At 41.1% G+C, this 57216-nt stretch carries 57 protein-coding genes, 1 rRNA gene and 4 pseudogenes (1 of these 62 running past the window's edge); 21 read left to right on the forward strand and 41 right to left on the reverse strand.

Annotated elements, in window-relative coordinates; genetic code table 11:
- Nucleotides 1-287 precede the first annotated feature (287 nt).
- Both L6494_RS05500 and L6494_RS05505 read right to left on the reverse strand, forming a co-directional pair.
- Nucleotides 288-1778 (reverse strand): 16S ribosomal RNA (locus L6494_RS05500).
- Nucleotides 1779-2096: 318 nt separating this feature from the next.
- Entirely contained in the window at nt 2097-2771 is a 675-nt protein-coding gene (locus tag L6494_RS05505; protein ID WP_237992070.1) for a LuxR C-terminal-related transcriptional regulator, read from the reverse strand.
- Nucleotides 2772-2875: 104 nt separating this feature from the next.
- Between L6494_RS05505 and L6494_RS05510 the strand changes: the two genes are divergently transcribed.
- The gene (locus L6494_RS05510; RefSeq protein WP_237992087.1) at nt 2876-3532 is read left to right on the forward strand and encodes a DUF3386 domain-containing protein; all 657 of its coding nucleotides are present in this window, start codon (nt 2876-2878) and stop codon (nt 3530-3532) included.
- A gap of 160 nt (nt 3533-3692) precedes the next feature.
- Here L6494_RS05510 and L6494_RS05515 read toward each other — a convergent pair whose 3' ends face one another.
- Nucleotides 3693-4592 (reverse strand): ATP adenylyltransferase family protein, encoded by a 900-nt coding sequence (locus L6494_RS05515; protein WP_237992090.1) that lies wholly within the window; start codon nt 4590-4592, stop codon nt 3693-3695.
- A 216-nt stretch (nt 4593-4808) separates the two neighbouring features.
- On the opposite strand from L6494_RS05515, the gene L6494_RS05520 reads away from it, so the two are divergent.
- A complete protein-coding gene (locus tag L6494_RS05520) occupies nt 4809-5159 on the forward strand; it encodes a DUF6464 family protein (RefSeq protein WP_237992093.1) in 351 nt (116 codons plus the stop codon).
- A 16-nt stretch (nt 5160-5175) separates the two neighbouring features.
- Here the strand turns inward: L6494_RS05520 and fmt are convergent, their stop codons facing one another.
- On the reverse strand, nt 5176-6186 hold the full coding sequence (gene fmt / locus L6494_RS05525; RefSeq protein WP_237992096.1) for a methionyl-tRNA formyltransferase: 1011 nt from the start codon (nt 6184-6186) through the stop codon (nt 5176-5178).
- A gap of 35 nt (nt 6187-6221) precedes the next feature.
- Nucleotides 6222-7073 carry a class D beta-lactamase gene (gene blaOXA, locus L6494_RS05530; protein WP_237992098.1) on the reverse strand — a complete coding sequence of 284 codons (852 nt, stop codon included), beginning with the start codon at nt 7071-7073 and terminating at the stop codon, nt 6222-6224.
- A 900-nt stretch (nt 7074-7973) separates the two neighbouring features.
- Here blaOXA and L6494_RS05535 point away from each other — a divergent pair.
- On the forward strand, nt 7974-9242 hold the full coding sequence (locus L6494_RS05535; protein ID WP_237992100.1) for a hypothetical protein: 1269 nt from the start codon (nt 7974-7976) through the stop codon (nt 9240-9242).
- Between the two features lie 300 nt (nt 9243-9542).
- Here the strand turns inward: L6494_RS05535 and minE are convergent, their stop codons facing one another.
- The 5 genes and pseudogenes from minE to L6494_RS05560 form a co-directional block, all read right to left on the reverse strand.
- Entirely contained in the window at nt 9543-9839 is a 297-nt protein-coding gene (gene minE, locus L6494_RS05540; protein ID WP_237992103.1) for a cell division topological specificity factor MinE, read from the reverse strand.
- Between the two features lie 32 nt (nt 9840-9871).
- A complete protein-coding gene (gene minD, locus L6494_RS05545; RefSeq protein WP_237992105.1) occupies nt 9872-10678 on the reverse strand; it encodes a septum site-determining protein MinD in 807 nt (268 codons plus the stop codon).
- A 46-nt stretch (nt 10679-10724) separates the two neighbouring features.
- Nucleotides 10725-11798, reverse strand: coding sequence for a septum site-determining protein MinC (gene minC / locus L6494_RS05550; RefSeq protein ID WP_237992107.1), 1074 nt, complete (start codon nt 11796-11798; stop codon nt 10725-10727).
- A gap of 177 nt (nt 11799-11975) precedes the next feature.
- Nucleotides 11976-13301, reverse strand: a complete 1326-nt coding sequence (locus L6494_RS05555; RefSeq protein ID WP_237992110.1) for a four-carbon acid sugar kinase family protein — start codon at nt 13299-13301, stop codon at nt 11976-11978.
- Nucleotides 13302-13333: 32 nt separating this feature from the next.
- A pseudogene (locus tag L6494_RS05560) lies at nt 13334-13537 on the reverse strand (hypothetical protein); the annotation flags it as partial.
- 90 nt (nt 13538-13627) lie between these two features.
- Between L6494_RS05560 and L6494_RS05565 the strand changes: the two are divergent.
- A complete protein-coding gene (locus L6494_RS05565; protein WP_237992112.1) occupies nt 13628-14893 on the forward strand; it encodes a competence/damage-inducible protein A in 1266 nt (421 codons plus the stop codon).
- 47 nt (nt 14894-14940) lie between these two features.
- On the opposite strand, the gene L6494_RS05570 is transcribed toward L6494_RS05565, so the two are convergent.
- Nucleotides 14941-15696, reverse strand: a complete 756-nt coding sequence (locus L6494_RS05570; protein WP_237992114.1) for a Uma2 family endonuclease — start codon at nt 15694-15696, stop codon at nt 14941-14943.
- Nucleotides 15697-15772: 76 nt separating this feature from the next.
- Nucleotides 15773-16003, reverse strand: coding sequence for a hypothetical protein (locus L6494_RS05575; RefSeq protein ID WP_237992116.1), 231 nt, complete (start codon nt 16001-16003; stop codon nt 15773-15775).
- Nucleotides 16004-16018: 15 nt separating this feature from the next.
- Between L6494_RS05575 and L6494_RS05580 the strand changes: the two genes are divergently transcribed.
- Nucleotides 16019-16921 (forward strand): hypothetical protein, encoded by a 903-nt coding sequence (locus tag L6494_RS05580; RefSeq protein WP_237992118.1) that lies wholly within the window; start codon nt 16019-16021, stop codon nt 16919-16921.
- A gap of 2 nt (nt 16922-16923) precedes the next feature.
- Nucleotides 16924-17331: a hypothetical protein gene (locus tag L6494_RS05585; protein WP_237992120.1), complete on the forward strand. Its 408-nt coding sequence runs from the start codon at nt 16924-16926 to the stop codon at nt 17329-17331.
- 106 nt (nt 17332-17437) lie between these two features.
- On the opposite strand, the gene L6494_RS05590 is transcribed toward L6494_RS05585, so the two are convergent.
- Both L6494_RS05590 and L6494_RS05595 read right to left on the reverse strand, forming a co-directional pair.
- Complete coding sequence (locus tag L6494_RS05590) at nt 17438-18181, reverse strand: glycoside hydrolase family protein (RefSeq protein ID WP_237992129.1); 744 nt, start codon at nt 18179-18181, stop codon at nt 17438-17440.
- A 151-nt stretch (nt 18182-18332) separates the two neighbouring features.
- Nucleotides 18333-18491: pseudogene (locus L6494_RS05595) on the reverse strand (DUF2237 family protein); the annotation flags it as partial.
- Between the two features lie 79 nt (nt 18492-18570).
- Between L6494_RS05595 and L6494_RS05600 the strand changes: the two are divergent.
- The 3 genes and pseudogenes from L6494_RS05600 to L6494_RS05610 all read left to right on the forward strand — a co-directional run.
- A pseudogene (locus L6494_RS05600) lies at nt 18571-18780 on the forward strand (phosphorylase); the annotation flags it as partial.
- Between the two features lie 123 nt (nt 18781-18903).
- On the forward strand, nt 18904-19851 hold the full coding sequence (locus tag L6494_RS05605) for a ribonuclease Z (protein ID WP_237992131.1): 948 nt from the start codon (nt 18904-18906) through the stop codon (nt 19849-19851).
- 816 nt (nt 19852-20667) lie between these two features.
- Entirely contained in the window at nt 20668-22842 is a 2175-nt protein-coding gene (locus L6494_RS05610) for a GumC family protein (protein ID WP_237992133.1), read from the forward strand.
- A gap of 87 nt (nt 22843-22929) precedes the next feature.
- Here L6494_RS05610 and L6494_RS05615 read toward each other — a convergent pair whose 3' ends face one another.
- Together L6494_RS05615 and L6494_RS05620 are read right to left on the reverse strand one after the other, a co-directional pair.
- Nucleotides 22930-23955: a 2-hydroxyacid dehydrogenase gene (locus L6494_RS05615; RefSeq protein ID WP_237992135.1), complete on the reverse strand. Its 1026-nt coding sequence runs from the start codon at nt 23953-23955 to the stop codon at nt 22930-22932.
- Nucleotides 23956-24188: 233 nt separating this feature from the next.
- A complete protein-coding gene (locus L6494_RS05620) occupies nt 24189-25076 on the reverse strand; it encodes a PD-(D/E)XK nuclease family protein (protein ID WP_237992137.1) in 888 nt (295 codons plus the stop codon).
- A 107-nt stretch (nt 25077-25183) separates the two neighbouring features.
- On the opposite strand from L6494_RS05620, the gene L6494_RS05625 reads away from it, so the two are divergent.
- Both L6494_RS05625 and L6494_RS05630 read left to right on the forward strand, forming a co-directional pair.
- On the forward strand, nt 25184-26608 hold the full coding sequence (locus L6494_RS05625) for a phosphoglucomutase/phosphomannomutase family protein (protein WP_237992139.1): 1425 nt from the start codon (nt 25184-25186) through the stop codon (nt 26606-26608).
- A 69-nt stretch (nt 26609-26677) separates the two neighbouring features.
- A complete protein-coding gene (locus L6494_RS05630) occupies nt 26678-26950 on the forward strand; it encodes a DUF1049 domain-containing protein (RefSeq protein ID WP_237992141.1) in 273 nt (90 codons plus the stop codon).
- Nucleotides 26951-27052: 102 nt separating this feature from the next.
- On the opposite strand, the gene L6494_RS05635 is transcribed toward L6494_RS05630, so the two are convergent.
- Entirely contained in the window at nt 27053-27460 is a 408-nt protein-coding gene (locus L6494_RS05635) for a hypothetical protein (protein WP_237992143.1), read from the reverse strand.
- Nucleotides 27460-28431, reverse strand: a complete 972-nt coding sequence (locus tag L6494_RS05640) for a hypothetical protein (protein WP_237992145.1) — start codon at nt 28429-28431, stop codon at nt 27460-27462. The genes L6494_RS05635 and L6494_RS05640 overlap by 1 nt, the downstream gene beginning before the upstream one ends.
- A 269-nt stretch (nt 28432-28700) precedes the next feature.
- On the opposite strand from L6494_RS05640, the gene L6494_RS05645 reads away from it, so the two are divergent.
- From L6494_RS05645 to L6494_RS05660, 4 genes are read left to right on the forward strand one after another with little or no spacing between them, the layout of a single operon-like run.
- A complete protein-coding gene (locus L6494_RS05645; RefSeq protein ID WP_237992147.1) occupies nt 28701-28868 on the forward strand; it encodes a type II toxin-antitoxin system HicB family antitoxin in 168 nt (55 codons plus the stop codon).
- A 60-nt stretch (nt 28869-28928) separates the two neighbouring features.
- A complete protein-coding gene (locus L6494_RS05650; protein WP_237992155.1) occupies nt 28929-29567 on the forward strand; it encodes a Uma2 family endonuclease in 639 nt (212 codons plus the stop codon).
- Nucleotides 29568-29569: 2 nt separating this feature from the next.
- The gene (locus tag L6494_RS05655) at nt 29570-29800 is read left to right on the forward strand and encodes a DUF433 domain-containing protein (RefSeq protein WP_103136055.1); all 231 of its coding nucleotides are present in this window, start codon (nt 29570-29572) and stop codon (nt 29798-29800) included.
- On the forward strand, nt 29797-30129 hold the full coding sequence (locus L6494_RS05660; RefSeq protein ID WP_237992166.1) for a DUF5615 family PIN-like protein: 333 nt from the start codon (nt 29797-29799) through the stop codon (nt 30127-30129). Before L6494_RS05655 ends, L6494_RS05660 begins: the two co-directional genes overlap by 4 nt.
- A gap of 13 nt (nt 30130-30142) precedes the next feature.
- Here L6494_RS05660 and L6494_RS05665 read toward each other — a convergent pair whose 3' ends face one another.
- The 3 genes from L6494_RS05665 to L6494_RS05670 form a co-directional block, all read right to left on the reverse strand.
- Nucleotides 30143-30832 carry a hypothetical protein gene (locus tag L6494_RS05665; RefSeq protein ID WP_237992168.1) on the reverse strand — a complete coding sequence of 230 codons (690 nt, stop codon included), beginning with the start codon at nt 30830-30832 and terminating at the stop codon, nt 30143-30145.
- Nucleotides 30833-31053: 221 nt separating this feature from the next.
- Nucleotides 31054-31182 (reverse strand): hypothetical protein, encoded by a 129-nt coding sequence (locus L6494_RS30855; protein WP_269139284.1) that lies wholly within the window; start codon nt 31180-31182, stop codon nt 31054-31056.
- Nucleotides 31179-31898, reverse strand: a complete 720-nt coding sequence (locus tag L6494_RS05670) for a Uma2 family endonuclease (protein ID WP_237992170.1) — start codon at nt 31896-31898, stop codon at nt 31179-31181. The genes L6494_RS30855 and L6494_RS05670 overlap by 4 nt, the downstream gene beginning before the upstream one ends.
- Nucleotides 31899-32209: 311 nt before the next feature.
- Here L6494_RS05670 and L6494_RS05675 point away from each other — a divergent pair, with 311 nt between their 5' ends.
- Nucleotides 32210-32626, forward strand: a complete 417-nt coding sequence (locus L6494_RS05675; RefSeq protein WP_237992172.1) for a hypothetical protein — start codon at nt 32210-32212, stop codon at nt 32624-32626.
- Nucleotides 32627-32706: 80 nt separating this feature from the next.
- Here L6494_RS05675 and L6494_RS05680 read toward each other — a convergent pair whose 3' ends face one another.
- The 6 genes from L6494_RS05680 to L6494_RS05700 form a co-directional block, all read right to left on the reverse strand.
- Nucleotides 32707-34284, reverse strand: a complete 1578-nt coding sequence (locus L6494_RS05680; RefSeq protein ID WP_237992175.1) for an NAD(P)H-quinone oxidoreductase subunit 4 — start codon at nt 34282-34284, stop codon at nt 32707-32709.
- Nucleotides 34285-34689: 405 nt separating this feature from the next.
- Nucleotides 34690-34914 carry a DUF6887 family protein gene (locus tag L6494_RS05685; protein WP_237992177.1) on the reverse strand — a complete coding sequence of 75 codons (225 nt, stop codon included), beginning with the start codon at nt 34912-34914 and terminating at the stop codon, nt 34690-34692.
- Nucleotides 34914-35090, reverse strand: coding sequence for a DUF6888 family protein (locus L6494_RS31125; RefSeq protein ID WP_442946982.1), 177 nt, complete (start codon nt 35088-35090; stop codon nt 34914-34916). Before L6494_RS31125 ends, L6494_RS05685 begins: the two co-directional genes overlap by 1 nt.
- 167 nt (nt 35091-35257) lie before the next feature.
- A complete protein-coding gene (locus L6494_RS05690) occupies nt 35258-37354 on the reverse strand; it encodes an NAD(P)H-quinone oxidoreductase subunit 5 (protein WP_237995843.1) in 2097 nt (698 codons plus the stop codon).
- A 321-nt stretch (nt 37355-37675) separates the two neighbouring features.
- On the reverse strand, nt 37676-38062 hold the full coding sequence (locus L6494_RS05695; protein ID WP_237992179.1) for a thioredoxin family protein: 387 nt from the start codon (nt 38060-38062) through the stop codon (nt 37676-37678).
- A gap of 379 nt (nt 38063-38441) precedes the next feature.
- Complete coding sequence (locus tag L6494_RS05700) at nt 38442-39158, reverse strand: NnrU family protein (protein WP_237992181.1); 717 nt, start codon at nt 39156-39158, stop codon at nt 38442-38444.
- 196 nt (nt 39159-39354) lie between these two features.
- On the opposite strand from L6494_RS05700, the gene L6494_RS05705 reads away from it, so the two are divergent.
- The 3 genes from L6494_RS05705 to L6494_RS05715 all read left to right on the forward strand — a co-directional run bounded on the left by L6494_RS05705 (nt 39355) and on the right by L6494_RS05715 (nt 43412).
- Nucleotides 39355-40368 carry a LysR family transcriptional regulator gene (locus L6494_RS05705; RefSeq protein WP_237992184.1) on the forward strand — a complete coding sequence of 338 codons (1014 nt, stop codon included), beginning with the start codon at nt 39355-39357 and terminating at the stop codon, nt 40366-40368.
- Between the two features lie 129 nt (nt 40369-40497).
- Nucleotides 40498-41823: a serine/threonine-protein kinase gene (locus tag L6494_RS05710; protein ID WP_237992193.1), complete on the forward strand. Its 1326-nt coding sequence runs from the start codon at nt 40498-40500 to the stop codon at nt 41821-41823.
- 176 nt (nt 41824-41999) lie between these two features.
- Complete coding sequence (locus L6494_RS05715) at nt 42000-43412, forward strand: ABC transporter substrate-binding protein (protein ID WP_237992196.1); 1413 nt, start codon at nt 42000-42002, stop codon at nt 43410-43412.
- 357 nt (nt 43413-43769) lie between these two features.
- Here L6494_RS05715 and L6494_RS05720 read toward each other — a convergent pair whose 3' ends face one another.
- Entirely contained in the window at nt 43770-44528 is a 759-nt protein-coding gene (locus tag L6494_RS05720; protein ID WP_237992198.1) for a Crp/Fnr family transcriptional regulator, read from the reverse strand.
- Between the two features lie 291 nt (nt 44529-44819).
- On the opposite strand from L6494_RS05720, the gene L6494_RS05725 reads away from it, so the two are divergent.
- Nucleotides 44820-45704 carry a DALR anticodon-binding domain-containing protein gene (locus L6494_RS05725; protein ID WP_237992200.1) on the forward strand — a complete coding sequence of 295 codons (885 nt, stop codon included), beginning with the start codon at nt 44820-44822 and terminating at the stop codon, nt 45702-45704.
- A gap of 199 nt (nt 45705-45903) precedes the next feature.
- On the opposite strand, the gene L6494_RS05730 is transcribed toward L6494_RS05725, so the two are convergent.
- The 9 genes and pseudogenes from L6494_RS05730 to L6494_RS05770 all read right to left on the reverse strand — a co-directional run bounded on the left by L6494_RS05730 (nt 45904) and on the right by L6494_RS05770 (nt 52982).
- Entirely contained in the window at nt 45904-46740 is an 837-nt protein-coding gene (locus L6494_RS05730) for a Cof-type HAD-IIB family hydrolase (RefSeq protein ID WP_237992202.1), read from the reverse strand.
- A 684-nt stretch (nt 46741-47424) separates the two neighbouring features.
- A pseudogene (locus L6494_RS05735) lies at nt 47425-47511 on the reverse strand (Uma2 family endonuclease); the annotation flags it as partial.
- Between the two features lie 9 nt (nt 47512-47520).
- Nucleotides 47521-48309 (reverse strand): energy-coupling factor ABC transporter ATP-binding protein, encoded by a 789-nt coding sequence (locus L6494_RS05740; protein ID WP_237992204.1) that lies wholly within the window; start codon nt 48307-48309, stop codon nt 47521-47523.
- A 3-nt stretch (nt 48310-48312) separates the two neighbouring features.
- The gene (locus L6494_RS05745; protein ID WP_237992206.1) at nt 48313-48960 is read right to left on the reverse strand and encodes an energy-coupling factor transporter transmembrane component T family protein; all 648 of its coding nucleotides are present in this window, start codon (nt 48958-48960) and stop codon (nt 48313-48315) included.
- A 94-nt stretch (nt 48961-49054) separates the two neighbouring features.
- Nucleotides 49055-49975, reverse strand: a complete 921-nt coding sequence (locus L6494_RS05750) for an energy-coupling factor ABC transporter permease (RefSeq protein WP_237992208.1) — start codon at nt 49973-49975, stop codon at nt 49055-49057.
- A 316-nt stretch (nt 49976-50291) separates the two neighbouring features.
- Nucleotides 50292-51113, reverse strand: a complete 822-nt coding sequence (locus tag L6494_RS05755) for an energy-coupling factor ABC transporter ATP-binding protein (RefSeq protein ID WP_237992210.1) — start codon at nt 51111-51113, stop codon at nt 50292-50294.
- A 45-nt stretch (nt 51114-51158) separates the two neighbouring features.
- Complete coding sequence (gene cbiQ / locus L6494_RS05760) at nt 51159-51956, reverse strand: cobalt ECF transporter T component CbiQ (RefSeq protein ID WP_237992219.1); 798 nt, start codon at nt 51954-51956, stop codon at nt 51159-51161.
- The gene (locus L6494_RS05765) at nt 51953-52255 is read right to left on the reverse strand and encodes an energy-coupling factor ABC transporter substrate-binding protein (protein WP_237992221.1); all 303 of its coding nucleotides are present in this window, start codon (nt 52253-52255) and stop codon (nt 51953-51955) included. The genes cbiQ and L6494_RS05765 overlap by 4 nt, the downstream gene beginning before the upstream one ends.
- A complete protein-coding gene (locus tag L6494_RS05770; protein WP_237995845.1) occupies nt 52242-52982 on the reverse strand; it encodes an energy-coupling factor ABC transporter permease in 741 nt (246 codons plus the stop codon). The genes L6494_RS05765 and L6494_RS05770 overlap by 14 nt, the downstream gene beginning before the upstream one ends.
- A 627-nt stretch (nt 52983-53609) precedes the next feature.
- On the opposite strand from L6494_RS05770, the gene L6494_RS05775 reads away from it, so the two are divergent.
- Nucleotides 53610-54044 (forward strand): ferritin-like domain-containing protein, encoded by a 435-nt coding sequence (locus L6494_RS05775; protein WP_237992224.1) that lies wholly within the window; start codon nt 53610-53612, stop codon nt 54042-54044.
- 182 nt (nt 54045-54226) lie between these two features.
- Here the strand turns inward: L6494_RS05775 and L6494_RS05780 are convergent, their stop codons facing one another.
- The 4 genes from L6494_RS05780 to L6494_RS05795 all read right to left on the reverse strand — a co-directional run.
- Nucleotides 54227-54616 carry a response regulator gene (locus L6494_RS05780; RefSeq protein ID WP_237992236.1) on the reverse strand — a complete coding sequence of 130 codons (390 nt, stop codon included), beginning with the start codon at nt 54614-54616 and terminating at the stop codon, nt 54227-54229.
- Nucleotides 54617-54636: 20 nt separating this feature from the next.
- The gene (locus L6494_RS05785; RefSeq protein WP_237992246.1) at nt 54637-56286 is read right to left on the reverse strand and encodes a sensor histidine kinase; all 1650 of its coding nucleotides are present in this window, start codon (nt 56284-56286) and stop codon (nt 54637-54639) included.
- 299 nt (nt 56287-56585) lie between these two features.
- Entirely contained in the window at nt 56586-56813 is a 228-nt protein-coding gene (locus L6494_RS05790) for a hypothetical protein (RefSeq protein ID WP_237992248.1), read from the reverse strand.
- Nucleotides 56814-57003: 190 nt separating this feature from the next.
- Nucleotides 57004-57216, reverse strand: partial view of a molybdenum cofactor guanylyltransferase gene (locus L6494_RS05795; protein WP_237995848.1) — the 3' portion only. The gene runs 324 nt beyond the window's last position; 213 of the gene's 537 nt are visible here — the last part of the coding sequence; the start codon falls outside the window, past its right edge; the stop codon is at nt 57004-57006.

A 57216-nucleotide genomic window follows, 5' to 3' on the forward strand; every position in this document is an offset into this window, starting at 1 on the left:
TTACTCAGCACTCATCTCTCAGCACTCATCACTTTCTCTCTTCGGTGTTTGCTAATTTCTCGCTTTATCTATGCAGTTTTCAAGGTTCTGGCTGGTTTTCACCCAGCAGTCTAACTTTTGTTAGTTGCTGAACTTATATATCCATTATTTAACAAATCTAGTTAGTAAACCGAATAAGTAATACTTTGAAAGCTTTCACCAATCTCGACCGACCTAGGTTAGACCTTCTCAGTCTCTATTCACAACTTTCATTGTTTTCGTTACTTGAGTGGTTTAGGTCTCCCTAAAAAGGAGGTGATCCAGCCACACCTTCCGGTACGGCTACCTTGTTACGACTTCACCCCAGTCACCAGTCCTACCTTAGGCATCCCCCTCTCCGAAAAGTTGAGGTAATGACTTCGGGCGTGACCAGCTTCCATGGTGTGACGGGCGGTGTGTACAAGGCCCGGGAACGAATTCACTGCAGTATGCTGACCTGCAATTACTAGCGATTCCTCCTTCACGAAGGCGAGTTGCAGCCTTCGATCTGAACTGAGCTACGGTTTCTGAGATTTGCATCACATCGCTGTGTAGCTGCCCTTTGTCCGTAGCATTGTAGTACGTGTGTAGCCCAAGACGTAAGGGGCATGCTGACTTGACGTCATCCCCACCTTCCTCCGGTTTGTCACCGGCAGTCTCTCTAGAGTGCCCAACTTAATGCTGGCAACTAAAAACGAGGGTTGCGCTCGTTGCGGGACTTAACCCAACATCTCACGACACGAGCTGACGACAGCCATGCACCACCTGTGTTCGCGCTCCCTAAGGCACTCTCCCCTTTCAAGGAAATTCGCGACATGTCAAGTCTTGGTAAGGTTCTTCGCGTTGCATCGAATTAAACCACATACTCCACCGCTTGTGCGGGCCCCCGTCAATTCCTTTGAGTTTCACACTTGCGTGCGTACTCCCCAGGCGGGATACTTAACGCGTTAGCTCCGGCACGGCTCGGGTCGATACAAGCCACGCCTAGTATCCATCGTTTACGGCTAGGACTACTGGGGTATCTAATCCCATTCGCTCCCCTAGCTTTCGTCCCTCAGTGTCAGTACAGGCCTAGCAGAACGCTTTCGCCACCGGTGTTCTTCCTGATCTCTACGCATTTCACCGCTACACCAGGAATTCCTTCTGCCCCGAACGTACTCTAGCTCTGTAGTTTCCACTGCCTTTACAAGGTTGAGCCTTGCTCTTTGACAGCAGACTTACAGTGCCACCTGCGGACCCTTTACGCCCAATCATTCCGGATAACGCTTGCATCCTCCGTATTACCGCGGCTGCTGGCACGGAGTTAGCCGATGCTTATTCCTCAGGTACCGTCACTTTCTTCTTCCCTGAGAAAAGAGGTTTACAACCCAAGAGCCTTCCTCCCTCACGCGGTATTGCTCCGTCAGGCTTTCGCCCATTGCGGAAAATTCCCCACTGCTGCCTCCCGTAGGAGTCTGGGCCGTGTCTCAGTCCCAGTGTGGCTGATCATCCTCTCAGACCAGCTACTGATCGTCGCCTTGGTGGTCTCTTACACCCCCAACTAGCTAATCAGACGCGAGCTCATCCTCAGGCGGCAAGCCTTTCACCTCTCGGCACATCCGGTATTAGCCACCGTTTCCAGTGGTTGTCCCCGACCTGAATGTAGATTCTCACGCGTTACTCACCCGTCCGCCACTAGAATCCTAAGATTCCCGTTCGACTTGCATGTGTTAAGCATACCGCCAGCGTTCATCCTGAGCCAGGATCAAACTCTCCATTTTGTTGATTTTTGAGTTTGTCATCTGAAAAACTAGTTTTCAGATTCCTTGCTATAATTTCTTAAATTTTTGGGAAGTCCCAAAACCAATCTTTCTTGACGAGGTTGGTTATTTTTTAGCTTTCAAAGTATTCTTTTTTCTCGGTTCGGTTGTCTCGGCTCTTCCGCCTTCGACACTTATCTAGAATAGCGAGAATTTTTAGGTTCGTCAAGGGTTAAATCAATTTTTTTTTGAAATTGCCGATCGCAATTTCTCAGCAGAAGCTGTAAGTCCTGATATAGAAGGCTTTACACCTTATAAAATTATCTGGTTTTGTTGAATTTATTTGTGAATCAGCAGGTCTTGCAATCTTGCTACCATCTCAGCACGGGCTGAAACCCCTAGTTTGCGGAACATTCTTTTTAAAGCTTGTTTGACTGAGTTTTGGGTAATCCAAAGTCGTTGAGCGATTTCAGCGTTGGTTAACCCTTGGGCTACTAGTTCAGCAATTTGTAATTCCCGTGGGGTTAAGGGGTTGGGTAATGGAGAGGGGAAGCTTTTCGGGGTAGTTCGCAGGGTAGCGAGTTTGGCGGACAAATGAATACAGAGTGCGCTGAGGTCAGCTAAGTCATTGGCGTTAAAGGGTGGATTTCCTTTGTCGCGGGTAAAGTTGAGTGTTCCTACCAGATGCCCATCACAAACAATTGGCCCAGTCATGACGTGTCCGTGGTCGTGGCGGGGACAGACATCTTTCCAGTCTTCTGGGGTTAATAGTAATTGTTCATGGGTGGGAGCATGACGTTCAACTACATAGCGTCCGATGGGATTACTTTCTAAACAGACTGAGGGAATGGTTTGTGCATCGGTATCAGATGTTGATTTACTATCTATAAGATGGATACCCCAACGTTGCACACCAAAATATGCACCAATTTTATCCATGAGCGTCTGTTTTAATTCTTGCTCATTACGGATATTGGCGATCGCATGAAATACATCGTGGAGCGAAATAGGCATAAGTGTACCCAGTTGGGGTCTATGCGAGACTCAACAATTACTTCTATGCTAATACCAGCAAAAGTAAAAAGCGACTATAACTAATTACGCTAGGAGAAGCACATATGACCGTTACACAAATCTCTGCTCAGGAACTTTTCCGGGCTGCTTATGACAACCGCTACACTTGGGATAAAGATTTTCCTGGGTATACAGCAGATATCACCTTTAAGGATGGCGATAAAGTTATTACTGGTCAAGTCATTGTCAACGCTGAACTCAAAGCAGAAGTTTTGGGCGTAGATGACGAGTCAGCGAAAAAAGCTATTCACGGACAAGCATGGGAAATCGCTATTCACCGTGTGCGCCGCACCTTTGAACAAACCCACGGTGCAAACACATTTCGTTATGGGGACACTGACGAAAATGGGGCTGTGGCAATTTTAATGGGCGGTAAAGCTGAAGGCGATCGCTATAAAATCCACAATAATATAGTTACTCTCGTTCACCGCCAGATTCACGGCGTTGTTGTAACTATTAATACCTTTAGTGTTCATGAGACTGGGGAAGGTTATTTACCCCACACCTATGACTCTGTTTATCATGAACCCCAAACTGGGGAACAAAGAGGCGGAGTCAGCAACTTTGTAGATGAGTATGAAAAGGTTGGAAATTATTCTATTCTCAATCGTCGTGAGATTCGCACAGAAACAGCAGGTAAAATTTCTATTCAAGAATTTGTCTTCTCTAATATTCAGTTATTAGAGCCTGTTGCGGCTTAAGCTGAGTTTTTCAGACATTAACATCCACAGTTATATAAATAGAGGGGATACCTGATTTTGGTGTTCCCTTTATTTATAAGGGTAGGTTGAAAACCCCTGAGAAACAGCAACGTAGTGGCGTGTTTTATGCTTCTCCCAAGGGGAGACAGTGCGCAAATGGCTACTTATCAATTAACTTTGCAACGTTTTTGAGGATATTCATCGGAGCTTGATGTTTAAGAATCTGCATTTCTGACTTATTTTTAACTAGTAACGCACCAGCGAATCCTAATGAGTTCACAGAAATAGATTGGAAATGTTCTTGCGATCGCGGTACGATTAACATCCATTCTCTGGTTGCTAGCAAGTTATAAGCACCTGATTGTCTATCTCCATCAATTGCGCCTAAATTTACAGCTTGGAGTAAGTTGTGATAAATTTCTAACGTAGCTTTAGCCCCTGATAATGGCGACTCTACCCAAGTAGGATTTAACTTAGCAAAAGCGTGTACAAATGGCAGTCCGGGAATAGTTGCGATGGTATCTTGAAATTTGGCTGATGCTAAAAGCGGTTCAATTGGTGTCTTTGTTCCTGAATTTGTTAGAGGTAGTGGTACAAGTTGCAAATGTTTGTGTCGTTGACTTGCACCTGCATTTTTACCAGCGTTGTAGAATACTAAACCATCAATTCCGTCTAGACAAGCCCACATAGCTGTAAAGTCTGCTAGGGTGAGCAAGCTTTCTTGCTGTTCAAAGGCACGGGTAATAATTAATAAGTGATAATCAACAACGTTGAATTTATTTAAAATACATACATGAGTATCAGAAATATCTGTTACGAATAAATCTTCTTCGTAGGGTAGAAAGGGATTAAACTCCACACCAGGAGATTTTTTTTTTGCAGTATCTTTACGGGCAAGATTAGATAAAATTCGCACCAAGAATTTAATACCATCCTGCTCGATAAATTCAAACTCCGTAGGAATAGATAACAACGCACCACATTCTAAAGCATGGCTAGTCTGTTTTTTTACACTTTCCCATAACGTGCTGGGTTGAATTAATAATTTTTCGTCAGGCATGGTCAAATGTGTTTACAGTATCGCCACTGACAAGATTTTAAAGTAAAACATGGCAAACCATGACACAAGTGCTAAGTATTTCGGCCTTTTCCATAACTTCGCTAGACGTAACCTGATAGTAAATGAAGGCAATCCATAATTGTAATCTGGATCAGGTAACTCCAGGTAGGCTGCTGCGATACTATTTTTATAATGTAAATCACATCACATAAACTTATGGAGCTAGACTCTTTACCAACTGAGGTGATTCTGACTCATCCGCGTCGTTCTCTCGGTAAAGTCCAACTAGACTGGACACCCCAACCTGGAAACTATCTCGACTTAGAAGGTAAAACCTACGCGGTTTTAGAACGCCGCCATAGATATCAACTAAAATCAGGACGTTATCGCTTGTATAATATCGCCCTCTATGTGCAATCTGCTCAAAGACCAACAGAAAAAACTCTCATAGCAGGGCGTTGGGTAGTTGGGGATGCTACCTGTAGATATAATGCCAATTCAGAAATTATTCGCTGTGCCGTAAATCCTGATGGGCCTTGCGAATCTTGCCGTTTTTATGAACAATGAGTGCTGAGGGTATATCCTAACCACCATTACCTAACACTTCCCCTACAGTTAACCGTGTACCATTCACGAAATCCCATCCTGATTGGGGACGTTTTCCAGCTAGTTGCACTTCTCGCAACAGCAGCAGACCTTCACCAGTTTGGGCGACTGCGCCAATTCCTTTGGCGATGCTTACTATTTCCCCTGGACTACCTGATCCCGATATATTCGCTAAATCAGGCAATTTTTGAAATACTTTTTGCATTTCTGGTGGTAGTATCTCTCTGTAAGCAACGTCAAGGGGAAGGGTAGCTGTAATCTTCAGAGTTTGGTCACGGAAGGTTGCTGTGCAATTGGGGTAAAATCCTCTGATTTGGTTATGCAGTTGCATCGCAGTCTTTGACCAATCTAAGGTGTAATCTTCTTTTTGAATTAAAGAGGCGTAAGTCGCTGCGCTATCATCTTGCGGAATTGGTTGAATTTCTTGGCTTTTTAATTTAAGCAAGGTTTCTATTAATAAATCACCACCAATTTCAGATAGCCTTTGGGCTATATTGTCAGCATTATCTAACAAGCCAATTGGTGTAGTCGCTTTCAGTAACATTGCACCAGTATCCATGCCTGCATCCATTAACATGGTTGTGATCCCAGTCTCTGCTTCACCGTTGTATAAACACCATTGAATAGGCGCAGCACCGCGATATTTGGGCAAAATTGAGCCATGCACATTCACACAGCCCAATTTTGGCATATCTAATATTTTCTGAGACAAAATTTGTCCATAGGCAACTACAACAAACACGTCTGCATCTAGTTGCTGGAGTTTTGTTAAAGTTTCAGTATTTTTTTTCACTCGTTGGGGTTGCCATACTGGGATGTTGTGATTTATCGCTACCACTTTTACGGGTGAAGGTGTCAGTTTATTGCCCCGTTCTCGGCGTTTATCTGGTTGGGTGACAACTGCCAAAACTTCCAATTCTGGGTGATGCAATAATTTTTCGAGCGTGGGAACAGCAAATTGGGGTGTCCCAAAAAATACAATTTTCATGAATTAGGCGATAGTCAATAGTTAATAGTCAATAGTTATAGCAATCCTAAAGCTTTGAGACTGCGCCGAGTAACTTCAATTCGAGCCGCAAGGTCATCATTATTGCGTATATCAATATTTGTGGCAAAGAAATATACATTATTGTTTTGTTCCAAATAGCCTACAAACCAGCCAATGCCAGGGCTGAGTCTAGCTGCCCAACCTGTCTTTCCTCGCAGTATATAGTTTGGGGTACGTTCGTAAATCATAATATCTTGAACTAAATCCAAAGTACGTTGTGAGAAGGGTAAATCTCGGCTGTGAAGACGTTGTAGAAACTCAATCTGTTGTTTGGGTGTAATTTGCAGTGGACCTTCTAACCAAAATCGGTCGATTTGCTCAGGTGTACCAATTTGACGGTTTCCATAGCCGGCTTGCTTGATGAATTTCTCCATCCGTTCATAACCAATTTTTCGAGCCAGCACTTGATAAAACCATACTGTTGAATTTCGGAATGCTTGGCGGATGTTGGTGTCTTGATTCCACGTTGGAAATTCGCGCTGAATGCCGTCCCAAGTCAAAATAGCCACGTCATTTGCAATCACCCCAGTTTCTAAGGCTACAAGAGAGTTAAAAATTTTGAAAGTCGAAGCGGGAAGGAAGGCTTGTGAGTTGCGAGTAGCGTTGTGTTGGTAAAACTTTTTGTTGTTGCGATCGTAAATGAGAATAGAACCTTTGATCCCCAGTTGATTAAATGAACGCTCAAGGCTAACACTCTCAGCAACTGTCGGAGTCTGAATTTTCTGGGAGTTAGCAGGCATACTGAGGAAACTGCTAATGGTTAAAAATATCACTAAGACACCAACAGTGATCATCATTGCTAGGGGCATTCGCCGATTTTGAGGCATAACTTATCTTCTCTACACAACTGATTTACCAACCAGTGATAATACAGCAAGAGTGTTTGTAGTTAGTTGTAGAAATCTAGTCTTAACATCGTGTTTGATAACAAAGCTGTCAAGAATCATGAATAACTGTATTGAGCATGACCAAATCAAAATTTTCTTGATACACTTATAATTGAATTTCTTAGCCAAATAAGTGGATGTTAACTGCATCCGTAGCTAATAAACTTCACAATTTGGCTACATCTACCAAATACCTCTGAGGAAATCTTCAACCTGTTTATCCGGCGAAAGGTGTAGTTACTTTGCTCTAAAGCATAGCACTATCGCTATTGTGAAAGCTCCAAGAATAATTTCCACCCTAGGGTAGTTGTTAATGGTGTTTTTAGAGTATTATATTTTGTGCTTCAGCTTTTTGTAATTTTGAAGTAACGCTTCACTCAAACCGTTATCGGGGTCTGTACTGTTGTCGCAAGTGTTCAACAGGATAGCCTTGTTTTGCTATATCTGTTTTTCCCTAACCCCAACAGTTTGGTTTATAGATGATCTACCTTTGGACTATTAATCTTTAGTCCAATACATATTCTAATTTTTCTTTGGGCAAAACATAGTTCTGGCTGTGTTTACTCCTAAGTGCCGCAAAAAAATTTGATTTTAGGCAGTAGCTTACTAGTTAATCTGCTTGTGTTTTTTATCGGCAATTTGTCAGGAAAATCCCTTAGTTTGAATAACAAAAAGTGAATTATGAAAATTGAGATAAGTAAACATCTCCAAATTTATAAAAATTCTGTCTTGATGTTCCCTAAACCCTCAAGTTTGTTGTTATACCTGTAATCAAGACCTGCTTTTTGTCAGATAGATATTGCTCCTCACCCAGCAACCGCCCCTCTGGAGAGTCCACCCATGCTTAAACCCCTCTTGCTGTCAGGATGGTTCCGCGTGCAACCATTTTTTAATTATTTTGTTGTTTTTATATTAATTGCTCCTTTGGTTGCGGCTTCAGGTCACTCAAGTTCAGCAAGGTCATCGAAAGCGATACCAAAAATTACGCCTGAAACTGGAGAGTCTGATGCTGTATCCCATGACAAAGCTACTCTCAGTGAATCGGAGTTAGCGGAAGTATTAACGGTAGACCCGATTAACTCCAGTACCAGAGAATTGGTAGTTATACCAAAGAGAATTGAGTCGCTATTACCAGAAGACAATAACTCTGAGTCTTTGTTAGCTAAAGAATATTCTCATTCAAGTATTGATAGTGCTGTTGTTGATCCCTTCGCGTCTGTGGAACTTGCGCCATCAGTCACGATGAAACGAACATCAAAAATTGCAGATATCTTGAGAGAAAAGTCTGATAATAACTTATTGGCAGCAGTTCAACCTCTACCAAGTCTACCAACGCTGCCAACATCTCAACCGGATGCTACTCAAGACGCACCTGTGATTCAGCCGCAACCTGAAGATACTTCAGAACTACCAGCCGATCCCATAGGTAGTCCTCATCCGATTCCCTGGAAATGGATTGTCAGCACTCAGGAAGCTATTGGTTCTAAAGGGATGACGGGAGTACGCCATTACCGTAGTGTCCCCGTAGTTTCTCCTGATGGTAAGTTTGCTGTTTATAGCAGAGTACAAATCGAAGTTAAACCCGAAATGTACAACACCAGAGTTAGTAGTGTTCTGTTTGTAGAAAACAGGGAAACCAAGAGATTAAGGGTGATGGCTTCTACAAGTACCTTACATGACCCGCTAGTAAAAAATCAGGCAGCATTAGCAGAGCAGGCTAGCAAAGATGGAAAAATAGGGGTATTAGTCCCTGTTAGTTGGTCTGAAAAAAGCGATCGCTTCTTAGCACGTAGGTTTGAAGGGGTATTCAACACAGGCGATTCTACAGATCAAGCAGTAATTTGGGATCGCCAGAAAAACCAAGCTAACACAGTTGCTCCGGCGCAGAATGAAGAGGATCATGAGAAAATTGCTGTGCTGTTAGGCTGGAGTAAAAACGAACCCGATCATGTCCTGTTCCGTGCTGGAGAAATGGGGGAAGAAAACTGGCCTTTGGTGAAAGTAGCTGTTGACGGTAAGACTGGATCTACTACAGATGCGGATCAGCCTGTGACGTTTGGTGACAAGCTGACAGAAATTTGGGCAGGGCCACAAGTTGCATCTCGTTAGAAGATAGTATTGAGTGCTGTTAGCGGTAGCGGGGCGTTTAGCCCGTGCTGAGTTCTGAGTTTTGATTCAAAAAGCATTTTTATCAGGTAGATATAAATGTATAAATTACATAATAATGGGATGAAAATCTATCTTTTCTAGCCTCTATTTCCAGGCTAGAAACTTATGTAATAAATTGTACAAAGATGTCATGAAACTCTGTCTGAACTCAGCAGGGTGTTCAAAGATCGGCTAACTCTAACATCACTCACTACTCATTACTCATTACTTTTTACTCAGCACTCAGCACTCATTACTCATCTAAGGCGTTTCACTCCTTTCCAATTCAGGTATAGCTTCTTTCACCCGCCGGATGGGTAAATTAGCAATTAACGCTGTGGTGCGTTGATTGCTTTCGAGGGCAAATTCTAGAGCATCTGTATCTAGTTCTACGTAGCGACAGACTATATCTAAAATTTCTTTTCTCATTTTTTCTAGGGTCTGAGGGTCTAAATCAGCGCGATCGTGGGCGATTACCAATTGCAGGCGGCGTTTGACTTGAGAGCGACTGGTATCAGAAGTGCGTGAAAATAGCTTATCTATTAATTCGAGGATCATTGCTTGTAGGTGTGCGGAGACTGGAGAATTAGTTAAACGATTTTAGTGCGTAACAACTTTCGCAAACGGCTGAATATGTTCTCTTGAGGTGCGTCAAGGTCGATAAATTCGACTGTTTCTCCTTCCAATCTCCGAGCAATGTTCTCAAAAGCTACAGCAGCTAGGGACGGTGTGTCCCCTAATACTAAAGGTTCGCCGCGATTGGTGGAGACAATCACACGCTCATCATCAGGGATAACTCCAATTAAGGGTATCGCCAGCAGTTCTTGGACATCTTGCACGGACATCATATCATTTGCTCTGACCATTGCAGGTCTGATGCGGTTGATGATCAGGTGAACGCGTTTAACACCTTGAGCTTCTAATAACCCTACTACTCGGTCAGCATCCCGCACGGCGGAAATTTCTGGGGTGGTGACAATGAGGGCTTCTTTGGCTGGGGCGATCGCATTTTTAAAGCCATTTTCAATCCCAGCCGGACTATCAATAATCACATATTGATACTTTTGCGCTAGCGCATTCACCAATAACTTCATCTGTTCCGGTGTGACAGCATCTTTGGTGCGGTTTTGCGCTGCTGGTAAAAGTACCAGGTTTGGTTGACGCTTATCTTTGACTAATGCTTGTTCTAAACGGCAATCTCTAGACAGAACTTCTACTGCTGTGTAGACAATGCGGTTTTCTAGTCCTAAAAGCAAATCCAAATTTCGTAGACCAAAATCCGCATCTACTAGGGCAACCTGACGACCCATTTTGGCTATAGCCATGCCCAGATTTGCCGAAACGGTAGTTTTACCCACACCTCCTTTACCGGAGGTAATGACAATAATACGAGTCATGATACAAGTTTGCTGGATGAGGGTTAAAGAATTATATTAAATGTATTTATGGTGCTTGATTGATCCTATTTAAAAGGTTTCTGGAAAAATCATTAGCTCTGACGATGCGAATTCCTCTAGAGGTGATGTGTGCTACTTCAGGGAAAAATTGCGTCGGTAATTTTTCTGGCGACCTAGCCACAGCATCAGCGATTCGCAGCTGGGTTGGTTCCATGTGCAGTGCCATAATTAGACACTCATTATTACCAGATGCACCAGCATGGGCAACACCCCGGAGACGACCCCAGACGATGATATCTCCATCTGCCAATACCATACCACCAGGATTGATATCTCCCAATAAAATTACTGTACCGGGATGACGAATTTCCATCCCAGAACGGATTGTCATTTCCAGGTATAAGGCATCGGCTTGGGGTTTAGCCGTTGCTTTCGGTTCTGAAGAGAGAATAGTTTCTGGCTGTAATTGTTCTACAGAATAACCTGATGTCACAGCCGCGATCGCAGTTTGTCGGCGACTAGTGGCTACAGATTTTAGTTGCAGTTGCACCTCACTAAAGGTTTCCGCGAGTTGTTGCAGTTGTCTCGTATCTAAAAGGCGATCATGTGCAATTAGATGTACGTATGTATTTAGTGTACGCAGGCGATCGCCTGCCATCAAGCGAAACTTTAATTGTTGCCAAATCTCAGACCAAGCAAATTCTGTGGCAGGTACTTGTAATTCTGTCGGTAAAATTACTAATAGTTTTCCTTCCTCAGTCTTGAAGTGGACTTGAATATCGTTTTTGACTTGATTATCGACGTAATCAGTACCATCGAGATCCAATAAATCCAAATCAAATTCGACATTTTCTGTTTTAACAGCACTTGAATCTACTTCACGAGGAGTAGGATTTTGCTGCTCATCCAAGCTTGTAACCTTGTGTTCCCCATCACCAGAGTCAGAATTTGACTTGAGATAGATAAGCACAGAATCTAGCTCGGCATCAGGAATAATCGAGTTAGATTCTTCCTGAAAATTGGCAGCATTTGTATTGTGAGCGGTACTCTTGGCAGTAAATTCTGCACTGCCTGATGCAGAATTTGGCTCTAAATTGGGGATAGCAGAATCAGAACTCATGCAGCTTCAGCCAAAATTAAACAAATACACCTGGTGAGAGGAATTCGTAATTCGTAATTCGTAATGAGAAAGTTAGCTTGCCTCTGAGTTTTCAGAGAAAGCATTTGTAGCTTTCTTTGAGATAGTTGGTATAACTACCAATATTAGACTAGTTGCAAAATACAGCAACGTTTTTGCTTAAGTATTTTTAGTTAATCTTTTGTAAACTGTCCCCAAAGCGTCAGCATTTCCTACATTACCGGGAAATAGAACTACTGGTAAGTTGGGGAAATGGGGATGATCGGTTGGGGTAATTACCATTGAACAGCCTGCTAAAATTTGACCTAGTAATCGGGCTGATGTTAACTCCAAGCCTGTACTCAAGACATCGTTAGAAGTAATCCCACCTTTGCTAATCAGGAAGCCGATATCAGAGGGTAAGCCTTGAACGATATCCATTAATAACTGGGAAACTTTTATCCCAAATTGTAAGCGGGTGGTGACATCAGCAAATGTGAGTTCCTGACGACTTGTATACACGACTGGGGTTTTACCTGCGTTGTGTACTTGATATATTGTATCGAGAATTTCACTGAGGAGTGTGGTAGCTGCGTCTGTTTGTTCATCCAGTAACCGCGATACATTGACTTCAATTCCTTCAGTCCCCGATACTTTTAATAACGATTCTAGCTGCTGTGTGGTCTTTTTGACATGAGAACCAACGATAACTGCTCCTGGTTTACCTTGGCGCACATACTCAGCCATGTTTTCGGCGGCGATGGGTTGGGGAGGTAAAGCTGCTAAAGCTGTTAAGATGCTGGCTGCACTGCGGAATAAAAAGCGTTTACCTTGACTGGCGGCAGCTAAAATATCTACAGCAAAGCGATTGAGATCCGCTTGGGTTTCCCCATCGACGACACCGCACTGATTACCTGTGAGTTTGAGTAAGCGTTCTAAGCTTCCAGTACGAATATCAGCTAGTAGAAATCTTTCTACTGCTGACTCTGGAATGCGTCCTTTGGTTTTTTCTTCCACATACTTCGGTAAGTAGCTGTGATGGTAGCCGAAAACCGAATCACGGGCAAATTCAGTTTCATGGACTGGCGTAGGTACACCATCAATAATTAGGTAATGCACACTATCGCGGGTGATGCGTCCTCCCTCAAAGAAAGCTGGGACAAGAAAATGTGCATCGAATGAACCTAGTTCGTCGGCGATCGCATCAGTTTCAATGGGATAATGTCCCCTCAAGGTGGAATCAGAACGACTCACTACAAGAAAATCAGTCACACCCTCAGCAGCTAAAGCCACCTTTAAGTTCTGACATACTTCCTTTGTTACCGATGTAGCTGACTCTGGAGGTAAGGAGCGAGTATTTGTCAGGACAAAGAAAATCGGCGAATCGTCCCGTAACCCTAGGCGTAAAGTCTCCACATCCCAACGCATTAGCAGCAAACAGCTATGGACTGTTTGAGAACCGGTAGGATCATCATCCAAGACGATTATTTTTGGTTTATTGCTCATGGATGTCAACGGGAAGATTGTAGTTTTCTGACTTATGCTTGTACATCCAAGGCAATCTGCAATGCTTGATTTAAAATTAGATTGTATTCACTAGCCTGAGTGCTAGTTTGTAAAGCTTGGATATTGGTGAGATTATTGACAGATAACTCTTGGTTGTTGGCAAGCAGTGTTTTATTATCCCGCAAAAGGCGATCGCTTTTTAACGCCCGAACTAAATCTTCTCGTAGGAGTTGTAGGGTTGTTTTATCACAGCCAAGAGATCAGTTATGCTCTAAACTGGCGATCGCTAGTGCGATACGGCAAATTTTATTTTTGACTGAAATTAAATGAGTGCAGAAATTATTTGTGTTGGGACTGAACTGCTACTGGGAGATATCGTCAACGGAAATGCTCAATATCTAGCTAAACAACTAGCTCAATTAGGCATTCCTCATTACTATCAAACAGTAGTGGGAGATAACCCAGAACGCATCAAGCAAGTTATTGAAATTGCTATTTCCAGAGCTAATATTTTAATTTTCACTGGTGGATTAGGCCCTACACCAGATGACCTTACCTGTGAAACCATCGCTGATTTTTTTGGTGTTCCCTTGGTAGAACGGCCAGAAATTATTGAAGATATTAGTCAAAAATTTGCTCAACGCGGTCGGGTAATGACCCCCAGCAATCGCAAACAAGCTTTGATTCCCCAAGGTGCAGATATTTTACCTAATCCGAGTGGTACAGCACCGGGTATTATCTGGCAACCCCGTCCTGGAATGATAATTTTTACCTTTCCTGGTGTTCCTAGGGAAATGCACCGGATGTGGGAAGAAACATCTGTACCCTTTCTGAAAAGTCAAGGGTGGGGTCAAGAAATTATTTACAGCCGGAGTTTGAAGTTTTGGGGAATTGGGGAATCCACGTTAGCAGAGAAAGTCAGTGCTTATTTAAATATGCCTAACCCTACAGTAGCCCCCTATGCCGGTAAGGGAGAAGTAAGGCTACGCGTTTCTGCAAAGGCTACTTCACAAGCAGCAGCCGAGGCTTTGATTTTACCCATTGAAAAACAAATCAAAGAAATCGCTGGCTTAGATTTTTATGGTGTCAATGATGACACTTTAGCTTCTGTAGTTGGTCAGTTATTGCGGACATCAGGAGAAACTTTATCGGTGGCGGAATCCTGTACTGGTGGTAGTGTAGGGCAAATGTTGACAGAGATTGCAGGTAGTTCTGATTACTTTTGGGGTGGTGTAATTTCTTACGATAACTCAGTGAAAGTAGGGTTATTAGGAGTTAATCCAGATGATTTAGCCAAATTTGGGGCAGTCAGTGATATTGTGGCGGAACAAATGGCCATAGGTGTCAAAACGCGCCTTGCGACAACTTGGGGGTTAAGTATTACTGGAATTGCTGGCCCCACCGGAGGAACGGATACTAAGCCAGTGGGTTTGGTATATATCGGGTTAGCAGGGCCAAACGATGAAGTGACAAGTTTTAAATATCAGTTTGGCACAATGCGGGATGGGGTAGGCGATCGCTCTTTCATTCGTCATTTGAGTGCGTGTACAGCCCTAGATTTATTACGACGACAGATATTAAAGCAGGTTTGACAACAAGAGATATGAAAGTATCTCAAGCCTGAAATTTCTGATATCTTTTATTCCAAAAGAGGTAAATTATTTGGGTCGATACCTTGCGATCGCAAATAAGCCATTAGTCGTTCTTTTTGCTGGCGTTCCTGTTCAGCGCGTTGGCGTTCCTGTTCAATCTGTTCCACAGCCCAAGGTAACAAATTTCCATCTTTATCCCACCAGCGTAACCAATAACCAGTCCGCCCTTCTTTCGTTCCTTGCCATGTTCCTAAATATAAACCCACTTCCTGCACCCAATGACGACCATTTTCATCGGGTAGCTTTAGTTCATACCGATTATTTTCCCGTTGATGATATTCTAATAATCCCCCATCTGGTTCAAAAATTATGTAGATGGGAACTTGCAATATCTGTTCGTAAAAAAACCATCTTCCTGGCGGGTAAGTGCGCTTAACTGAATATTCTCCCCCATCATTATCCGAGAGAAATTCCATCACAATTAACGGAATTTCACCTTCTAAAATTGGTGTATAACTTTTGCGATCGCTGATAACTTCTTTAACTGAAGGTACATAAACCCAATCTGGTGCTTTAATAACAAGTTCTCCATTGACGGTCGCACACAGTCCGAAATTGGAAGCTATCAACATTTGTGGTTGGATGAAACCACTGATTTCTAAACTTTCGCGCAAAGCACCAGCCAATATTGGCTGACCTGTATTCTCCACTGGTTCATCCTCTAGTTTAAAGTCTTTGGGTAAGGCTTCCCAGGTGATTATTAATTCAGTTTGAGGTTTGGTTGCGCTGAGTTCGGTTGCCATAATTAATTTATGATTCAAAATTAAGAAACCGATTTACGACAGTTATTCTAGTTTTGAGGATGAGCTAGAAAATATTCTATATCTTACCATTAGTGTTGAAATTTTCTATAATTATGGATTCTGAAGATGATGAAGCAACTATTCTAAGATTAATATCAACTATTATTTTATTGTTATCAAAACTTATATTGGCTTTTTTGACTAATAAATCTACTGGTGAATCATCGCTTAGTTGAAACTGATTAGATACCTGACTTTTATATCCTGCTTCTTCCAGCCATTCATTAATATTTCGCCAATTTTCCATCTTTTCATCAGATTTATGGTTTCATTTTATCCTGGACAGAAAGCTAATGAACTTGCCAAAGGAGTGCAAGAGCGATATGAACGTGCTGTTGAATGGTTAAAAATAGAAGAAGCGGCTACAAATAAACTAGCAGAGGAGTATGGTCAACTCCAATTAAAAGTCATAAAAGATACAATTAAGCGATTTGTTGACTTCGTAGAACGTACTGGTAGGAAGGCATCCGAAAGTGAGAAGAAGCTTTTAGAGGGTCTGGACTTTTCAGTTCAGCAGATACAAGAATATAAAGCTGCTGCTGTAGCAGCAGAACAGTATTTCATGGCAGGTGCTAAAGCAGCTGGAGCAGCAGCAGCAGGTTATGGTAGTGCAATAGGTGTTGCTACCTCAATAGGAGTAGCAAGCACTGGAACAGCTATCTCAAGTCTTAGTGGAGCAGCAGCTACAAATGCAATGTTGGCATGGTTTGGTGGTGGAGCAGTTGCAGCTGGTGGCGGTGGTATGGCTGTTGGGGTATGGGTGTTAGGTGGGATCACGGCTGTTCCGGCTTTGGCAATTGGCGGCTTTTTTGCAGCTCGTGAAGGTGAGAAAGCTATGACAAAGGCGCGGGAGTATGAAGCCAAAGTAAACAAAGCGATCGCTGAAATTAATGTTGCTAAAGAATATTCAAAACAAGTAAAACAGCGTATTACTGAGTTAAAAGGTGTGTTTGAGTCTTTAAATACTATTGGTATTGACGGACTGAACGAACTTGAATCTAAACCTTTTGATTCCAAGAAAGATGCTGAAAAGTTTCAACAGGTAGGACTTCTCATGAAGGGACTTGTAGAAATTTTGAAAACTCCAGTCTTGAATAGTGAAGGTAAGCTTAACCTTGGTACTGTAAGCATCCTAGAAAAATACCGTACTCTTCCAGGTAAATAAACATGACAGCCAAGAAAGTTGCTGTAGAGGTATTGGTTGCAGGTAAAGACGCTTCTGAATGCTTGAATAATTTAGTTGAAGCATACACCACGTACAAAATAGTTGCAGAAGAAGAGAAAACTAAAAGGCGCGGTATCCAGGCTTGGGAAAAAACAACAATTGCTCAAATTAAAGCAAAGCGTGATGTTCTCATACAGTATCTCAAATACTCATTTGATGAGCGTGCTGATAATTTTAGATTTCTATTTGAGAAAGTGGATCAGGCGATAGAGAATGGTGACAACAATCAGTTAAGCTTGTACCTAAATTCGATCACGGAAATCGCCAAATCAAGCCCTTTTAAAGATTTAGCGGATTTGACATCAGTTATATCTGCTCTTGATGATCCTGATCATGAATGGACGTTTTAATTGCAAAGTTAATGAAGGCGATCCTCCCCACTAACTGAGGCGATCGCTCTTTCATTCTTTGGATTGATTGCGGTGACAGTTGTTGACGAACTTACACAATTAACAATTAAGCAAAGTCAATCTCTGGCTGAAGAAACAATTTAGCTTCTGCTAGCCGTCGCCGCTTTAACCCTTCCTCAACTGAACTCCTAGGGTTTCTGTACAACATTAATGCAGTTTCTATCTCATCCCATAGCTGATTTTGTAAGACTCTTGTAATTGTCTGGAAATTCTTAGCACCAAAGAAATTAGCACCTAAATTATAGGCAAAGCTTAATATAGCTCCCTTTTGGTATGCGTTCAAATCTTGCCATCCAGGTATTTTTTCTAAAGGTGGTAGATAATCACGTTCTAACTGCAAGATTAATAGTTCTTCGGCTTCTTGCTGCGTAATTTCTTCCCCCAGTTTCCACTCACTACCATCTTTTTTGCGCGTAGAACCCCAGCCAATAGTATATGGTTTACCTTTAGTCAGAGGATCTGGATAGGCTTGTAATTTACATCCTTCAAATTCTTTAATGATAGCCACACCTGGAAGTGGTAATTTCCCTGAATTACCCCCATACCAACTTTTTTCTAACTCTGCTAGTTTTTGAATTAACTTATTTACAGCATTCTGAGTGTCTGTTCCCACTACCCCATCAGGTTTAAGACCTTGCTGTTGTTGAAATTGCTTAACAGATGCTTCAGTCTTGTCACCAAAATTACCATCTATTTTACCTGGATCTAATTTAAGCTTAGTTAATATTTCTTGTATTTGCTTGACTTGTGAACCTTGTGACCCTTTCCTGAGAGTCTCAGTGATACTCATAATTTGCCTGATTATTTTGATTAGTAGTTGATTTAATTACTAGTCAAATGTTATTTCCGGTTATACGCAATTGCTCTGTAACAAATAGTAAAGTTAACTTGTCTGTAAGAAACATTTTGTACTCATTCAATCATCGCTAACCTCATTTTTAGCGATCGCCAGGCCGTAATCCAGGAAAATTATACTCAGGAACAGGTGTGCTGAGGTCGTTACCTCGTAATTTGGTAAACTCTAAAAATGCTGGTGTGACTTGAGCGCAAACAACGTGCATCCCTGTATCATAAGCACCTGTAGAACAAAATCCATCACGTTAAATTGCTCTCGTGCAGATTCTGCACTACTAAGCTTTGCCATCTTGGAAAATCATCACGCAGAAGACATAATTATTTGTCAGTGATGATTGTCATCATGATATCCCTGACCTAACAGCAGCAATCAATCCCGATGGTTCTCTGAAACCTTTATCTTTAGCACTCAGATTCATTCGCCAACCCATTGCAGCTACTCACCTAATTCGAGGTTCTCTACAAGGGTTAAAAGCGTTAGAACAATTGACAAAATCGCTGTTTTCTGAACCTAGGCTATCAGCCACCCGATGAAAAAAACCACTCCCTTGTCCTCTTCTCTCCCCTTCTCCTTCCGCCTGTTGTAAATTTGCGGAATAACCTGCCACTATATAAAACAGAGCTTAAAATTCAGCAAAAAAAAGGCTAAAAAACGCTGTGCAGATCACATTTTTGGGGACAAGTTCCGGTGTACCTACAAGATCACGTAATGTTTCTAGTGTTGCCCTGAGATTACCGCAAAGGGCAGAACTATGGTTATTTGACTGTGGTGAAGGTACTCAGCACCAACTGCTGCGGAGTGAACTAAAAAGTAGTCAACTATCCCGAATTTTTGTCACTCATATGCACGGCGACCACATTTTTGGCTTGATGGGACTTCTCGCTAGTTGTGGTTTAGCTGGTAATGTGCAAAGAGTCGATATTTATGGACCACCTGGATTAAGTGACTATATCCAAGCTGCTTCACGTTACTCCCATACACATTTTTCTTACCCAATTAAAGTCCATGCTGTTCGTCCAGGTGTAGTCTATGAAGACGAAGAATTTACTGTTAGTTGTGGTATTTTGCATCACCGCATCACAGCTTTCGGCTATCGCGTAGCGGAAAAAGACCGCACTGGACGCTTTGATGTGGAGAAAGCTGAAGCCTTGCAAATTCCTCCTGGTAGGATTTATGGTCAACTCAAGCGGGGTGAAACTGTTACTCTCGCTGATGGACGAGTCATCAAGGGGACTGAATTATGTGGCCCTACAGAATTGGGGCGTAAGTTTGCCTATTGTACAGACACAATTTATTGTGATGGTGCAGTGGAATTAGCTCAGGATGCTGATGTGTTAATCCATGAGGCTACCTTTGCTCACCAAGATGCAGAGATGGCTTTTCAGAGGTTGCACTCGACAACTACAATGGCAGCACAAACGGCTTTAGCTGCGGGAGCGCGTAAACTGATTATGACCCATTTCAGCCCCCGCTACGCTCCTGGTAATGTTTTAGATTTAAGAGATTTACTTAAAGAAGCCCGTGCTATTTTTCCAAGTACAGATATGGCTTATGATTTCATGACTTATGATATCCCCAGACGGCGGGAAGCAGTAAATAATTAAAGGTTTGTAGTAAGGACTAAAGTCCTTACTACGAACTCGAAAACAATAACTTTATATTAGTTATATTTATTCCCACAGACTCATTTAGTAGTCTCAAATACCATTAGTTGCAAAATACAACCGGAAAGTAGCAGGTGATTTTATCTAAGCTTCAATTTTGATCTGCTAAATTATCTATAAATTTGTCAATATTTCATTTATTTTATACAAAAAATCACCCAATAACTAGAGGTAAATTATACATTTACTTTTGGCTAATTTCTATTTACATCTGCATATTATATACAAAGTATATTTATTCACTCACTATTTTTTTTATAACTATCCCTATATTTAGAAGTGATTATTTTTTCAATCGCCAAAATTATACGAAACAACTATTAGTTAAGACTTTCAAGGTCTTTATTTATTTTCTATTCAGCTTTTTTGGTAATTTTAACAACATCCAATTTAAATTTTACAGTCACATTTTAGCTTCGTTTTGTGGCTTAATACCAATTACCTTACTAGTTTTAGATTGTACTAAAAATATTAATGAATACAAGTATTTCTATAAATATCCATTTTAGACATATTTAAAGAATACTTGGGTCTATTAAATAAGGATAGAGTAAAAAAAACTGGCGACGGTTGACATAATTAAGAAAATTATTTTAGGCTCTATATTCTCTATATCAATTAGTAATACATTTGTGTTTTTTAAATTCACATATTACTAAGAGATATATTAGTGTTCACGTATACATAAAAAAACTTGCTTGGCAAAAGGCTCATCGTCTTCTAAATGCACTGTTAAAATATTTGAGGAATTTACTAGTGTCTAAAATCAGTCTAAATCAAGATGAATTTGTTACTAACTCGTCACAAAGCCAAGTAAGATTTAGACATATATCTAAAATCTTACTACGTCGGCGATTTATAGTATTGGGAGTTTCTTGTATTGTCATGTCAGTTACTAGCCTGTTGGCTATGATGACTAAACCGACTTACAAAAGCCATATGCAAATCTTAGTAAGTTCTAATATATATGAAAGTATTGATTTAACTAATATTTCTAACAGTACAGACAATAAAGTCACTGGTGTCAAACCCCAATTATTTGATTACTATACTGCTCAGAAAAATTTAATGCTCAGTTCTAAGTTAATTGAAAAAGCAGTAAATAAACTACGCTCAGACTATCCAAATATTACTTTGGCAGATATTAAAAGTAAATCAAATAAGGGACAAAAATTACATCTAGAAGTCACTCAATTAGCCAAAAAAACAGGTGGGAGTAATTTAGTTAGTCCAGTTTTTGAAGTTTCATTCCAGCATAATGATCCGGTGAAAACGCAAAAAGTTTTATTGGCTTTACAAGGAGTTTATCAGGACTACAATATTGAGCAACGACAAGAACGTTTAAATAAAGGATTGGCTTTTGTTAACACTCGCCTACCACTACTGCAAAAACAGGTGAGAGAAGCAGAAATTAAACTAGAAAATTTTCGTAAGAAGCACAATTTATTAGATCCTCAATCACAAAAACAAGTCCTGCTCAACTCTCTAGCTGATACCCAAAAACAGCTACAAACTACTCGTACTGAGTTGCAAAATGTACGCGATCGCCAGCAAATTTTAGAACAGAATATTGCTAGTTCAACTCAACAGGCACTCATTCCCTCAAGTTTGAATGAATCAATTCGCTACCAAACAATTTTGAGTGAGGTGCAAAAAACTGAACAATTATTAGCCCAGGAGCAATTACGCTACACAGATAATTCTCCTATCATTGAAAGTCTGAAACAGCAACGCCAGAATCAATTAAAACTCTTACAACAAGAAACAAAGCAACTAACAAGAGATACTAAAAAAACAGCCTTATTAGCACAAGAGCAACTAGTAGAAGAAATAAGCCAGTTAGAAACAACTGCCCAAGGGTTAATAGCTAACGAAAAGAGATTAGTTGCATCAGAACAGCGAATTATTACAGATTTAAAAAAATACCCCAGTTTAACAGCAGAATATCAACGTCTACTTTCAGAAGTTGCAACTCACCGCCAAAGGTTAGAGCAAATGCTACAAACACAACAGTCTGTAGGATTACAAATTACCCAGGCGGGTTTTGATTGGCAAGTGTTAGAAGAACCTACCTTGGCAACATATAACAGTTATGACAAACTATTACTTGTTTTTGGGGGTATGGTTATCGGGCCAGTTTTGGGTGTTGTCATTGCGCTAATTTGGGGGATACGTCATCGTGTAATTCATTCAGCGCAGGATTTACAGAGAGTAAGCAACCTGAGACTACTGGGTTCAGTACCAAAACTCGCATCCAATGCGATGGAAAAGCGGCTTCCGAGTCTGGCTTGGAACTGGCGACGCAACACAGCACCTTCTTTGGTAGAAACTGACTCTTGGCTACCTTGTCACGAAACCTTAGATATGGTGTACCAAAATACGCAAATTTTGAAGTACCCCTTTCCCTTTAATTCTGTGATGGTAACTTCTGCATTACCAGGGGAAGGACGTACAACTTTGGCGTTGGGATTAGCTGCAAGTGCAGCTCATATGCACCAACGGGTACTACTAATTGATGCTAACCTGCGATCGCCTAAACTTCACAAAATTCTCCAACTATCTAACGATTGGGGACTATCTTTATTACTAGTTGACGAAACCAGTAGCAATATACAAGACTACATCCAGCCTATTCATCCCTCTATCGATATTTTGACCGCCGGTCCAGCATCAGAAGACCCAGTAAAATTGCTCAGTTCTCAGCGCATGAAAGAACTCATCGAGTTATTTGAGCAAAGTTATGACCTAGTATTGATAGATGCTCCAGCCATTTTAGATACAGTTGATGCTCGCATCGTCGCCTCCTTCTGCAATGGAATTATGATGGTGGGGCGTATTGGTTGGGTAACTCAAACTGAAATCACTCAAGCTGTAGAAATTTTAAATCGATTAAATTTAGTTGGTATCATCGCCAATGAAGCGAGTAATTAAGGTGACAGGTGATAGGTGATAGGTGACAGGTAACAAGCAGGGGGAGCAGGGGAGAAACATACAATGCTCATTCCCCATACAATATATTTAACTTACCAAAACCTTGTCTCCTACTTCTGGTTGAGGGCGTAGCTCATTCGCACAAGTACGACCTTGTTCAATATCTGTAATATTCCCCAAAGTAGTGTCTGCAATATTACTTAGGGCTTCCTCTGTGAAAAATGCTTGGTGTCCGGTAATGAGTACGTTGGGAAATGTCGTCAACCTTTGGAAAACATCATCCTGAATGATTTCGCTAGACAAATCCTCAAAAAATAATTCCGATTCCTGTTCATAGACATCCACACCGAGAGAGCCTATCTTACCTGTCTTCAGCCCTTCAACAACAGCTTGGGTGTTAATCAGTCCACCTCGGCTAGTATTAATTAACATTACACCAGGTTTCATTTGTGCGATCGCCTCAGCGTTGATGAGGTGATGTGTTTCTGGTGTTAAGGGACAGTGTAAAGAAATAATATCGGCTTTGGCAAATAATTCCGGCAATTCTACATACTTGCCACCTAATGCTGCTAATTCAGGATTCTGATACACATCATAAGCAAGTAGGTGACAACCAAAGCCTTTCATAATCCGTCCTAAAATCAGACCGATTTTACCAGTACCAATCAGCCCTACAGTCCGTCCATTTAAGTTAAATCCCAACAGTCCATCTAGGGAAAAATTACCGTCTCGAACACGGTTATAGGCACGGTGAATTTTCCGATTCAGGCTCAAAATCAAACCTACAGCGTGTTCTGCTACACCATAGGGTGAATAGGCAGGAACGCGCACTACAGTAATTCCTAACCTGGCGGCGGCTTCTAAGTCTACATGATTAAAACCTGCACAACGGAGAGCAATTAAGCGAGTTCCTCTTAAAGCCAGAAGTTCTAAAGTATGTGCATCAAGTTGGTCATGGACAAATACACAAACCGCCGAAAATCCGGCAGCTAGGATAGCTGTATCTTGGTCAAGACGTGGTTCAAAAAACACCAAATCGTGTTTTTTGGGGAAGTTTGCAGCTTCTAAAAACTGCCGGTCATAGGCTTTTGTACTGAAGACTGCTACTTTCATGCAAAACCTCAAATTATATGGTGCTTGTTGTCCCATACATAATAGCTTGTAGTTTAGAGTAGCAATCACGCCTATGATACTCACCAGCTATAGGTTTTACTATGCTTCGAGTTAATATCATAATTACAGCAAAAATTAATCCTTTTAAGTAAGTCGGTGAGAAAAATCCAATCTATATTATTTAAGGACTACAGTCCTGACTACGAATTAAAAATTAGGGACGCACTTTTTGATTAAGTTTTTAATTTGGGATTTTGTATAACTTTGGAATTTCCGTAACCTATTTTTAGTTCCCCTGTATTGGGTGATGATTGAGTAGAAAAATCACAAATAGATTGAAAGGGACAAAAGCGACAGTGATTTCCAGGATTAGGGGGAAATATTTCACTGAAACTTTGAACAGATTCTTGGTATTTCTGGATGTCTAATTGATGTTTTTGAGCAATTTTTACTAACTCAATTTTCAAAGATTCTAATTCATTATTTTTAAGTTGAATTAATTCTGATGCTTGACGAAGTTCTAGATTATAAAATGAGGCGACGGCTTGTTTACCAGGGTAAAGATAACTAGCAGCTAATAAATAAACTAATGCTTGTCTTCTATCAAAATGAGACTTACCAGTTTTAAAATCTACAATATGTAAAGTTTGAGCATCTGACTCAATAAAAACGCAGTCCATTGCTGCATATAAACGGAAGCGATAATTTGCTTGTTCGATAAAAATTGGTTTGGGAAAACCTTCGTCGCCGCGAGTTAGTTGGAGAATCCGTTTACCTAAAAGTAATGGTTCTTCATAATATTTTTTGAGAATTTGTAGCACTCGCTGTTGCACTTGTACAGCCGAGTTATTTAATTTTAACAATTGTGCAACTTGCTCTACTCCATCTGATCTAGTCAACAGATGTCGATTATGATGAAACTCATAAACACCTTTTTGTGCCAGCAACCCAATGCGCTGAGGTGGAGTAGCGTTTGCTAATAGTGCTTTAACCTGTGGTTCATTTTGACGCGCTTTGATAAACCCCCGTCTCATCTGGCAGTGCCAACGTTCTTGCCCCATAGCTGGGGCAACTAAAGACCAGAGGTGATAACTAACAAAAAGTCGTTCGGGGGTTAGCATTGCTCAATAGCAGTAAGAAACAATACGGTGGAAGACGCTTGCAGCTACGCACACTTTGCGGGAAGCTTCCTAATAGAGTTCACAAAATATGGGAGAAAGTGGCAAACATGAGTGGTAGCAATTCTAGCAAGATAATATTTGGCACTGATGGATGGCGAGGAATTATCGCCGATGATTTCACTTTTCCCAATGTGCGGAAAGTAACAAGAGCGATCGCTAGTTATTTGGAAACAGCCTACACAAAAGATAGACCAGTTCTGATTGCTTACGATACGCGCTTTTTAGCTAACGAGTTTGCCCAGACATCTGCCCAAGTCTTAGCTGACTTAGGATGGAATGTCAAAATCACTGATCGGGATTGCCCCACACCAGTAATTGCCTATAATGCCCGTCACCTGAATTCGGCTGGGGCATTGATGTTTACGGCTAGTCATAATCCAGCACCTTACTGTGGGATTAAATATATCCCTGACTATGCTGGCCCTGCCACTCCAGAAATTACTGATACTATTGTGGCAAATATAGAAAGTTCATCGGATGAGTTACCCGGTGACAACCCATCAGGTTCTATTTCTATTTTCGATCCCAAGCCAGACTATCTCCAATTTATCTATACATTGCTGGATGTGGAACGAATTAAGAGCGCACAGCTAAAAGTCAAGTATGATGCGTTATATTCTACATCCCGTGGCTATCTAGATGAAATCTTGCAACAAAGTGGCACACAATTAGAAAGTTTCCACGATTGGCGTGATGTGCTGTTTGGCGGTGGAATGCCAGAACCCAAGGGAGAACAGCTAGTTGAATTAGTGGAAGCCGTTCGTCGAGATCATGCAGATTTGGGCTTGGCGACAGATGGAGATAGCGATCGCTTTGGTATTGTAGATGAACAAGGCGAAGTCCTCACCCCTAATACTGTGCTGTTAGTTTTAGCTAGACATTTAATCAAAAACAAAGGTAAAACTGGTGCGATCGTCCGCACAGTGGCGACAACTCACCTATTAGATAACTTTGCTGCTAAACACGGCTTACCACTTTATGAGACAGCCGTAGGCTTTAAATACATCGGTGAAAAAATGCGGGAAACTGCCGTCCTAATTGGTGGTGAAGAATCAGGCGGTTTAAGTATTATTGGACATATTCCCGAAAAAGATGGCATTTTGGCAGATATGCTGATTGCTGAGGCGATCGCCTACGAAGGTAAACCTTTGAGTCAATTAGTCAAAGAAGCGATCGCAGAAGCTGACGGGCCACTGTATAACAACCGCCTGGACTTACACTTAACAGAAGCCCACAAAGTCGCTGTGATTGACTCCTTTACTAAAAATCCTCCTTCCGAGGTAGCTGGGATTAAAGTTAAAGAAGTCGGACGCAAGGATGGGATTAAGCTGTATCTAGAAGAAGGTAGCTGGGTGTTACTGCGTCCTTCCGGTACTGAACCACTGGTACGCGTTTATCTAGAAACCAACTCCCCAGAGAAACTTAGCCAACTTGCCCAAGAAATGGAAAGTGCGATCGCTAAGTTAGCATAGAACTTTAGACCGCAGATGCACACTGAGATGATCTGTGTACATCTGCATCTATCTATGGTTATATTTTTTATGAAAAGCTTTGCTAATTTGTTGATATCTTTAATTGTAGCGATTTGGGTAGTAGCGATCGCTATTCTTTCCGTCCAAAATTTCGAGCCAGTATCTTTAAAATTCTTAACATTCCAATCAATTAAAATTCCAGTCGGTATAGTGCTGGCGTTTAGTGCTGGTTTGGGGTTGATTGGTGTGGCGATTCTACAGCCTCTCTGGGGTCTGGCGGGTTCGGGTAACTCCCGTTTGGAAGAAGACGCGGAATTTTTCGTCGATGATGAAGATTTTTGATGATTAAAAAAATAATGTAGTAAAAAAGTGTAGAGATACATATAAACACTTGCATCTCTACAAAATTTATTGCTATAAGTTTGAATGAATAGAGTTACAAAATTAAAATGTCCATTCGTGGTTAGGATCATTTAGGGCAGCACGGACAGAAGCCAAATTAGCAAGGTCTTTAAATGGGCTAGATTTAGCTATTTCTGTTATTGAATTTAAGGTAAGAGCTAGTTGTTCGTTATTACCGGATGAGATCGCACTATCAACAACAGCAAATAATAAACGAAAATTCTCCGCACGCTCATCAAAAGAGCGATCTAAATAAGCCATCAGCAACTCTCGCTGGGCGTTAATTTTGGTAATCGTTTCTCTTTTCCAAGCGTCAATTTCTCTACGCTTTGTCTGTTCTTGTTCAGCAATTATTAGGTAATCAGTGTAAGCTGTCACCATTTGCTGTAGGCATTCAGCAGGATTTATAAATTCCTTAACCACTTCTGTGGTAAATTTCTTTGCTGGCATTACTGATTGCCTCCAATAGTACGATATTTAGCTTGGATAGTCACAGTAACAGGATTCAGTTGCCCTTCACTATCTAGAACAGGCGTTTTCATAATTTCGGCTAATGCTTTCACTAAAAGCCCTACTTGTTGGAATTTACTGGCATCTTTGTTGCGATCAAATGGTTGAGACTCTAACTCATCTAGATAGAATACTGCGCGACTATTTAACTCTTCTACCAAGTTACTTAACTCAGTGACCCGCCGTCTGACTTGTCGCAAAAACTCTCTAGCTGCTTCAAGTTTGGCAATTTCAGTATTCACTTTAGCCTCATACTCACGCGCCTTTGTCAAAGCCTCCTCACCTTTACCCGCCAACACAAAACCACCCACTGCTAACGCTGGCCCAACTGTAATACCTCCCAGTACAAAAGTACCAAGTGCCATTCCACCTCCACCAGCTGCTAGTGAACCACCACCAAGCCAAGCTAAAGTTGCATTCCAAGCAGCAGCTCCACTAAGTCCTGATATCGCTGCTCCTGTACCTGCCACCCCTACAGAAGTAGCAAGACTTGTTGCAGTCTGTCCAGCAACAGCCCCTGTAAGGACTGCTTTAACACCGCCCTTAACGAACTGTTCCGCTTCCATCGCATCAGCCTTGTATTGCTCTATCTGCTGAACTGATATTCCATCCAACCCTTCTAAAAATTTCAGATCCTGAGATGAACGTTGCCCAAGTTTCTCAATAAAAGTTACAAATCGACCTATTGTATTTATTTTAACCTTGACCTGAAACTGACCATACTCTTCAGCTAGTTTATTAGTAGCTTCCCAGTCAGCTTTTAATTGATTAACAGCAGACTCATGAAGCTTTTGAGAACGACTACCAATATTATTTGCCTCTTTCATATTACTAACGCCTTCAGTGCCTTTGACAGCACCGTAAGCAGCAGTGCCTAAAGCAATCGCACCAAGGATAAATGGAATTGGCATTAAATACTCCTGATTGTGATTAGTGGTCAGTGGCTCTTGTTCTACGCATTAAATCATCAAATAAAGGCATTGCCTTATACATATATTTCCCTAAGTAACAACCTTGCTAACATTTAGGCAGCAAAAAATTTTAGGAAACCAAGAATTTAAGTATTTTTAGCATTTAAAATACTTTTATGGTTACATATTCAACAAAGTACAGCGAATCTGCGATCGCACTTGACTTAAAGCTAAAATAATGAAGCGTAGTCTTGTAAAAATGATGAGTAATGAAAATTAAAGCAGTTATCTGGCAAGAAGATGATATATGGTGTGGTTCTGTACCAGCTTTACCAGGATGTCACACTTGGGGAGATAGCTACGAACATCTATTAGAAATGCTACAAGATGCGATTCAAGGCTGGCTGGATGTCGCCATTGAAACTAAAAAGATTTGAACCTGAAAACCTAGATTGAATCTAATTATTTGAATTAAGAATTCTAGACTGGTATAAGCCATGACTCAAGCCCTACGCAAGCTGACTACATTTGATGAGTTTGTTGCTAAATATCCAGATGAAACAGGGAAACGTTATGAACTCCATGATGGAGTAGTAGTTGAAATGCCACAACCAACAGGAGAACATGAAGAAGTAACTGGATTTTTAGCCTTTGAAATTACTAGAGAGTGTATCCGTTTAAATCTCCCGTATTTCATACCCAAGACAGCATTAGTCAAACCACCTGAAAATGAATCAGCTTACTCGCCGGATGTGCTGTTATTAAATCGCCCCAATTTAGCCAATGAACCTCTATGGAAGAAAGAATCTACTGTCATTCAAGGAATATCAATCCCGTTAATTATTGAAGTAGTGAGTACAAACTGGCGTGATGATTATTTGAAAAAATACGCTGACTATGTTCGCGTAGCGTCTCGAAGAGAGGTAATGGGGATTCCTGAATACTGGATTGTAGATTATGCAGGATTGGGAGGTAGGGAATTTATAGGGAATCCTAAACAGCCTACAATTTTAGTTTGCTGTTTAGAAGAGGGTGAGTATACTGTAAGAAAATTTAGAGGTGACAACCGTATTCAATCTGTAACCTTCCCTGATTTGAATTTAACTGCACAGCAAATTTTTAATGCTAGTTTGTGATTATGGCTGTAAATTACCACAATATTATTACAATTGAACCAGGAAAAAGAGGCGGTAAACCTTGTATTCGGGGAATGCGAATAACTGTGTATGATGTGTTATCTTATCTTGCCTCTGGTATGACCTACGAAGAAATACTTGATGATTTTCCTTATTTAACGCAAGAAGATATTTTGGCTTGCCTCAGCTACGCAGCCGATAGAGAAAGGCAAATGCTTACTATGCCAGCATGAAATTACTTTTTGACCATAATCTCTCACCTCGATTAGTAGATCAATTGGCTGATATTTACCCAAACTCTCAGCACATTTTTCTTATTGGTTTAGATCAGGCAGATGATCGAATTGTGTGGGAGTATGCACAACAAGGTAAATTCACTATTGTGACTAGAGATGCTGATTTTAATGAATTAAGTATTCTGAGAGGATTTCCACCGAAAGTTATCTGGATTCGTCGTGGTAATTGTTCAACCAAACAGATTGCAGAAATCTTGCGATCGCATTTAGAAGACATCCAAGCCTTTGTTGAAAATCCCAATGTAGGAGTCTTGACGCTTTATTAATCTGAATAAATAGCTAAGTTTGGTAGCTATGGGTTAATTGTAGCTTCAGGTAATCGATAAAATCTAGCATTTCTGTTTCAGAAAGATGATAGCGCGATCGCTTGCCGTATTTTTGCTGTAAAAACTCTCGCCCCTGTTCTGGACTCCAATTTAATTGTGATAAATATGTATCAGTCTGAGCAATGAAACCTGCACGATGTTCAGATGAATTTAACTCTTGATGGGAATTTTGAGTATTGTTAATTTTCAGACTAACTTTCTGCCCTAAAGCTGGCCAATCTATTTCTTTATGTCCATCCCAGCTAACACCTACAGCACGATAAGTTACTGGATTATAGATTGTACAAAATACGATTGTTTTATCACCAGGGCTAACTGCAATTGTTAGGGGCTGACATAATTGTTCATGTGTCAACGCATCCAGTGAAAGTAACAAACTTTTGGAAAAATACGATTCACTACCTGAGCGAACTACATAAGGTTTATCTGCCAAGATATGCAAATCAGTTTTTTCAGATTCACCGTGTGATGTCTCTACTTTTTTATTAACTTCTATACCTGTGATTAATCCTGTCAAAGCTCTATCATAAATCGGAATTGGCTTAGTATCATCCGAGAGCATATACCAACAGTGATCGTTTTCCTTGCTGACAAAGACATATTGAGGTTTTGGGATAGAGCCGAACCCTAATTTCACATCCATAATTAGCTTGACAGTTTCCCTAAATAGATTAAGCAGACACCCAACTTCGATAAATACATAGTCAAATGCTGAGTATCGTTAATAGATATAATTCCCCAACCATCAAGCTAATTAACATCATAAAATACTCTGCTTAACCCTCCGCGCTCCTCCGCGTGAACCTCCGCGCCCCTCTGCGTTAAAAAAAATCAAACATTTGCGATATTCCCATAAATTAAACCTCACATCAAGCGGGAATCTGAGCCTTGACGTGAGGTTAAGGTATAGCGCAGGCGAATGTGAAAGTGAAAGTTTAGTGAATTATGCTGTGATTGTGCGATCGCACCCATCGCACCCAAAGATGATCTCACACTATAGTTTCTGGCTCGAAACCTAACGCCTTTAACCTGTTTTCTAGCATTTTCACCCGTTCTTCCGCTTCTAAACGTTGCCGTTCTTCCACATTTGCTTTTTCTTGTGCTACGAAAATTAGTTCTTCTGGTGTCAGCAATCTACGTTTTTGATTGTCATACCAGTACAACCATTCCCTAGCGATTCCTTGATAAAGTCCTCGTTCTCTCCCAATTCCTAAGCCAATTTCTGGCAACCAAATGGGATTTCCTGACATGAGGAAATATTCCCCATCTTCTAGGCGATAGACTTCCAAAGCCGGATTTTTGCGCCGGAAAGGATTGTACACAACGTAGTACAAAATTCCCATCTCAGCATAAACTTCTTTTTTGGTGCTGTATTCTCCTAGATGTTTCGGCGAGGCTACTTCTATTGCTATAATTGGCGGATTTTCTTCTTCCCACAGCACATAGCTGAGGCGTAAATCCCCATCAACAAAACGTTTGACTCCTACACTGAGAAAACCATCAGGGACGATCGCTGGTTTTTCTGGGTCATAATAAATACCCATATTTACACCAAAGTACCAATCCCATCGGTCTAACCAAACCAAAGCCAGTGTAGCTTTTAGTAAACTAGGAATTAAATCTTGTATTTCATTATCCACAGGCGTATCCTCGGAGTTCGGTAGCTCTTCGGAAGATGGTAAACAGTGTAACGAATTGTAGTTTAACATGAGAGGTTTTCACAGATTCTAATTTTAGATATAGAAATTTATTGAACATAAATTGACTAACAAGTAACTAAAGATAGCGTACATCAATATGCTGGACATAACGCACTCTCTATAAATTGTGTGTTTTCATCAGATATTAGTACAGTGCGGCGAAAATCAAGATACCATTCTCAATCGTTCAAAATCTTAAAATACAGGACTTTTGATTTTTGACTTTTGACTTCCGCCTAGGGGTGCTAGGCACTATCAAAGGATAATAAAGTTAAGGAGGAATAGAAAATATTTTTATTTTCTTAATAAGAGTGTAACTTATGAATCAAACCCCTATTACAGTCACTTATTCATTAGAGGAAATTTTAGGGCAAATCAACCAGAAGCTAGATGTCTTACAAAAAGACGTTACAGAAATTAAAATTAGCCAAATTAAACTAGAAGCTGAACTAACGGGAAGAATTGATAAACAAGACGCTCAACTAACAGGAAGAATTGACAAATTAGAATCTGAAGTGACAGGAAGCATTGACAAGCTAGAATCTGGAATGACAGGAAGCATTGACAAGCTAGAATCTGAACTTAAGGGAGAAATTAAGGCATTGGAAACAGAGGTTAAGGGAATCGGTAAGCGGCTAGATACCCAAGAATTTATCAATCGTTCTGTGGTGGTTGGCTTTGTCTTAGCATTGACAGCCGGAGCTATCAAGTTATTTTTCCCCAACATCCCTAATTAGTGTTGTGATGGTGAGCAGAGAACCCCGATTTCTCCAAGAAACCGGGGTTCTAAAATTTCGTAATTCTCAACAAATCCCAATTAATTACCAATTGCTGGTGCATTCAAAGAAACTGCTGCTGCTTCTGGTTTTTGATCTGCCAAGGTGGGTACAGAATCACGCAACCTAGCTGTCAGTTGTACAGTTGTAGCGTCGTACATCTGAGTCAATAACTTGGGATAAAAACCAATACCGATAATAGGTACTAACAGACAAGCAATGATAAAAACTTCACGAGGTTCAGCGTCTATCAAAGCTTGATGAGAAACTAATTCTTCGTTTTCTTGTCCGTAGAAAATTTCCCGCAACATTGATAGCAAGTAAATGGGAGTTAAAATTACCCCGACTGCCATCAGAAATACGACAATGACTTTAAATGTAGGGCTATAAGCGTCACTGGTAGCAAAGCCGACGAATATCATTAACTCTGCCACGAAACCACTCATACCTGGCAATGCTAAGGAAGCCATTGAACAAGCGGTGAACATGGCGAAAATCTTCTGCATCCGCTTACCGATACCACCCATTTCATCCAACATCAGGGTGTGTGTCCGGTCGTAGGTTGCACCGACAAGGAAGAACAAACTCGCCCCAATTAACCCGTGTGACACCATTTGCAATACTGCCCCACTTAATCCTAAATCGGTGAAGGAGGCAAACCCAATAATCACAAACCCCATGTGAGAAATTGAAGAGTAAGCAATTTTGCGCTTCAGGTTACGCTGGGCAAAGGATGTTAAGGCAGCATAGATGATGTTAACTACCCCCAGAATCACTAGAGCGGGGGCAAAATAAGCATGGGCATCTGGTAGAATGCCAGCATTCATGCGAACTAGGGCATAACCACCCATTTTCAGGAGAATACCAGCCAGTAACATATGTACGGGGGCTGTAGCTTCACCGTGGGCATCTGGTAGCCAGGTATGCAGGGGAATGATAGGTAACTTGACGGCGTAGGCAATCAGCAAGCCACCGTAAATTAACAATTGGAAATTTAAAGCGTAATCTTTGAGAGCGAGCGATCGCATATCAAAGGTGACATCATTGCCATAAAAGGCCATTGTCAACGCTGCGATTAAAATAAACAGCGAACCGCCAGCCGTGTACAAAATAAACTTGGTGGCTGCGTATTGGCGTTTTTTACCGCCCCAAATTGCTAGCAGCAGGTAAACGGGAATCAATTCCAACTCCCACACCAGGAAAAATAGCAGCATATCCTGGACAGCAAACACGGCGATTTGACCGCCATACATGGCCAAAAGCAAAAAGTAAAACAGCTTCGGCTTGAGTGTCACAGGCCAAGCCGCTAAAGTTGCCAAGGTAGTAATGAATCCAGTCAACAAAATCAATGGCATAGACAAGCCATCTACCCCTACTGACCAATTCAAATCTAGTTGGGGGACCCAGGCATAACTCTCCACCATTTGCAAGTCAGGATTGGAGAAGTCATATTGGGTATAAAAGGCGTAAACAATCAGTGCGAAATCTATCAGCCCCACAATTAGGGAGTACCAACGCACTGTTTTGCCGTCTTTATCTGGGATAATGGGGAGCAGTAGCGACGCAGCGATCGGTAACAAGATAATCGTCGTCAGCCACGGAAAATTAGCTGTATTCATCACAATTTGTCTGCTATCAAAATCATGTTTGCCAAAAAGCCACTAGTTATTAACTAACAGCTTTTTGACGATTTGGCATTTATTGTTAGTTTGATTTAATCAAATTGGCAATCCCACCTTTTTCGATTCAGAGTCTTTTTTAACTTGATGGATACCGAATATCGCTTGGGGAGTATGATGTGCGATCGCCTAATTTAATTTTTGATATTCAGCGAAAATTAGCCTGTACAAACATCAAACATATACAGGACTTACCCAAATGGCACAAGCTACTGGCGTGAAAAATATTGATTTATATCAACTTCATCAAAAATCTATTGCATCATTTTAGGCGTGTCAGCATGAATAATTTCTTGGTGTAGCTAGGTTTTCACACACTGACGCACCCTACATATCTATTCACTGTTAAGCTTCCGCCTGACCGTTATCATCTGGTGCTTGCATTTGTTGTAAAACAGCTGCATGAATCTTACTATCAAAGTCAGGATCATCTACAGTTGTAATAACGTTGCGTGGACGATCGCCGAGTCTATCTAAATAAGCTCGAAGAGCTGCCTTATCCTCACGGTGTCTGAGAAAGTGTTCTCTTAACTCTTGATCTGACATAGCAGCATAGTTAACTTGACTCATCAGAACACCTCTCCATTTGGTGTAATCTGGAACTCTACATTTTCAGTATTTCCAGCCAAAACATACAGATTGTTTGTTCGATCGTCAATACAGACGAGATGTATAGGTTGAAGCACAATATACGTTAGCCAATAGCTAAGACGATATAAACCTCTTAGTTGGGCATCAGTAGGCATTTAAATCGCTCACTCCACACGCTTTCGATTCTAGCATTTGCCTGAAATTTTCTAGATGTATTCAGGATTAAATTCACTTCCAAATAATTATTACAAGCAAAAAAAAGGAGTCTTAATTTAGACTCTGAAAAAACTTAGGGGCAGACGGTTGTCCACCCCAATAAAAATCAGGTGACACCGAAGAAAATGACTAAGCCCAAAACTGCCCCAAATACTATCAAGGCGTAGAATTGAACACGACCATTTTCTAGGTATTTTAGACCTTCACCACTAACGAGGGTGAAAAAGCCTGTAAGGTTAACTGCACCATCAACCACTCGGAAGTCTACTTCCATCACTTGTCTAGCTAGGCGGCGTAAACCCAGGACAAAGACACGGTGGTAGATGTCATCGAAATACCACTTGTTGAGGGATAGTTCGTAAAGTGGCTTGATTTTAGCAGCGATCGCAGCTGGGTCAATTTTACGCTGCAAATACATCAAAGAAGCCAAGGTAATCCCTATTAAGGAAACACCGACTGAACCACCCGCCATGACATAAAACTCATTGGGGTCGAACTCGGCGGCTTTTTCGAGGACTTCAGCCATGCTTTCTGTCGGGGAGAAGATAAACCTTTCAAAGTAATTGTTGTAGGGTGTACCTACTAAACCAATCAACATTGAAGGTATAGCCAACACTAGCAAGGGTAAGGTCATCGTCCAAGGCGACTCATGGGGAGAATGACTATGATGACCGTGATCACCATGATGATCCCCTTTAGCTGCCAATTCTCCTTTTTTCATTGCCCCAGGGCCAAAATTTGGTACTGGTGCGGCTGATGCTGAATCTAGTTCGAGAACAATTGTTGCTGCTTTCTTAAGCTTATCTTTGATTTTTTCGTCATTACCCCGGAATTTACCTTCAAATGTCGAGAAATACATTCTAAACATATAAAAAGCTGTGATTCCGGCAGTAATCCAGCCAATAAACCAGAGAAGCGGGTTAGCAGCATAGGCTGAACCGAGAATTTCATCCTTTGACCAGAAGCCAGCAAAGGGAGGAAGCCCAGAAATTGCCATGCAACCAATTAAGAATGTCAATCCGGTAGCGGGCATATACTTCCGCAATCCACCCATTAAGCGCATATCTTGTGCCAATACTGGGTCATGACCTACGACACCTTCCATGCCGTGAATCACCGAACCAGAACCCAAGAACAACATCGCCTTGAAATAGGCGTGAGTCATCAGGTGAAATAAACCAGCACTGTACGCACCTACTCCCATGGCCATGACCATGTAGCCTAACTGGGAGATGGTGGAGTAAGCCAAACCCTTCTTGATGTCGTTTTGGGTCATGGCAATAGTAGCCCCCAAAAACGCCGTAAATGCCCCTGTAAAGGCAATCACGTTCATTGCGGCTGGAACGTGTTCAAAAACGGGGTACATCCGGGCAATCAGGAATACCCCAGCTGCCACCATTGTTGCGGCGTGGATTAAGGCAGAAATGGGGGTGGGGCCTTCCATTGCGTCTGGTAGCCAGACGTGTAGGGGAAATTGAGCGGATTTAGCAACTGGGCCGAGGAAAACTAAAATCGCAAACACAACTGCCAGGAAATTGCTCAATGAGCCTGTTTCTACCAGTTCTGCTAGGCGATCGCCCATTACGGTAAAATCGAAGCTGCCTGTAGCCCAAAATAGCCCCAGAATGCCGAGGAGTAGACCGAAGTCGCCGACGCGGTTGGTGACAAATGCTTTTTGAGCTGCATCTGCGGCTGACTTGCGATCGTACCAGAAGCCAACTAGCAAGTAGGAACACATCCCCACTAGTTCCCAGAAGATATAAATCTGTACTAGGTTCGGGCTGACCACTAAACCCAACATTGATGAGCCAAACAAGCTGAGATAGGCGTAAAATCTCACATATCCTGGGTCATGAGACATATAGCCATCGGTGTAAACCATGACTAAGAAGGCTACCGTTGTGACAATCACCAACATCAGGGATGTGAGGTTGTCGATAGTGTAGCCCATGCTCAGGTGGAAATTGCCTGCTGCTGCCCATTCTAGGGTGTGGAGATAGGTTGGGTGTCCTTGGAGTTGACTCCACAGCAAGGCAAGGGACAGACCCATCGCTGCGCCCATCAGGGAAATGATCAACACAGCATTTAGCTGCCGCAGGCGGTTTGTTGTCTCGTTAAACGAAATCAAGCCTAGACCGACTAGCATTGCCCCCAAAAGTGGCAATACCGGGATCAGCCAGGCGTATTGATAGATTACTTCCATCACTGACGGGTACTTTTAGGATTCTTGACTTACTTTGGACTTTACTGTACAGTTTTGCCGACAGCAACTGTCCAGGTCGGAACTGTTAACAATTGTGACACACACCCTAGATGATAAAATACCCCACTCGAACACATTTGAGTGGGGTGTTAAGCATGGTTTTAGATTTGAGGACACATTAATTCAAAATTCAAAATTCAAAATTCAAAATTCAAAATTAAATAAATCCTGGGGAATGGGGACTGGGGACTGGGGACTGGGAAGGGAATTTTAGATTAATCCACAATCCACGCATTGAATTGCCCAATCCCCAATGCCTAATTAGGCTAAATGTAATTCTAATTCGGATGTTGTAACGCTACTGTAAGCTTTGGGACGATTGCTGTAGTTGAGTTTGATGTCCTCTAAAGCTAGACGTAAGTCGTCTCTACCACGAAAGCCTTCTAGACGATGCCGAATTACGCCATTTTCAATTAGCAGTAAGGTTGGCAGAGACTTTAGGCGATAGGTGTTAGATAGCTTGAAATTTTCATCAGCGTTAATCCCAACTAACTTAATTTGATCTCCACATTGAACTTGAAATTGCAGCAACAAAGGGTGGATGATGCGACACAAGCCACACCAAGGTGCTTCAAAATTGACTAAAACGGGAACTGGAGATTCTAAAACTTCTTGAGTAAATGTCCGCTCACTAACCGACAACACCATGATGCCTCTAGAATTATAGGTTTTTATTATCAAACTAGCTATCAGCAGAATGAAGTTAGCAAGCTAATCAACGCTTCATAGCAGGTATTTTTCAAAATTGTTGTTGTTTCTGGCACAAAGACCAGCACGATTTTAACGGCAAAAATTTGGTTATTCAAGTCCCGGCAAGTTCTTGCCGAAAGGGTGTTTTGAGTGCTTTGCTGTATACTCCCTAACAAAAGTGATTGCTTCGTGACTTACCCATATACAAATATGGAAACCAATGACTACACCCTGACTAACAGCTATTTCAATTAATCCTACATTGATTTGGTAGCAATTGATAAGGGGATTTTTTTCCTAGGTTAATATTTTTTTCTGGATTGGGGATCAGTCAAAACTACCAACTTACCCTACTAGTTGCCACAATTAACAAGGGATGCGCCCACCAAAGTAGTCCAATGAAAATACCAACACCTAAGTAAGCAGGACGGATGAATTCCTGCCATTTAAGCGATTGACGACCATCAATAACTGCCGCAAAGGGCATGATGGAGGTGCGTTGTTTGACAATTTCAAAGGCTTCACCATAGCGGGAGTGTAAACGGCGATCGCCATGCCATACTCCAAATAAATGATGCAACACTAAGCCAATGGATGTCACTAGGGTAAAGCTAGTCCCTAACCACAGGGTATGGGCAACGCACCAAATTATTTGCCCCACCATTTGGGGGTGACGGGTAATCCTGATCACCCCTGTTTCATAGAGATGCACTTGGGGCTTTTGAATAGCAGCAATTTCTAGTAGATTGAAGGTGGCAGGATACAAAAATAAAAATGAAATCGCTGACAATACCCAAACTGTGGCTTTTACCCCTGGTACACCCTGTACCTGCCAAAGTTGCGCGCCTTCGTAACGGTGATTAAAAAAGTAAGTAATTACTATGACCGCTAACGGTAGACTAATTAATGCAAAAATAATGCGATAAAGCCTTGGCCCGATGCGCTTTTCTGCCCAAGGTCGCAAAGCTGCCCCCCCACTGTGGGCGATCGCAAAAATTAACAGTAACCCCAGCATGACAAAATGACTCGGAGCTAACCAAGGATTCAGCATCATATAAACAGGTAAAGTAATTTAAAGAAAAGTTAACTATATACAACCAATACCACAAAGTATTCAACAGGGGACTTGCGTCAAAATGTTGTGGTACTGTCTTTTTCCAGTCAAGCCTCTAGATTCAAAATGTAATTAATTGTGTCTATCATGATTGATTACCAAAGTTGCTCCTTTCAAAGTTTGTGGGTTGAGCCTTATGTCTGACCTTCCATTCACTTTAGATCAGTTACGTATTCTCAAAGCGATCGCTGTAGAAGGGAGTTTTAAGCGCGCTGCTGATAGTCTCTATGTCTCCCAACCTGCTGTGAGTTTGCAAGTGCAGAACTTAGAACGGCAGTTGGATGTCCCTTTATTTGACCGTGGTGGACGACGCGCCCAATTAACCGAAGCAGGACATCTACTATTGAGCTACGGTGAAAAAATTCTCAGTTTATGTCAGGAAACTTGCCGCGCTATTGAGGATTTACAAAATCTCCAAGGCGGTACTTTAATTGTCGGTGCTTCTCAAACTACTGGTACTTATCTGCTACCCAAAATGATTGGGATGTTCCGCCAAAAATATCCCGATGTCGCAGTCCAATTACACGTCCATTCGACCCGTCGCACTGCTTGGAGTGTAGCTAATGGTCAGGTAGATTTGGCAATTATTGGCGGTGAAATCCCCGCAGAACTAGCCGAATCTTTAGAAATGATTCCCTACGCTGAAGATGAATTGGCACTGATTTTACCTGTCTTTCATCCCTTTGCAAAGTTAGCAACCATTCAAAAAGAAGACTTATATAAACTGCAATTCATTACTTTAGACTCCCAATCAACTATTCGCAAAGTCATCGATCAGGTACTAACACGCTGTGAACTTGATAGCAGAAGATTTAAGATAGAAATGGAACTTAATTCCATCGAAGCGATTAAAAATGCGGTACAGTCTGGTTTAGGTGCTGCTTTTGTCTCTACTAGTGCGATCGCTAAAGAATTGCAGATGGGTGTACTTCACCGTACCCCCATTGATGGTGTCGTTGTTAAACGCACACTATGGCTGATATGTAATCCTAATCGCTATAGATCCAAAGCGGCAGAGGCTTTCAGCCAAGAAATATTACCCCAATTTGCTACCCCTGAATGGCATCAGGATATTTTAAACCTGTCACAAAAAAAACAAATGATCACTCCATTAGAAGCTGTGTTACCAATTTCTAATAATGAAGGTTAATCCTTCTTTATTGCTTTGAGGATACATAGCATTGACTACGAGGAACAGAGAAGAATCCCCCATCATTTGATAAAACTAGCATTAGCAATGTTTTCATGACCGTGGGGAGTACGTCAATAGAAAAATACAATGGAAGTCTACTGCACTCGTCCAGCGTGTCAACGTCCACAAAATCATTGTCCCGATTTAGACGATACGACAATCAAGACCACACCGCAAAAATACTGTACTAGTTGCGGTATGCCCTTGATGTTAGATGGTCGATACGTACCCGTAAAATTACTGGGTAAGGGAGGGTTTGGTGCAGCCTTCCTCGCACTGGATCGTCGATTTCCAGGGATGCGTCAGTGTGTAGTTAAACTGTTCCAACCTCCAAGTCATTTCACACCAGAGCAACTAGAAGTAGCAGAAAAATTATTTGAAAGAGAAGCTAATGTCCTAGCTTACATAGGCGAAGAACACGATCAAATACCCCGGTTGTTCGCCTTTTTTCCTATGTTTGTTCCCAGTTTGCAACCAGGACAACAAGACCAGTTTTTTTACTTGGTACAAGAATATATTGATGGACAAAATTTAGAGGAAGAACTAGTTCAAAATGGTAAATTTTCTGAACAGCAAGCTTTAGAACTACTGCAAGAAGGGCTCAAAATCCTCAAATTTATCCATGATAAACAAATTATTCACCGAGACATTAAACCTTCCAATATTATGCGTCGTCGGGATGGTAGGCTTTTTGTCTTAGATTTTGGCGCAGTTAAACAAGTTACAACTGTCTCAGGTGTTGGTGCTGGTTCTTCTACAAGTATTTATACCCCTGGGTTTGCCGCACCTGAGCAAATAACTGGGAATCAGGTATTTAAATCTACAGACCTCTATGCTTTAGCTGCAACTGTTATTAATTTGATAACAGAAAAAGAACCTACGCAACTCATTGATCCTCATAGCAATAGGTGGATATGGCAAAAGGAAGTTAGTATTAATAGTCACTTTGTTTATATTTTAAACAAAATGCTCTTGCCTGCTGCTGAAGACCGTTTTCAAACAGCTGATCAGGTACTCGCAGCGATTGATCAGTATTTGACATATCCAACATCCCGACTACAGCGAAAAGCAAATACTACTTTCTCTACCTGGGAATTATTGACAGGTGCAGCATTTAGTGGATTTGAAGGCGCATTAATGGCGATCGCTCTTTTTACTCTCACTCAATCACCCATCATTACTTTGAGTCTGGCAAGTGTAATTTTGGGGTTACTCATATTTGCTCAAACTAAGCGGTGGATTAAAAAATTATATTTGTTAATTATTACTGTAATTAGTTTTGTAATCGTACTGTTTATTCCAGGAATTATCCCACTAGAACTTGTAGTTACATCAGTTGCAGGGGGTTTATTCGCGATCGCGGCTACATCCTTATTTCGACTAATTTATAAATTATTGTCTCAGTTCCTTTAACAAAGTTGCTGTGGTTATTAGGTAGTAAGAAGAATATTACAGGACTCAAAACTCAGCACTCATGACTCAGCACCGGCTAAACGCCGCGCTACCGCTAACATGACTCAGCACTCACCACTGAGTGCGGTAAACTAAGTGAAATTATCAAAATTAATGTAACCAATTAAAACTCGTTCATGTCACAGAAGAATGAAACTACGGTTTTAGCGGTATCTCTGCTAACCACACTTGCGATCATGGGTGGAGGTGGTTGGTTTTATACTCAGTATATACGCCGTGAGATTGACCCTCCCACTCCTACACCTCCCAAAATTCTAACAATCGAAGATAGGATCAGTTTTGGCGAAAAAACTTTAATTACAGGTGAAATTACTCCTGAAAAGCAAGCAGGGATAAACGCGATCGCTAGTCGCAATTATAGTCAAGCTATCAATAATTTAGAATCATCTCTCAGACGCAAGCCTAACGATCCAGAGGCATTAATTTATTTAAACAACGCTCGTATTGGTTCTGCTCCAAGCTACACCATTGTTGTTTCTGCACCCATAATTACTAACCCCAAGCCGGATGAGCCAAATCCTGGGTTGGAAATTTTAAGAGGTGTTGCTCAAGCTCAAAATGAAATTAATGCGGCTGAGAAAATTGAAGGTGTATTTCTCAAAATAGGGATAGCAAACGATGATAACAACCCAGACGTAGCGCAAGAAGTTGCTAATAACTTAGTCAAGAATTCCCAAGTTTTAGGTGTTGTGGGACATTTTGGTAGTGATACTACTATTGCCGCAGGCAGTATCTATAATAATGGAAAACTTGTAGCCATTTCTCCCACAAGTACTTCTGTCGAAATTTCTAAATCTGGCCCCTATGTTTTCCGCACAGTTCCCAGTGATTTGATAGCTGGGAGAGCTTTAGCTGATTACATGGTAAATAGCTTGAAAAAAACAAAAGCAGTAGTTTTCTTTAATTCTCAAAGTAGTTATAGCAAGTCGTTAAAAGATAATTTTTTCAACCCTCTGATTTCACAGGGTGGAGAAGTAATTGAAGAATTTGATATTTCTGAGAATAATTTTAATGCGGCTCAAAGCGTACAACGGGCTAATGAGCAAGGAGCAGAAGTGTTAATGTTAGCCGCTAACACTCCCACTTTAAGCCAAGCTTTACAAGTAATTAAAATCAACGATAGAAGACGGATTCTTCTAGGAGGAGATAGCTTTTATTCTAAAAGAATTTTAGAAGAGGGCAATGCTCAATCTGAAGGCATGGTAGTGGCTGCTCCCTGGCATATTGACGGCGATCCCCTATCTAGTTTCCCTCGCCGATCGCGGGAATTATGGCGGGGGGATGTTAGCTGGCGTACAGCTCTGTCTTATGATGCTACAGTAGCTTTAATCGCTGCCCTAAAACGCAATCCTACACGTTCTGGTGTGCAAGAAGCTCTGTCAAACCGGAATTTTTCTGCAAATGGAGCTTCTGGTGTAATTCGCTTTTTCCCTTCAGGCGATCGCAATACCTCAGTCCAACTGGTAAAAATAGTTCCCGCTTCTCCTTCTCGTTCTGGTACTGGGTTTGATTTTGAACCAGTGAAATAATTAGCTGATAGTTGTTGACGTTAATTGCTTCTTACCAAGGATAGGGTTATTCAATTTCCCATCCACCTTGGTCGATGGGGTGAATTTAGCTGTCTAAATTACTCCCCACTCATTCCTCAAATATCTCAATTTTGAGGCTCATTTACCAAGATTGCCCGATGACACAATCTGTTTGTGGTGGTCAAACAGATTGGTTTGACTCAGCAGTAAGTGAATGTTGCTGGCGGCGACTTACTGCTAACTGATCGGGGGTAGGAACTATTTCACTAAAGTTTATCGTTACAGTTCACCGACATTTGCTAAACAGCGCGGCAGTTCCTAACCGTAGATGCCCTAACGACGATAAATCAGGCTTTCTTAGCCGGCTCTATTAATCGACTCTGCTGGCAGGCAAATCAGATTATCCCCTTGGGTAAGAATTAAGCCACGTTGACGCAGTTTACCCATCAAGCGGGTAACAGTTACGCGGGTTGAACCAATCGCGCTACCAATTTGGGCATGAGTAAGGGGAAAAGGTAGGCAATAGCCACGAATTACATCGGGATCGGTATCGCTCATCGCAGGCTCTCCATATTCCTCAATTAACAAAGTGAGAAATCCGAGGAGTCTGTCAATTGTACGGCGTTGTCCCAAAGCACTCAGCCATAGAAGTTTACGCTGGTGCTGGTATCTGAAAGCATCCATAACTTCACGACGGAAGTGAGGCCAGTTGTCTAGATCGTGCCAGTACATCCACAACACTGCTGTTTGATCAACGTGAGCGTAAGATTGCAGGGTGAATGGTGACTGAGCCACAATTTCAAATGGCTGTCCTGCGCCAACAAAACCTAAGAAAGCTTCTTCTGGAGTTCTGTTGATGCGTCGAGAAGTTAATTGACTCGCGGTAGCACTCACTTGGGCAGTTCCTACCATGCGGATTGCACCCCTTTGAACCAAATACAGCAATCCAGGACGGGCTGGAATGCGCTCATCTTTGCTAAAGGTGCGGCAGCGATAGTGTTCTTGGGCCCAGTCAAGAATACGTTGCCAAGTCAGAAAAGGGCGTGATGCCTCAGAAAAAGAAGATGGAGATTGCATAGGTAACAAAGAGCGTTCGGCTGAAGACAAAGACGACATAGAAAAGGTGCAAGGAGTGTCTTTGTGTTTTTTGAAGTAGGCCTAACGCCCAACAGCGTCAGCCATCCAAAAAGTAGAGAGCAATTTGCGCCCTACTATTTTGTTATACTTCTTACTGTACAATGATGGTAGTAAAGTTTACATATTATTCATCTAATATTTATGAAATTTTATGCTAATCTCATTTTTCTTTATTTAGAAGAATTTTATATCTAAAGACTGATGACGGTTACCCAGGTAATTTCCGAAACAAATTCCTTGCTGAATATGTCAGTGTCCTAGATTCTACTAGTGAGTAAAAATACAGCTATTAAAAAGTTAATATACAGCTACTTGCTTGCTGCAATTAAGTCTTATATTGATCAAGGCAATAGAGAATACATAATACATGGAAAAATACCTCTACATCAAGGTAGAGATAATAATCGAGTTTTTTATATTTCGGGTGTGGCGTTGCAGCTAGGAAAATCTCATAATGCAGTACCTTGGGAGATAGCCAATGCGATCGCTTCTCACATCTCAAATAACTGTGGTAAAGCATTGCTGCTGCAAATAGTTGCCCCTGGTTCGATTCACATAGAATTAACACATGGTTTGCTAGCAGCTTGGTTGCAAAGTGTCGCCCTTGGGGAATCAAAGAGTAGTTTAAATTTCATCGGTATCAAGTCACAACTTCCAGATAAAGGTGAAAGAATAAAAAGTTACAATCCATCACGCTTGTTTAGCATTCAGTATGCCCATGCACGTTGCTATTCGTTGATATTACTAGCTCATCGTGAAGGCTTGATAAAATTGAAAGCACCACTATCAGCAAGTAGCGAAAGCTGGCATTTAGGAAGTTTAGTAGTAACAGAAGCATTACCTTGGCTCAATAGCGATGATCGCCAATTACGCCTGCATCACCCAGCCGAGAGTCGTTTAATTATGGAATTAGTGAAAGCCGTAGATGAATTAGAGTGTGCTGAGGATGCTGGCAAAGTTAACTGGGAAAAAGTAGGATGGGATTTAAGTCAAGCTTTTGAGGCTTTTTGGAGTCAATGCCGCATTTGGGGCGAGGTTAAAACTAACTCACCAGAACTCGCTCAAGCCAGATTGGGATTAGTCATGGCTACTCAATCTGTTTTAAGGATTTTACTGATAGTCAAATTACGGATTGTCGCACCAGTTGATTTGTAAAGGAATTTTGAATTGATATGCCCATCTTTGGGAATCAAAACTTTTCCAACTAGGTATTGACGGATTCATTGACCTCAGTTATAGTGACAGGTGTGTGAGGAGCGAACCAGCAAGAACACCGAGACGAAACACGGCCAGTCGTCGGTGTTCTTTCTGATTTTAGGGGTTTTTAGATTAATCTAAACTTTACCGACCATCCTCACCCAAGTAAAAATTTTTCAATCGCGGTTGCTGCTCCGTCAAGCTCTACACTAGGAGCGACCCAATCAGCGATCGCCTGCACACCATCTGGGGCATTCCCCATCGCTACACCAATTCCGGCATATTCCAGCATTTCTAAATCATTGAAGTTATCGCCAATAGTCATCACGTTGTGACTTTGTAAGCCTAATATTTCTTCTGCTAGGTAACGGACAGCATTACCCTTATTGACAACAGCGTTAGTTGCTTCAAAGAACGTGGCAACAGAGGTTGTCATGTATAGTTCAGCCGGGGTGTATTGGCGGCGTAAATTCCCTAATAAATCTTGGATGACAGATGTATCATCACACAAGGCTAAAATCTTTGTGGGTTCATTGGAGAGAGTTTGGCGTAAATCTCCTACAGCTATAGGAGTAATGCCAGAACGTGCGGCATAGGTTTGAGTTTCTGGGGTGACTTCCCGCACATAAAGCTGATCATTAATGTAGAAGTGGACAGAGAGGAGCGATCGCAATGTTGGCTGTTCAAAATAGTTTAGTAGTTGCTGGGCAATATCTCTAGCAACTGGTGAATGTTGATGAATTTTTTGGCTAGCTGGATCTTGAATCCACGCTCCCTGATAAGCCATGAGTGGCAGAGTAGAATTTAAGTCTTGGTGAAAGCGTAACGCCGAGCGATACATTCTCCCGGTGGCGATCGCTACTGGAATACCTTTGGCTTGGACTGCTGCGATCGCTTGTTTGACAGCTTGACTAACTGTGTTCGATTCTCCCGAAATTGTGCCGTCTATATCTACAACTAGTAATTTAATCTCTTGGGCTGGTGCGGTTTGCATAAATTCCCTAGGTTTGAACTCTCAGTTAGAGGGTATCAAACTCTAGGAGCATCTTAAAAGTTTGATTTTTCTATTCATAGGACTTACGCACAAATTACGGAATAACGAACCACAGAGACGCAGAGAACACAGAGAAATAAGGGTAGGGTGATGGGTTTAGCATCGCGGATTTTTACCCGTTCACCTAGTAGCGTGCGGAGTTGACACTCTCCGGTCTAAAGACACGGAGATTCTTGGTTCTACGAGTCCACTTAGATTAGACCCCTTGCGGTATCTAACCCAGAGGTGGTTCTCTCCCCAAGCGTTAACTTTCGGTATGCCCTACCGTAGTTGGATTGCTCCAAGAATTTGTTTTGAGTTGAACCCTTCGGCTGCGCTCAGGGTTAAAGCCGAGCGTAGTCGAGGCTTTAATTCTGTGTCGTCTAGTTCCCATGAAGATTTTACCTATTCCTGGGCAAGAAACTAGAACTATGGAATAGAACCCATATCTTCAATTGTCAAGGTACAGATTGCTGTTAAGCAGTGTAGGGTTTTTAATGTGGTTGATTACCCCTCCACGTTCTCAATTTTACCATATTGCATCACGCCAGGGTAAACCCTGCCAGAGTGGTTTTCATCCCCGGTCTAAAGCACGAAAATTGCAACTACGTTGCTCTCTCTCCGGGGTTTTCAACCTACACCTTATAACTCTATAGGTTGGTCGTCAAAAATCCCGGCTTCTATTGCTCGGTGATAGCGTTCAATTGTCCATTTATAGGTAGTTACTGTCATGACCTTAGATCACCAATCTATTGGCAAACCAAACTGTTCTAAAATTTCCCCGTCTTGCAAAAGTGGTTGAATCTCACTATCAATTACGATGCGACCACCAGATAGTACCAACGCTCTATCAGTCACTTTTCCTAACCAATGTAATTCATGGGAAGCAATTAACATGACTTGCACTGGTAAATTTAATAATACTTGTGCCAAGTGTCGCCGCCATGCGGGATCTAGTCCAGTGGTTGGCTCATCTAAAATCAAAATTGTTGGTTCTAGTGCCAAAATAGCGGCGAGGGCGGCTAGTCGTCTTTGTCCCCCTGATAGTTCGTGGGCGGAACGGTTGGCGTAGGCTGCTAGACCAAAATCTGCTAATAATTGGCGGGCGCGATCGCGGGCTATGGCTGCTGGTACACCGTAGTTGCGTGGCCCAAAGGTAATATCTTCTAAGATAGTGGGCATAAATAATTGGTCGTTGGCATCTTGAAAGCCAAAGCCAATGTATCGCCGGACTTGGGGTAATGTTTTTGGTTCTAGGGGAATACCATTAATTAAAATTTTTCCAGATTTAGGCTCTTTCAAACCAATCAGATTTTCTAACAAGGTACTTTTCCCAGAACCAGTTGCACCCATTAACGCCACGCGATCACCTCTGGTGGGGCGTAGCCCATCGCCTGCATTCAAGGTAAAAGAAATATCTTGTAAGACTGGTTCTTGGTGAGGATAGGCATACACCAAGTTTTTCACCTCAACTATGCCAGTGTGGGGATTATGGGTGGAAGTGTGGGGGTTAAAAGTTAAAGATTTCAAGATTCACAATTTAGTATAGGAACTGAGGGTAAAACAAAGAGCGATCGCCCAAGCCATCAGCAGAATAAAACGCTCTTTAATTCTAAATGTGAAATCTATGGGTAGTTGTCCGTTGTAACCGCGAATCACCATTGCACCATAGACTCGTTCGGCTCGATCCAAACTGCGAAGATACAGACTTCCAATCATAGCTACACTGGCGTAACGCAACCAACCAGATGTGCCATTTAGACCTCTGAGTTGTGCGCTGCGCTGCATCCGTTTGACTTCTGCAAGTAATATTTCTAGATATTGCCCAGCCAGGAGTAAATTTTCTTTCATAGCCATCGGTACAGGTAAACTCTTAAGGGCAATACCGAAACTATGAGGGGGTAATGTTAATAAAAAACTATTCATGACGATGAGACAGACAAGAGAACGAACTAAGAGAAAACTGGCTCGTTCCCAACCCAAGGGTAATACAACTAGGGATAAGAAAATTAACTCTGTGCCAAGTAATCCTCCCATGTGGCGAATTGGTGGACGTAAAAATGCTAGCCAAAAAATAGCGATCGCACCATATACAGCCAGCCAATACCAAGCATGATGCTTTAATAAAGCTGTCCCGACAACAATCACTAGAGATAGATGCAAGCGTAACGGTAACGCCATAGTCAATTCAAAATTCCAAATTAAGACGTATCAGATTAACTCTTTACCTGTCACCTGTCCCCTGTCCCCTGTCCCCTGTCACCTGTCCCCTAAATTAAGCATTCTTCGGTCTCACTACTTTAGCAATCCCAAAAGCCACAGCAAAAGAAACCGCCGCACCCAAAAGTCCAGCAATACTTGTACCAATCACATCCAAACCTTCAATTCCATAGTCTGCTAATGGTGTGGGTACAGCTACCCGTACTTGTTCGGCTAAGTTAATAAAGCCCATGTCTTCTGCTACCTTTTCTAAGCCATCAGGCCAGGCTGAGGCTACCAGTGAGAGTAAACCAGCTGCTAAGACAATGCTAACTACAGGTACTAACCAGCCACGCATTTCTTCCTGTTCCCCTGGTAGTAAATCTGGGCGTGCTTTGGCTAAATATGTCAACACTCCGCCTGTAATTAACCCTTCACCCACACCAATTAAGACATGAACACCAGCCATCGCTGGTAAAACGGCTATAGATGCAGTTCCAGAAAGTAGTAGTTCGATAGCACAAGCTATAGATGCTACGACGACGCTGACACCAGCAGCAATTCCCGCCGCTAAAGGTAAGCGTCCTTTAGAACCACCAAATAGCCTTTGTAAAGTTTGGGTTAATATCCATCCTACCCAAACGTTAATTACTGCCGCGTTTAAAATATTAGCTCCCAAGGCGGTGATCCCACCATCGGCAAACAATACAGCTTGGATGATGAATACTGTGGCGATACAGAGCATCCCCGCCCAAGGGCTACCCAAAATAATCGCTGCTAACGTTCCTCCCAGTAAGTGACCACTTGTACCACCCGCAACCGGAAAATTGATCATTTGCGCCGCAAAAATAAAGGCCGTGGTTAACCCCAGTATAGGGGCGCGACGGATACCAAATGCCTGCTGCGATCGCTCACAAGCAATAAACAGTGCTACGAAACTCGCTAAACCAGTAGCACCTGCGACTGGTACAGAAACAAATCCATCAGGTATGTGCATAATATGCCCTGTATTGTATGTATTATTTTGCACAATTTAAATCATGCAATTTTAAGCATCAAATTAATAAAAAACAATATTTTTCACTTATTTTCAATGCCCTATTGGGGGATTTTATCCTGTGACTTAGGGAATATGAGCAATAAAATACACGTCAAATAATGTAGTTGTTTGGCAAGTTATTAATTTTTATTGATTTCGTTGGCATAATGATTGTTTATTAGTTAGAGATTTTTACTACTGATTACTCATTACTCATGACTCATTACTCGTTACTCATTTACCACAGAGACACTGAGACACAGAGAAAAATGTGTTAATAACTTTTTATTATTTTTTGGCGAAACTGCTCTAAGACTAACTCCTCTGGAATGATGCCGTCAGCAAATAATATGTCATATATGAGTGGTAAACCTAACTGTAGCTGTTCGAGAATATCGCGTTGGGCAAATAAATCTTGTGGTTTTCCTTCTAAAACTAATTTGCCTTCATCCATGACAAAAATCCAATCTGCCCAGCTATAAACAAAGTCTAAATCATGGGTTGCCATGAGTATAGTTGTACCGGCTGTATGAATTTTTTTGAGGATAGCTATTAAATTACGGGTTTGTGGTCTGTCTAGATATGCGGTTGGTTCATCTAGTAATAGTAATTCTGGTTTTAATACCATGACATCGGCTAAGGAAACGCGTTTTTTTTGCCCTAAACTTAAATGATGTACTGGTCTTTCAGCTAATTCAGTTAGTTCAAATTCGATTAAAGCTTGTTCTACCCTTTGTTGAATTTCAATTTTTGGTAATCCTAAATTACATAAACCATAAGAAATATCTTCTTCAACGGTAGAGGCTACTAATTGTTGTTCTGGATTCTGAAATATTAGCCCAATTTTTTGACGCAAGCTCATCAGAGAACGACGGTCATATTGTAAAGGCTGACCTTGCCAAGATATCACACCTTTTTGGGGTTTATATAAACCGTTAGCCAATAAAAATAGTGTAGTTTTACCGCAACCATTTTTACCAATTAAGGCACATTTTTTGCCCGATGGAATCCGCAGCGTGATGCCATTCAATGCTGATTGTTGTGTACCAGGATAACTATAGTGTACCTGCTGGAATTCCAGTAATGATTGCTGCATAATCTGATGATTTTTATCAAAGCTCGCTGTCAGGTTGCCAATTTTTTATAAAAAAGCGATTTTCCATTCTAATTCTAATAAGATTAAACATCCCAGAATGGCTTCCATTGCGTACCGCTTAGATATATAATATTTTGAGGAATGCCACACTTGAAATTCTCCGTTAAACCCTCGTGATTCTAGGCTGAGGGAAACTTGGCGATATTTTTCTAGAGTACGTTGAAATAATTGTCCAATTAATAGCGATAAACTTTTCATGCTCAGGCTAAATGTGCGGTAGCCACTACGAGATTGTTGGGCTATCCATAACTCTGAGGCTGTATTTAACAGGACAAAAATAAACCGATACATTAATAATAATAAATCTGTGATGAGTACAGGTAGACCTACCCGCCTTAAAGTTTGTAATAAGTCAGTAAAGGGGATAGTTAGCATCACAAAATATATGCAAGAAATAGAAGCGATCGCTCGCGTTAAAATACTTAATCCTTGCTCAACCCCATGACGGCTAATATACAAATGATAAGCACCAAAATTAAAGCCACTAATAGCATCATTGTGAATTAAATTTAATTGGTTAATATCAACACCATTAATTACTAAAGCTGGTAAACTTGTTAACCAAAAAAGCATCGGGATATAAACTAATCTCAGGTAAATTTTGGTGGGAATACCTGCATAAAATATAGTCCAGATGCTCATCCAAACTGCAATTAAAATTTGTACTGGAGGATGAGCAAAATTTGAGATAATCAGTAAGGCGATCGCCAACAGTAATTTCTGTACTGGTGCTAATCGCCGTAATTTATTCGTGTAAGCCAGTGTATCTATTTGCAGACTCATTCCTTATTCCTTGGCTGCTGGGAACGTCCCTTATATAAACCAACTGCATAACCGATAATCCCCGCACCCAAAGCAGCTTGTGAGCTAAATAATAAACTTTCTATTTCCTTACTAGCTGGTTCAAATAAAGGTTTAAACCAAGGTTGATATCCAGGTTTGATTTCCCCAATCGCCTCTTGCGCTTGACCATCTGCACCTGTAAATTCTGCTCCACGTAAAAATATTAAAGGGGTAACTGATAAAACAATCACTCCCAGCAATAACAGCCAGTTACTGATTCCTTGTTTAGATTGATTCATGGGGTTGGGGTTGACACTTAATTAATTTCAATAGTTCTAATTCTTGAGGACTGTAGGATTGTAACCAGTTCCACACCAATACCGTTAGCAATCCTTCACTAATAGCTAAGGGGACTTGGGTAATAGCAAAAATTCCCGCAAATTTAGCGAAAGAAGCCAAAAATCCGCCTACTGGTGCAGGGAAAGCTAGCGCAAGTTGTACAGAGGTAACAATGTAAGTGAGTAAATTTGCTAAAGCGGCTGCTAAAAAGATGGAAATTTTTTGCTTACCAGTTAACTTGAGTGTCAAATGATAAATCCAGTAAGCCGCAAAAGGGCCAGCGATCGCCATTGAAAAAGCATTTGCTCCCAATGTTGTTAAACCGCCATGAGCCAACAGCAATGCTTGAAACAATAAAACCAGCGTTCCTAGCACCGACATAGCCAACGGTCTAAATAACACAGCACCCAACCCTGTACCTGTAGGGTGAGAGCAACTACCAGTCACAGATGGTAATTTTAACGCTGATAAGACAAAAGTAAAAGCTCCTGCCAAAGCTAAGAGTAATTTTAATTCTGGGTTAGCTTGAGTGATACGAGTTAGCGATCGCACTCCTAAAACCATAAACGGTAAAGCCACCAACCACCAAAAAATTGCCCATTCTGCTGGTAAGTAACCTTCCATAATGTGCATCCCATAGGCTGGTCTAGATGCACTCACCACTAGATAAAAACTCAAAGCACTCATTAAGATGAGCGAGGCGCGTTTCGATGTGAGAACCATTCTCAGCACACTTTATACCTCAAAAATTTTAGTTTAAGGAAATAGTTTAAACCAGCATATACCTTAGCCAACCATTCACAAGTAAAAATTAAAAATTCCAGACAATTCCTCATTCCTTGAAGACAATTCAAGCAAAATAAGTGCATTAAAGCTTACTAAGAGTATTTGATGCTTCCATATCTGAATATTCTTGTTTAGCTGACTGGAACTATCAAAATAGTCACTTGATCAAATAGCTACTCAAATGAGGCTTGTTTATTAGTAATAATAAGCACTAAAATATAAGTATATTTATTTATATTGAATAATTAATAAGAAATTTTGCTTATAAAGATTCATAAGCATATTAATCCGTTAATAAGTGTCTGTATATTTTCGCGCTTGTATCCGCCTAATCTAAGTTTAAAATTTTACTCTCAATGATTAATCCAGCACCAAAGCACAAAGATAGTATTGTGAAGTACTATAAGCCACAAACGAAGGAGTTTAAAATGAGAAATAGTGAGGCAATTTTTAAAAGTTAACAGTAAGCTGTTAATACTTGTAACTCCTTACTCATAACACTACCTTCGTAATTGTGATTAACGACTAATGCAAGAGCTTGATCAAAAAAAGACCATCGAACTATTAAACGCCATCATGGAATTTGAACTCGCAGGAGTAGTGCGCTACACACACTATTCCCTGATGGTGACAGGCCCTAATCGTATTCCCATTGTCGCTTTCTTCAAGGCTCAGGCTGCCGAATCTTTACTTCATGCTCAACAAGCGGGAGAAATTCTCACCGGATTAGATGGACATCCCACCTTGAGAATCACTCCAATGGAAGAATCTTTCAAGCATTCTGTCAAGAATATCTTGGAAGAAAGCTTAAACCACGAAAAAAAGGCATTGGAAATGTATAAAACTCTGCTTGAGACTGTGGCTAATGCTAGTATTTATCTGGAAGAATTTGCCCGTACTATGATTGGGCAAGAAGAGCTGCATAACCTCGAACTAAGAAAAATGCTCCGTGATTTCAGCTAATAGTCAAGAGTCACTAGTCAATAGTGAAGGGTCATTTTTTTGACTTTGAAGTGTGGACTGTTGACTTTGGACTAAATAACTCAGAAAATATCAATCTTAGAGATGCGATTAATCGCGTCTCTAAAAATAAATCTTCAACATTAATAAGCTTAATACTATTTCAGTTACTAACTCTTTGTGGTCTAATTCAAAGCTGTATTAATAATTTCATGTAAATCTTTTTCCGCCCAAGGTTTACGGATGCAAGCATAAAGATTAGCTTGTTGTTTGGCACGCTCAATAGCTGCTTCGTCAGCTTGCCCAGTTAACATCACAGTTATCACTTCTGGGAAGCGTTCGTGGACTTGAGTTAAAAACTCATCCCCTCTGACGTTTGGCATCAGCCAATCAGAGACAATAATCAGAATTTTGATTTCTTCCTGTTCTAACTCATCAATGACAATCCAGGCTTCCTCAGCACTTTGAGCAACCTCGTAGACATATTGATTACCAAATAATCTTTTGAGTTGTTCCTTGAGAGCTTTTAAAATTGAAGCTTCATCATCTACACAAATAATAGCAGCATCAGACATGGTTAAATTTCCTTCCGTTATCAAACAGACTCTAGGGGCAACCAGACACTAAATTGAGTATGCCCTGGTTGACTCTCTACTTTTATACGTCCTTCATGTTTATCAATAATCTTTTTACAAATGTGTAACCCCAAACCACTGCCTTCCCCAGCAGGTTTGGTGGTAAAAAAGGCATCAAAGATTTTTTGCTGTACTTCTAGAGAAATGCCAGAGCCAGTGTCTGTGATGCTTACTTCAATACCTTGTTCCTGCTTACGGGTAGCAATAGTCAATGTCCCCTCTGATTCCATCGCTTGGAGTGCATTGTAAATAATGTTTGTCCAGACTTGAATCAGTTCGTCGGGATATACCCAAACATCGGGAATATCCTGATAATCTCGGATTAAATTGATATTGCGTTTGAGTAGATTGTTATAAATTGCGATCGTAGTCTCTAGCCCTTCAGTCACTTGCATGAACTGCTTGTTGCCACTTTGATCGAAATGAGAATAGCTTTTCAGCGCAAAAACAATTTTAGAAGATCGATCAACAGCGTTGAGAATCATCTGATTGTTAACAAAGCAGCAAGTTAGGTTATAAGCAAATTGCACAGCCCATTCACCATGCTCGCCCTTTAAGATAGGCAGCAAAAACTCCAAATCTTCACCAAAGCCCATATCCATCAAGAGATCAGCAATATATCTGGCATCTTTAATACCTTGCTCCTGAAGATAAGTAGTAATTTTTCGTTTCACAGAACGGCTTGCTTGAGAAGAAACCGATGGTTCGTTCTTGAGTGCTTGCGCGATGAGTTGAAAAAAGCTTTCTTGCTCCTCAGAATTTAAACGCTGATTTAAGGAGGGGAATTCAGTCAGGGCTTCTTGTAGTGCTTGATCGGTGTTGCTAGCTGATGCTTTGATAATACCGAGGGGATTATTGATTTCATGAGCCACTCCAGCAATGAGTTGTCCCAAGGCTGCCATTTTTTCTTGTTGAATCAATTGATTCTGTGCTTGCTTGAGTTCTTTAAAGGCCGTTTCTAATTCTTGATTTTTGTTCAACAAGCTTTTGCTGAAATTACGGTACAAAGTGCCGATGATAACAGCAGATAATATTAAAGCGAAAGTAGTACCAATATCTGCAAGTTTTCTGGTCTGCTCTTTTTGCTCTACATAAACTTTTTCTAGATTTGCTACTTCCGCATAGAAATCATCATAGATTTCATCAATGCCATCTGCATCAATTTCTATCGCTTCCTTAGTTTTGCCTTGAGCAACTAGCTCCAGTACATGGTCAATTTCGGCTTTATAGCGTGCATATAAAGCAAAAATATTTTTCAAATTATGATTATTATCATGCTGATCAATTCGTCGCAGTTCGTTAATAATTGCTTCGGTGCTTTGTTGATTTTCAGCAAGTTCTTCTTTTAAGTGATCATCAATCTTACCCTTGGAAAAGCCTTCCCATTCCAAAGAGTATAGTCTGCTGACTTGCTCTTTGGTCTGACTTAAGAGCAGCCTGCTGTTATTGCTGTTTTCTGCCATCTCATTGAATTGATAAATAGTAGCATCAGTTGCGATCGCTACTATAATTGCAAACAACAATATGTACCATGTGGAAAATCTAGATTTAAGGTTGACTGGAATCTGAGTAAAATGACCCTTTAAACGATGATGAAGGTAATTGAGCATACATACTACGGGTAAGACTAAGGAGTAATTTTAATTTATTTCTCGGTATTTATAGTTTTCAGCATCAACTAAAATACTTGTAGCCCGAAAAAATACAAATGCCTTAGTATTAGTCTTCCCAGTACTATGAAAAAAATCACATGGGTGTTCAAAAATTTATGGATTCTTTAAATATGTCTTGCTTCATCTGCCGACAAGCTTCTTCAATAGCATCTATACTAACTAGATTAACTAATCCATAATAATTAAAAATATAGACTCTATTATTTTTATTTTCCTGTAATTTTTGCCAAAAAAAATTATTTTTCAACAGCATCTAATACCGATGTAGGAGAACTATCAGGTGAGCTAACCTCAGGATTTTCTTCTATAACTTTCTCATCTGAAAGTGTTACATACCCAGCAATAGGACTTTTTCCCTGTACTGCTGTCGCCAAGTTTTTATTTGGTGACAAGATTGATTGAATAGTTACTATTAATAAAGTAGAATGACCCTGATTAAGTTCATCCGGTAAAAAATTCTGCAAAAAAAACGACGAGTACGCACATCAGCTAAAAATCCCCTAAAATGTCAGATGATTGTGCTACTCGCCGGGAGGTATACAAGGTTTTTGAGAAAAGCTGTAGTTAATATACATGAATAAACTGAGAAAGTAATGTTGTATAGATTACAAATCATACTTTCTTTTAAATTATTTTAAGTATCTTTTTTTACGTTTAGCTTCCATCTCTAAGTAAAGTCAAGTCTTCGGGTGTATTGCAGTTAAACAGTATTTCTGGATTTGATAAAGGTAGGATTTCTACAGAATAATCTTTGAGCCAGCGTTGGAACGATCGCCCGCCTTGATTGATAAACTGTAATAGTTGAGGTAAACAGCGAAGGCGATAGAAACCACACAACACTTCCCATCTTTTTGAGTGATGAGCTAA

Origin of the sequence: Nostoc sp. UHCC 0870 (genome assembly GCF_022063185.1) — a bacterium.
Classification (GTDB): Bacteria; Cyanobacteriota; Cyanobacteriia; order Cyanobacteriales; family Nostocaceae; genus Trichormus.

Excerpts from the sequence above, each read along its gene's own strand:
- L6494_RS05570 (WP_237992114.1), bottom strand. The coding sequence starts at position 15,696 with ATGGCAACCGAACTCAGCGCAACCAAACCTCAAACTGAATTAATAATC.
- L6494_RS05745 (WP_237992206.1), bottom strand. The coding sequence starts at position 48,960 with ATGGCGTTACCGTTACGCTTGCATCTATCTCTAGTGATTGTTGTCGGG.
- L6494_RS05730 (WP_237992202.1), bottom strand. The coding sequence starts at position 46,740 with ATGCAAACCGCACCAGCCCAAGAGATTAAATTACTAGTTGTAGATATA.
- L6494_RS05700 (WP_237992181.1), bottom strand. The coding sequence starts at position 39,158 with ATGATGCTGAATCCTTGGTTAGCTCCGAGTCATTTTGTCATGCTGGGG.
- L6494_RS05630 (WP_237992141.1), top strand. The coding sequence starts at position 26,678 with ATGAAAAGCTTTGCTAATTTGTTGATATCTTTAATTGTAGCGATTTGG.
- L6494_RS05505 (WP_237992070.1), bottom strand. The coding sequence starts at position 2,771 with ATGCCTATTTCGCTCCACGATGTATTTCATGCGATCGCCAATATCCGT.
- L6494_RS05585 (WP_237992120.1), top strand. The coding sequence starts at position 16,924 with ATGACAGCCAAGAAAGTTGCTGTAGAGGTATTGGTTGCAGGTAAAGAC.
- L6494_RS05755 (WP_237992210.1), bottom strand. The coding sequence starts at position 51,113 with ATGCAGCAATCATTACTGGAATTCCAGCAGGTACACTATAGTTATCCT.
- L6494_RS05695 (WP_237992179.1), bottom strand. The coding sequence starts at position 38,062 with ATGGTGTTGTCGGTTAGTGAGCGGACATTTACTCAAGAAGTTTTAGAA.
- L6494_RS05635 (WP_237992143.1), bottom strand. The coding sequence starts at position 27,460 with ATGCCAGCAAAGAAATTTACCACAGAAGTGGTTAAGGAATTTATAAAT.
- L6494_RS05775 (WP_237992224.1), top strand. The coding sequence starts at position 53,610 with ATGCAAGAGCTTGATCAAAAAAAGACCATCGAACTATTAAACGCCATC.
- L6494_RS05590 (WP_237992129.1), bottom strand. The coding sequence starts at position 18,181 with ATGAGTATCACTGAGACTCTCAGGAAAGGGTCACAAGGTTCACAAGTC.
- minD (WP_237992105.1), bottom strand. The coding sequence starts at position 10,678 with ATGACTCGTATTATTGTCATTACCTCCGGTAAAGGAGGTGTGGGTAAA.
- L6494_RS05515 (WP_237992090.1), bottom strand. The coding sequence starts at position 4,592 with ATGCCTGACGAAAAATTATTAATTCAACCCAGCACGTTATGGGAAAGT.
- L6494_RS05510 (WP_237992087.1), top strand. The coding sequence starts at position 2,876 with ATGACCGTTACACAAATCTCTGCTCAGGAACTTTTCCGGGCTGCTTAT.
- L6494_RS05580 (WP_237992118.1), top strand. The coding sequence starts at position 16,019 with ATGGTTTCATTTTATCCTGGACAGAAAGCTAATGAACTTGCCAAAGGA.
- L6494_RS05770 (WP_237995845.1), bottom strand. The coding sequence starts at position 52,982 with ATGAGTGCTTTGAGTTTTTATCTAGTGGTGAGTGCATCTAGACCAGCC.
- L6494_RS05705 (WP_237992184.1), top strand. The coding sequence starts at position 39,355 with ATGTCTGACCTTCCATTCACTTTAGATCAGTTACGTATTCTCAAAGCG.
- L6494_RS05670 (WP_237992170.1), bottom strand. The coding sequence starts at position 31,898 with ATGTTAAACTACAATTCGTTACACTGTTTACCATCTTCCGAAGAGCTA.
- fmt (WP_237992096.1), bottom strand. The coding sequence starts at position 6,186 with ATGAAAATTGTATTTTTTGGGACACCCCAATTTGCTGTTCCCACGCTC.
- L6494_RS05710 (WP_237992193.1), top strand. The coding sequence starts at position 40,498 with ATGGAAGTCTACTGCACTCGTCCAGCGTGTCAACGTCCACAAAATCAT.
- L6494_RS05690 (WP_237995843.1), bottom strand. The coding sequence starts at position 37,354 with ATGGAAGTAATCTATCAATACGCCTGGCTGATCCCGGTATTGCCACTT.
- L6494_RS05535 (WP_237992100.1), top strand. The coding sequence starts at position 7,974 with ATGCTTAAACCCCTCTTGCTGTCAGGATGGTTCCGCGTGCAACCATTT.
- L6494_RS05555 (WP_237992110.1), bottom strand. The coding sequence starts at position 13,301 with ATGAGCAATAAACCAAAAATAATCGTCTTGGATGATGATCCTACCGGT.
- L6494_RS05750 (WP_237992208.1), bottom strand. The coding sequence starts at position 49,975 with ATGCACATACCTGATGGATTTGTTTCTGTACCAGTCGCAGGTGCTACT.
- L6494_RS05620 (WP_237992137.1), bottom strand. The coding sequence starts at position 25,076 with ATGCTAACCCCCGAACGACTTTTTGTTAGTTATCACCTCTGGTCTTTA.
- L6494_RS05685 (WP_237992177.1), bottom strand. The coding sequence starts at position 34,914 with ATGAGTCAAGTTAACTATGCTGCTATGTCAGATCAAGAGTTAAGAGAA.
- L6494_RS05655 (WP_103136055.1), top strand. The coding sequence starts at position 29,570 with ATGGCTGTAAATTACCACAATATTATTACAATTGAACCAGGAAAAAGA.
- blaOXA (WP_237992098.1), bottom strand. The coding sequence starts at position 7,073 with ATGCCTCAAAATCGGCGAATGCCCCTAGCAATGATGATCACTGTTGGT.
- L6494_RS05615 (WP_237992135.1), bottom strand. The coding sequence starts at position 23,955 with ATGAAAGTAGCAGTCTTCAGTACAAAAGCCTATGACCGGCAGTTTTTA.
- L6494_RS05680 (WP_237992175.1), bottom strand. The coding sequence starts at position 34,284 with ATGAATACAGCTAATTTTCCGTGGCTGACGACGATTATCTTGTTACCG.
- L6494_RS05785 (WP_237992246.1), bottom strand. The coding sequence starts at position 56,286 with ATGCTCAATTACCTTCATCATCGTTTAAAGGGTCATTTTACTCAGATT.
- L6494_RS05675 (WP_237992172.1), top strand. The coding sequence starts at position 32,210 with ATGAATCAAACCCCTATTACAGTCACTTATTCATTAGAGGAAATTTTA.
- minC (WP_237992107.1), bottom strand. The coding sequence starts at position 11,798 with ATGAGTTCTGATTCTGCTATCCCCAATTTAGAGCCAAATTCTGCATCA.
- L6494_RS05650 (WP_237992155.1), top strand. The coding sequence starts at position 28,929 with ATGACTCAAGCCCTACGCAAGCTGACTACATTTGATGAGTTTGTTGCT.
- L6494_RS05720 (WP_237992198.1), bottom strand. The coding sequence starts at position 44,528 with ATGTCGTCTTTGTCTTCAGCCGAACGCTCTTTGTTACCTATGCAATCT.
- minE (WP_237992103.1), bottom strand. The coding sequence starts at position 9,839 with ATGATCCTCGAATTAATAGATAAGCTATTTTCACGCACTTCTGATACC.
- L6494_RS05520 (WP_237992093.1), top strand. The coding sequence starts at position 4,809 with ATGGAGCTAGACTCTTTACCAACTGAGGTGATTCTGACTCATCCGCGT.
- L6494_RS31125 (WP_442946982.1), bottom strand. The coding sequence starts at position 35,090 with ATGCCTACTGATGCCCAACTAAGAGGTTTATATCGTCTTAGCTATTGG.
- L6494_RS05660 (WP_237992166.1), top strand. The coding sequence starts at position 29,797 with ATGAAATTACTTTTTGACCATAATCTCTCACCTCGATTAGTAGATCAA.
- L6494_RS05715 (WP_237992196.1), top strand. The coding sequence starts at position 42,000 with ATGTCACAGAAGAATGAAACTACGGTTTTAGCGGTATCTCTGCTAACC.
- L6494_RS05565 (WP_237992112.1), top strand. The coding sequence starts at position 13,628 with ATGAGTGCAGAAATTATTTGTGTTGGGACTGAACTGCTACTGGGAGAT.
- L6494_RS05640 (WP_237992145.1), bottom strand. The coding sequence starts at position 28,431 with ATGCCAATTCCATTTATCCTTGGTGCGATTGCTTTAGGCACTGCTGCT.
- L6494_RS05665 (WP_237992168.1), bottom strand. The coding sequence starts at position 30,832 with ATGGATGTGAAATTAGGGTTCGGCTCTATCCCAAAACCTCAATATGTC.
- L6494_RS05780 (WP_237992236.1), bottom strand. The coding sequence starts at position 54,616 with ATGTCTGATGCTGCTATTATTTGTGTAGATGATGAAGCTTCAATTTTA.
- L6494_RS05645 (WP_237992147.1), top strand. The coding sequence starts at position 28,701 with ATGAAAATTAAAGCAGTTATCTGGCAAGAAGATGATATATGGTGTGGT.
- L6494_RS05765 (WP_237992221.1), bottom strand. The coding sequence starts at position 52,255 with ATGAATCAATCTAAACAAGGAATCAGTAACTGGCTGTTATTGCTGGGA.
- L6494_RS05625 (WP_237992139.1), top strand. The coding sequence starts at position 25,184 with ATGAGTGGTAGCAATTCTAGCAAGATAATATTTGGCACTGATGGATGG.
- cbiQ (WP_237992219.1), bottom strand. The coding sequence starts at position 51,956 with ATGAGTCTGCAAATAGATACACTGGCTTACACGAATAAATTACGGCGA.
- L6494_RS05575 (WP_237992116.1), bottom strand. The coding sequence starts at position 16,003 with ATGGAAAATTGGCGAAATATTAATGAATGGCTGGAAGAAGCAGGATAT.